Annotated in this window: 56 protein-coding genes and 4 tRNA genes (1 of these 60 running past the window's edge); 55 read left to right on the plus strand and 5 right to left on the minus strand. The window is 64.4% G+C overall.

Features of this window, described 5'->3' with window-relative positions; all coding sequences use genetic code 11:
- Positions 1-318: 318 nt before the first annotated feature.
- A complete protein-coding gene (locus G4G00_RS01990) occupies positions 319-3,057 on the minus strand; it encodes a TonB-dependent receptor (RefSeq protein ID WP_164270958.1) in 2,739 nt (912 codons plus the stop codon).
- A 230-nt stretch (positions 3,058-3,287) separates the two neighbouring features.
- On the opposite strand from G4G00_RS01990, the gene G4G00_RS01995 reads away from it, so the two are divergent.
- From G4G00_RS01995 to G4G00_RS02225, 47 genes are all read left to right on the plus strand, one after another.
- Positions 3,288-4,247: a cyanophycinase gene (locus G4G00_RS01995; RefSeq protein ID WP_240336066.1), complete on the plus strand. Its 960-nt coding sequence runs from the start codon at positions 3,288-3,290 to the stop codon at positions 4,245-4,247.
- A gap of 52 nt (positions 4,248-4,299) precedes the next feature.
- The gene (locus G4G00_RS02000) at positions 4,300-5,313 is read left to right on the plus strand and encodes an isoaspartyl peptidase/L-asparaginase (protein ID WP_164270962.1); all 1,014 of its coding nucleotides are present in this window, start codon (positions 4,300-4,302) and stop codon (positions 5,311-5,313) included.
- Positions 5,314-5,449: 136 nt separating this feature from the next.
- Positions 5,450-5,535, plus strand: a tRNA-Tyr gene (locus G4G00_RS02005).
- A gap of 24 nt (positions 5,536-5,559) precedes the next feature.
- A tRNA-Gly gene (locus G4G00_RS02010) sits at positions 5,560-5,633 on the plus strand.
- A gap of 49 nt (positions 5,634-5,682) precedes the next feature.
- Positions 5,683-5,758 (plus strand) — tRNA-Thr (locus G4G00_RS02015).
- A 41-nt stretch (positions 5,759-5,799) separates the two neighbouring features.
- Complete coding sequence (gene tuf / locus G4G00_RS02020; RefSeq protein ID WP_108752270.1) at positions 5,800-6,990, plus strand: elongation factor Tu; 1,191 nt, start codon at positions 5,800-5,802, stop codon at positions 6,988-6,990.
- Between the two features lie 103 nt (positions 6,991-7,093).
- Positions 7,094-7,169: transfer RNA gene (locus tag G4G00_RS02025), tRNA-Trp, on the plus strand.
- 50 nt (positions 7,170-7,219) lie between these two features.
- Positions 7,220-7,633 carry a preprotein translocase subunit SecE gene (gene secE / locus G4G00_RS02030; RefSeq protein WP_108748648.1) on the plus strand — a complete coding sequence of 138 codons (414 nt, stop codon included), beginning with the start codon at positions 7,220-7,222 and terminating at the stop codon, positions 7,631-7,633.
- A 10-nt stretch (positions 7,634-7,643) separates the two neighbouring features.
- Positions 7,644-8,204, plus strand: coding sequence for a transcription termination/antitermination protein NusG (gene nusG, locus G4G00_RS02035; RefSeq protein WP_108748649.1), 561 nt, complete (start codon positions 7,644-7,646; stop codon positions 8,202-8,204).
- A 295-nt stretch (positions 8,205-8,499) separates the two neighbouring features.
- Complete coding sequence (gene rplK, locus G4G00_RS02040) at positions 8,500-8,928, plus strand: 50S ribosomal protein L11 (protein WP_004145248.1); 429 nt, start codon at positions 8,500-8,502, stop codon at positions 8,926-8,928.
- Positions 8,929-8,932: 4 nt separating this feature from the next.
- Positions 8,933-9,631 carry a 50S ribosomal protein L1 gene (gene rplA, locus G4G00_RS02045; protein WP_108748650.1) on the plus strand — a complete coding sequence of 233 codons (699 nt, stop codon included), beginning with the start codon at positions 8,933-8,935 and terminating at the stop codon, positions 9,629-9,631.
- 386 nt (positions 9,632-10,017) lie between these two features.
- Positions 10,018-10,554: a 50S ribosomal protein L10 gene (gene rplJ / locus G4G00_RS02050; RefSeq protein WP_108748651.1), complete on the plus strand. Its 537-nt coding sequence runs from the start codon at positions 10,018-10,020 to the stop codon at positions 10,552-10,554.
- 63 nt (positions 10,555-10,617) lie between these two features.
- The gene (gene rplL / locus G4G00_RS02055; RefSeq protein ID WP_108752271.1) at positions 10,618-10,986 is read left to right on the plus strand and encodes a 50S ribosomal protein L7/L12; all 369 of its coding nucleotides are present in this window, start codon (positions 10,618-10,620) and stop codon (positions 10,984-10,986) included.
- Positions 10,987-11,360: 374 nt separating this feature from the next.
- Positions 11,361-15,515, plus strand: a complete 4,155-nt coding sequence (rpoB, locus tag G4G00_RS02060) for a DNA-directed RNA polymerase subunit beta (protein WP_108751480.1) — start codon at positions 11,361-11,363, stop codon at positions 15,513-15,515.
- Positions 15,516-15,604: 89 nt separating this feature from the next.
- On the plus strand, positions 15,605-19,825 hold the full coding sequence (rpoC, locus tag G4G00_RS02065) for a DNA-directed RNA polymerase subunit beta' (RefSeq protein ID WP_108748653.1): 4,221 nt from the start codon (positions 15,605-15,607) through the stop codon (positions 19,823-19,825).
- Positions 19,826-20,107: 282 nt separating this feature from the next.
- Complete coding sequence (gene rpsL, locus G4G00_RS02070; RefSeq protein ID WP_004145320.1) at positions 20,108-20,482, plus strand: 30S ribosomal protein S12; 375 nt, start codon at positions 20,108-20,110, stop codon at positions 20,480-20,482.
- A 12-nt stretch (positions 20,483-20,494) separates the two neighbouring features.
- Entirely contained in the window at positions 20,495-20,962 is a 468-nt protein-coding gene (rpsG, locus tag G4G00_RS02075; RefSeq protein WP_108748654.1) for a 30S ribosomal protein S7, read from the plus strand.
- Positions 20,963-21,100: 138 nt separating this feature from the next.
- A complete protein-coding gene (gene fusA, locus G4G00_RS02080; protein WP_108748655.1) occupies positions 21,101-23,242 on the plus strand; it encodes an elongation factor G in 2,142 nt (713 codons plus the stop codon).
- A 51-nt stretch (positions 23,243-23,293) separates the two neighbouring features.
- A complete protein-coding gene (tuf, locus tag G4G00_RS02085) occupies positions 23,294-24,484 on the plus strand; it encodes an elongation factor Tu (protein ID WP_108752270.1) in 1,191 nt (396 codons plus the stop codon).
- Between the two features lie 332 nt (positions 24,485-24,816).
- A complete protein-coding gene (gene rpsJ / locus G4G00_RS02090) occupies positions 24,817-25,128 on the plus strand; it encodes a 30S ribosomal protein S10 (RefSeq protein WP_005408208.1) in 312 nt (103 codons plus the stop codon).
- Positions 25,129-25,139: 11 nt separating this feature from the next.
- A complete protein-coding gene (gene rplC, locus G4G00_RS02095; RefSeq protein ID WP_004145336.1) occupies positions 25,140-25,790 on the plus strand; it encodes a 50S ribosomal protein L3 in 651 nt (216 codons plus the stop codon).
- Positions 25,791-25,802: 12 nt separating this feature from the next.
- Entirely contained in the window at positions 25,803-26,408 is a 606-nt protein-coding gene (gene rplD, locus G4G00_RS02100; protein WP_102944279.1) for a 50S ribosomal protein L4, read from the plus strand.
- Positions 26,405-26,704, plus strand: a complete 300-nt coding sequence (rplW, locus tag G4G00_RS02105; RefSeq protein WP_049470489.1) for a 50S ribosomal protein L23 — start codon at positions 26,405-26,407, stop codon at positions 26,702-26,704. Before rplD ends, rplW begins: the two co-directional genes overlap by 4 nt.
- A 10-nt stretch (positions 26,705-26,714) precedes the next feature.
- Positions 26,715-27,542 carry a 50S ribosomal protein L2 gene (gene rplB, locus G4G00_RS02110; protein WP_108748657.1) on the plus strand — a complete coding sequence of 276 codons (828 nt, stop codon included), beginning with the start codon at positions 26,715-26,717 and terminating at the stop codon, positions 27,540-27,542.
- A 6-nt stretch (positions 27,543-27,548) separates the two neighbouring features.
- On the plus strand, positions 27,549-27,818 hold the full coding sequence (gene rpsS, locus G4G00_RS02115; protein WP_005415413.1) for a 30S ribosomal protein S19: 270 nt from the start codon (positions 27,549-27,551) through the stop codon (positions 27,816-27,818).
- 12 nt (positions 27,819-27,830) lie between these two features.
- Positions 27,831-28,166: a 50S ribosomal protein L22 gene (rplV, locus tag G4G00_RS02120; protein WP_080375339.1), complete on the plus strand. Its 336-nt coding sequence runs from the start codon at positions 27,831-27,833 to the stop codon at positions 28,164-28,166.
- A gap of 18 nt (positions 28,167-28,184) precedes the next feature.
- Positions 28,185-28,919: a 30S ribosomal protein S3 gene (rpsC, locus tag G4G00_RS02125; RefSeq protein ID WP_005415414.1), complete on the plus strand. Its 735-nt coding sequence runs from the start codon at positions 28,185-28,187 to the stop codon at positions 28,917-28,919.
- Between the two features lie 5 nt (positions 28,920-28,924).
- Positions 28,925-29,338, plus strand: a complete 414-nt coding sequence (gene rplP / locus G4G00_RS02130; RefSeq protein ID WP_025879305.1) for a 50S ribosomal protein L16 — start codon at positions 28,925-28,927, stop codon at positions 29,336-29,338.
- Positions 29,338-29,523, plus strand: a complete 186-nt coding sequence (gene rpmC, locus G4G00_RS02135) for a 50S ribosomal protein L29 (RefSeq protein WP_004154487.1) — start codon at positions 29,338-29,340, stop codon at positions 29,521-29,523. The genes rplP and rpmC overlap by 1 nt, the downstream gene beginning before the upstream one ends.
- Positions 29,524-29,534: 11 nt before the next feature.
- Positions 29,535-29,804, plus strand: coding sequence for a 30S ribosomal protein S17 (gene rpsQ / locus G4G00_RS02140; RefSeq protein ID WP_004145355.1), 270 nt, complete (start codon positions 29,535-29,537; stop codon positions 29,802-29,804).
- A 12-nt stretch (positions 29,805-29,816) separates the two neighbouring features.
- Positions 29,817-30,185, plus strand: coding sequence for a 50S ribosomal protein L14 (gene rplN / locus G4G00_RS02145; protein WP_010483978.1), 369 nt, complete (start codon positions 29,817-29,819; stop codon positions 30,183-30,185).
- A gap of 16 nt (positions 30,186-30,201) precedes the next feature.
- Complete coding sequence (gene rplX / locus G4G00_RS02150; RefSeq protein WP_108748658.1) at positions 30,202-30,519, plus strand: 50S ribosomal protein L24; 318 nt, start codon at positions 30,202-30,204, stop codon at positions 30,517-30,519.
- An 11-nt stretch (positions 30,520-30,530) separates the two neighbouring features.
- On the plus strand, positions 30,531-31,073 hold the full coding sequence (rplE, locus tag G4G00_RS02155) for a 50S ribosomal protein L5 (RefSeq protein WP_004145361.1): 543 nt from the start codon (positions 30,531-30,533) through the stop codon (positions 31,071-31,073).
- 18 nt (positions 31,074-31,091) lie between these two features.
- Complete coding sequence (gene rpsN / locus G4G00_RS02160) at positions 31,092-31,397, plus strand: 30S ribosomal protein S14 (RefSeq protein WP_108748659.1); 306 nt, start codon at positions 31,092-31,094, stop codon at positions 31,395-31,397.
- A 259-nt stretch (positions 31,398-31,656) separates the two neighbouring features.
- On the plus strand, positions 31,657-32,055 hold the full coding sequence (rpsH, locus tag G4G00_RS02165) for a 30S ribosomal protein S8 (RefSeq protein ID WP_005408210.1): 399 nt from the start codon (positions 31,657-31,659) through the stop codon (positions 32,053-32,055).
- An 18-nt stretch (positions 32,056-32,073) separates the two neighbouring features.
- The gene (gene rplF / locus G4G00_RS02170) at positions 32,074-32,598 is read left to right on the plus strand and encodes a 50S ribosomal protein L6 (protein ID WP_108752275.1); all 525 of its coding nucleotides are present in this window, start codon (positions 32,074-32,076) and stop codon (positions 32,596-32,598) included.
- A 56-nt stretch (positions 32,599-32,654) separates the two neighbouring features.
- Positions 32,655-33,008 carry a 50S ribosomal protein L18 gene (gene rplR / locus G4G00_RS02175; protein WP_093817438.1) on the plus strand — a complete coding sequence of 118 codons (354 nt, stop codon included), beginning with the start codon at positions 32,655-32,657 and terminating at the stop codon, positions 33,006-33,008.
- Positions 33,009-33,168: 160 nt separating this feature from the next.
- Entirely contained in the window at positions 33,169-33,711 is a 543-nt protein-coding gene (gene rpsE / locus G4G00_RS02180; protein ID WP_053448882.1) for a 30S ribosomal protein S5, read from the plus strand.
- Positions 33,704-33,895, plus strand: a complete 192-nt coding sequence (gene rpmD / locus G4G00_RS02185) for a 50S ribosomal protein L30 (RefSeq protein WP_004145412.1) — start codon at positions 33,704-33,706, stop codon at positions 33,893-33,895. Before rpsE ends, rpmD begins: the two co-directional genes overlap by 8 nt.
- A 6-nt stretch (positions 33,896-33,901) precedes the next feature.
- Entirely contained in the window at positions 33,902-34,345 is a 444-nt protein-coding gene (rplO, locus tag G4G00_RS02190) for a 50S ribosomal protein L15 (protein ID WP_004154498.1), read from the plus strand.
- Between the two features lie 7 nt (positions 34,346-34,352).
- Positions 34,353-35,720, plus strand: a complete 1,368-nt coding sequence (gene secY / locus G4G00_RS02195) for a preprotein translocase subunit SecY (RefSeq protein WP_108752276.1) — start codon at positions 34,353-34,355, stop codon at positions 35,718-35,720.
- Positions 35,721-36,066: 346 nt separating this feature from the next.
- Positions 36,067-36,423 (plus strand): 30S ribosomal protein S13, encoded by a 357-nt coding sequence (gene rpsM / locus G4G00_RS02200; protein WP_004145437.1) that lies wholly within the window; start codon positions 36,067-36,069, stop codon positions 36,421-36,423.
- Between the two features lie 11 nt (positions 36,424-36,434).
- The gene (gene rpsK / locus G4G00_RS02205) at positions 36,435-36,824 is read left to right on the plus strand and encodes a 30S ribosomal protein S11 (protein WP_042614211.1); all 390 of its coding nucleotides are present in this window, start codon (positions 36,435-36,437) and stop codon (positions 36,822-36,824) included.
- Between the two features lie 15 nt (positions 36,825-36,839).
- Entirely contained in the window at positions 36,840-37,469 is a 630-nt protein-coding gene (rpsD, locus tag G4G00_RS02210) for a 30S ribosomal protein S4 (RefSeq protein ID WP_004145446.1), read from the plus strand.
- Positions 37,470-37,524: 55 nt separating this feature from the next.
- Positions 37,525-38,523, plus strand: a complete 999-nt coding sequence (gene rpoA, locus G4G00_RS02215) for a DNA-directed RNA polymerase subunit alpha (RefSeq protein WP_010483975.1) — start codon at positions 37,525-37,527, stop codon at positions 38,521-38,523.
- A gap of 199 nt (positions 38,524-38,722) precedes the next feature.
- Positions 38,723-39,106 (plus strand): 50S ribosomal protein L17, encoded by a 384-nt coding sequence (gene rplQ, locus G4G00_RS02220; RefSeq protein WP_108748664.1) that lies wholly within the window; start codon positions 38,723-38,725, stop codon positions 39,104-39,106.
- 239 nt (positions 39,107-39,345) lie between these two features.
- A complete protein-coding gene (locus tag G4G00_RS02225) occupies positions 39,346-39,852 on the plus strand; it encodes a disulfide bond formation protein B (RefSeq protein WP_108752277.1) in 507 nt (168 codons plus the stop codon).
- Between the two features lie 128 nt (positions 39,853-39,980).
- On the opposite strand, the gene G4G00_RS02230 is transcribed toward G4G00_RS02225, so the two are convergent.
- The gene (locus tag G4G00_RS02230) at positions 39,981-42,107 is read right to left on the minus strand and encodes a TonB-dependent receptor (protein WP_164270963.1); all 2,127 of its coding nucleotides are present in this window, start codon (positions 42,105-42,107) and stop codon (positions 39,981-39,983) included.
- A 231-nt stretch (positions 42,108-42,338) separates the two neighbouring features.
- Here G4G00_RS02230 and G4G00_RS02235 point away from each other — a divergent pair, with 231 nt between their 5' ends.
- Both G4G00_RS02235 and G4G00_RS02240 read left to right on the plus strand, forming a co-directional pair.
- Positions 42,339-43,730, plus strand: coding sequence for a 3-deoxy-7-phosphoheptulonate synthase class II (locus G4G00_RS02235; RefSeq protein WP_108748666.1), 1,392 nt, complete (start codon positions 42,339-42,341; stop codon positions 43,728-43,730).
- 572 nt (positions 43,731-44,302) lie between these two features.
- On the plus strand, positions 44,303-45,445 hold the full coding sequence (locus tag G4G00_RS02240) for a mechanosensitive ion channel family protein (protein WP_108752279.1): 1,143 nt from the start codon (positions 44,303-44,305) through the stop codon (positions 45,443-45,445).
- A gap of 39 nt (positions 45,446-45,484) precedes the next feature.
- On the opposite strand, the gene G4G00_RS02245 is transcribed toward G4G00_RS02240, so the two are convergent.
- From G4G00_RS02245 to typA, 3 genes are read right to left on the minus strand one after another with little or no spacing between them, the layout of a single operon-like run.
- A complete protein-coding gene (locus G4G00_RS02245; protein WP_108752280.1) occupies positions 45,485-47,107 on the minus strand; it encodes an amidase in 1,623 nt (540 codons plus the stop codon).
- Between the two features lie 41 nt (positions 47,108-47,148).
- A complete protein-coding gene (locus G4G00_RS02250) occupies positions 47,149-47,616 on the minus strand; it encodes a DUF2127 domain-containing protein (protein ID WP_108752281.1) in 468 nt (155 codons plus the stop codon).
- Positions 47,617-47,627: 11 nt separating this feature from the next.
- Positions 47,628-49,475, minus strand: a complete 1,848-nt coding sequence (gene typA / locus G4G00_RS02255; protein ID WP_108748670.1) for a translational GTPase TypA — start codon at positions 49,473-49,475, stop codon at positions 47,628-47,630.
- 221 nt (positions 49,476-49,696) lie between these two features.
- On the opposite strand from typA, the gene G4G00_RS02260 reads away from it, so the two are divergent.
- The 6 genes from G4G00_RS02260 to G4G00_RS02285 form a co-directional block, all read left to right on the plus strand.
- On the plus strand, positions 49,697-50,191 hold the full coding sequence (locus G4G00_RS02260; RefSeq protein ID WP_108748671.1) for a peptidylprolyl isomerase: 495 nt from the start codon (positions 49,697-49,699) through the stop codon (positions 50,189-50,191).
- A gap of 118 nt (positions 50,192-50,309) precedes the next feature.
- Positions 50,310-51,296, plus strand: a complete 987-nt coding sequence (locus tag G4G00_RS02265) for a malate dehydrogenase (protein ID WP_108748672.1) — start codon at positions 50,310-50,312, stop codon at positions 51,294-51,296.
- Between the two features lie 76 nt (positions 51,297-51,372).
- Positions 51,373-51,987 (plus strand): RluA family pseudouridine synthase, encoded by a 615-nt coding sequence (locus tag G4G00_RS02270; RefSeq protein ID WP_164270966.1) that lies wholly within the window; start codon positions 51,373-51,375, stop codon positions 51,985-51,987.
- A gap of 573 nt (positions 51,988-52,560) precedes the next feature.
- Positions 52,561-54,441 (plus strand): propionate--CoA ligase, encoded by a 1,881-nt coding sequence (gene prpE / locus G4G00_RS02275; protein WP_164270968.1) that lies wholly within the window; start codon positions 52,561-52,563, stop codon positions 54,439-54,441.
- A gap of 228 nt (positions 54,442-54,669) precedes the next feature.
- Positions 54,670-55,173: a hypothetical protein gene (locus tag G4G00_RS02280; protein WP_108752284.1), complete on the plus strand. Its 504-nt coding sequence runs from the start codon at positions 54,670-54,672 to the stop codon at positions 55,171-55,173.
- A gap of 43 nt (positions 55,174-55,216) precedes the next feature.
- A protein-coding gene (locus tag G4G00_RS02285) for a suppressor of fused domain protein (protein WP_164271145.1) crosses the window boundary here: on the plus strand, positions 55,217-56,210 show its 5' portion. It continues 62 nt past the right edge of the window; 994 of the gene's 1,056 nt are visible here — the first part of the coding sequence; the start codon lies at positions 55,217-55,219; its stop codon lies beyond the right edge, outside the window.

The raw sequence follows: 56,210 nt of genomic DNA on the forward strand, positions 1-56,210 counted from the left end.
GTAGTCGCCCACCTTGGTGGGCGCGCGGCAGGTCCATGCCCACCAAGGTGGGCATCTACCAAAGCCCGGTTTCCCTCGCATCCTGTGCTCTGGTAGTCGCCCACCTTGGTGGGCGCGCGGCAGGTCCATGCCCACCAAGGTGGGCATCTACCAAAGCCCGGTTACCCTCGCATCCTGTGCTCTGGTAGTCGCCCACCTTGGTGGGCGCGCGGCAGGCCCATGCCCACCAAGGTGGGCATCTACCAAAGCCCCGTGCCCAAACGAACAAGGCCCGCCAATGGCGGGCCCTGTTCTCCACAGCCTGCGCTGCAGTGCGCCTTACAGCGCGCTGCCACCAAACTTGTGGGTGTACTGCAGGTTGATCGTGCGCCCCACCGTGTCGAACCAGGAAACGTCGTAGTAGGGGTACGCCGTGTACGAGGCGTCCTTCGGCGGCATCTTGTTGAACACGTTCACCACCGACAGCGACAGCCGCGCGTGGTCGTCGAAGCGGTACTGCACCGACGCGTTGTAGCGGTAGGTCGCCTTGATGTACGGGCTGTCCCCGCTGTCCCAGTCGAACACCTGGTCGTAGCTGTCCGAGGTCGGCAGCTTGCCCAGGCGCGAACCGTACACCGTGGCCGACCACGCCGCCTTCTCCCAGGTCACGCTCAGGCTGGTCTTGGTGCGCGGAATGTCGAAGCCACTGTTCACCGCGAACTGGTCTTCCACCGGATCGCCCGGGAACTGCTGGAAGTCGTGCTTCTTCACCCAGGTGTGGTTGCCGTTGAAGGAGAACTCGCCGATGCCGGTCTGCACGCGCCAGCGCAGGCCCACGTCCACACCCTGGGTGCGCTCGCGGGCGATGTTCACCGGGTTCACGTGCACGCCGTACAGGCGGCCGTCGTCGGTGCGGGTCACCCGGGCCAGGGCATCCACGCAGGTGGCCGAGGTGGCGTCCACCTCGCCCAGGCGGCAGGCCGCCTCGTCGCGCAGGATCGCGTCCACGTTCATGTCCTGCACCTGGTTGCGCATGTCGATGTCGAACCAGTCCGCGCTGATGTCGAAGCCGCCGCCGGGCGACCAGACGAAACCGGCGCTCCACGAGGTGCTGGTTTCCGGATCGAGGCGACGGTTGCCTTCGCGGCTGCGGATCAGGTTCTCTTCGTAGTCGCTGCAGTCATCGGCGCCGTCGCTCAGGCAGCCGTAGTAGTCGTTGCCGGCGGTCTCGTCGTTGCCGGGGCCGGCGTACACGTAGTGCAGGTCCGGCGCACGGAACGCGGTGCCGTAGGAGCCGCGCACCAGCAGCGTGTCGATCGGTCGCCACTCCAGGCCGCCACTCCAGGTGGCCTTGCCGATCGTGTTGCCCGAATAGCGGTACTGGTCGTAACGGCCGGCCACGCTCAGGTTCACGCTGTCCAGCAGCGGCATGCGCAGCTCGGCGGCGGTGGCCCAGCGGTTGCGCGAGCCTTCGCCGTTGGAATCCTTCCAGCTGTAGTAGTAGTACTGCGTGGCCAGCGGATCGGGGTTCAGTGCGTAGGCCTGCTGACCCACTTCCATGGTGGCGGCAAAACCGGCATCGCCGCCGGGCAGACCGAACAGCGCGCCATTGGTCAGGGTAAAGGCGGCCGTTTCCGTGCGCGACTTCGGCGTATAGGTGGTGCGCGCGGCGATCGAATCGTATTCGGCGCGGGTCAGCGGACGGTACAGGCGGTCCGGATCGGCGTTGTAGATCGGGAAGCCATCATCATCCTCGCCCAGCTGCGGGCCCAGGAACAGATCGTTGGCCTTGGCCGCCACGATCTGCGGCCAGCTGATCCGCGACTGGTACTGCGAATGGCTCAGCGCGGCTTCGTAATCCCAGTTGCCGGCCAGGTTGCCCTTGAAGCCGGTGGTCACGCTGAAGGTCTTCTGCGTGCTGCGCACCATGGCGTTGCGCAGGCCGCCCATTTCCTCCGGCGAGAACTGGCGCTGCCAGAACTCGATTTCACCGGTGGCGGCATTGTTGAAGTAGCCCGACTCGTCACCATCGGCGGCCATGCGGCCCCACGAGGTGACATCGCGCATCAGCGCCAGGCTGTGGTAGCCCAGCTGCACATCGGCGAACCACTGCTGGCCGTTGTCGAAGTCGTAGCTGAGCGAGGCGTAGCCATTGGCGCCGCGGCGCTTGCTGAGGATGGTGCCGTAGCCGATCGACGCATCGCTGCCGCAGTAGTAACCGTAGCGCGGGCGGAAGGCATGGTAGGTGCTGCCGTTGTTCTGCACGGCCAGGGCATCGCAGGTGGCCGCACCCGGGTCCAGGTAGTCATCGTTGTAGTCGGTGCGCAGGTAAGCGCGGCGGGCGATGCGCGAGCCCTCGGTGGGGCCGTCCTGGGTCGAATCCTGCTGTTCGCGCTCGTACGCCCACAGCGGGGTCTGCGACTGCAGCTCCATGCTGTACACCGCGTTGAAGTTGCCGCGGCTGAAGCCACTGGCCAGGCTCATGTCGAACGAGTCGCCGCCGCCTTCGGTGGTGGTGCCCATGCGCACGTCCACCGTGGTGCCATCGGCCTGCTTCTTCAGGATGAAGTTGACCACGCCGGCAATCGCATCCGAGCCGTAGATGGCCGAGGCGCTGCCGGTCAGCACTTCAATGCGCTCGATCATGCCCAGCGGAATGTTGGACACGTCGGTGAAGTTGCTGCGGCCCTGGAACGGCATCGGGAAGTCGGCAATGCGGCGGCCGTTGACCAGCACCAGCGTGTGGTTCGGGCCCAGCCCGCGCAGATCGACCTGCTGTGCGCCGGGCGAGAAGTCGGCGCCGCTGGACGACTGCTGGCTCTGCGTCTCGCCGCCGTTCTGGGTCATCGCGCGCAGCACGTCCGGCACGCTGGTGAAGCCGGCCGACTGGATCTGCTCGGCGCTGATCACGGTGATCGGTGCCGGGCCTTCCACCTGCGCACGCGGAATGCGCGAGCCGGTGACCTGCACCGCGTCCAATTGTTGAACCGAAGCGGTCGCCGGATCCTGGGCCGCGGCCGAAGCAGCCACCCCCATCAACGCCAGCTGGATCGACCACGCCATCGCCTGTCTACGCATGAAGAATTCCCGGAAGTGATGCCGGCCCGCAGAGGAGGGGCCCTGTCCCCCATTCAGTTTTCCCGGATGGGCGCGCGCATTTAACGCCTTTTTTATGTCCTTGACTACTGTCTTTCTATCTGGCAAAGAGTGAAAACGGTTGCAAGTCGATTCTGTTCAGGGAGATCAGCATGCGACGGGCCTTTTCCGGTCTCTGGCTTCGCCTGGCCCTGTGCACGGGGATCGCGCTGGTGTGGGCGCTCCCGGCCGCTGCACAGACCCTGCAGGATCCCGGCTTTGCCTATTACGAGACCGGCGACCTCGACGCGCCCCGACCGGGCCCGCGCGCGCCGGCGATGATGCTGATGGGCGGCGGCGAGTGGGTGCCGGAGGCCTTCCAGTGGTGGTTGCGGCAGGCGGGCAACGGCCGTGTGCTGATCCTGCGCGCCTCCGGCGGCGACGACCTGCAGCAACGCCTGCACAACGACATTGGCGGCACCACCGCGGTCCAGACCCTGGTCTTCGACAGTCGCCGCGGTGCCGACGATCCGGCCGTGCTGCGGGTGGTTGCGGCGGCCGACGCGATCTTCATCGCCGGCGGCGACCAGGCCCGCTACATCCGCTTCTGGAAGGGCACGGCGCTCAACCGGGCCCTCAATGCCCACGTCCGCGCCGGCAAGCCGATCGCTGGAACCAGTGCCGGGCTGGCGATCCTGGGTGGCTATGCCTATGGCGCGCTGGATGGCGGCAGCATCGATTCGGCCAGTGCGTTGGCCGACCCGCGTGGCGCGGCCGTCACCCTCGACCATGGCTTCCTGCAGATGCCTTACCTGCAGCGCGTGGTCACCGACACCCACTTCGACAAGCGCGACCGCCTCGGCCGCCTGATCGTCTTCGTCGCCCGGGCCGCGCAGGACAGTGGCGATCCGGACATGGTCGGCATCGGCGTGGACGAAGATACCGCCCTGTGCGTGGAGCCCGATGGCCAGGCCCGTGTCTACAGCGCGGACGGGCAGGGCAAGGTCTGGGTGGTGCGCCCCGGGCGTGGCGCCGACCACCTGGTCGACGGCGAGCCGCTGCGCTTCCATGCCGTGCCGGTCACGGTGGTCGCCTCGGGTGGCCGCCTGCGGCTTGATGATTTCCAGGCCGACGTGGACGATCAGATGCTGGCTGACATCGATGACGGCCTGATCGAGCTCACCCGCCGCTAGCGTCGGGCGTGGCCCGGCGCTATCGAACCTCATTCCCCTGGAGACGTACCCGATGAAACTGCGCCTGGCGCTGTCTGCCCTGTTGTCCCTGCCCCTGCTCGCGCAGGCGGCTGCACCCTCACCGCTGCTGGTCATCCATGGCGGCGCAGGCGTGGAGCGCAAGGACCTGTCGCCTGCCGAGGAAAAGGCGGCGCGCGACGCCTTGAAGGCGGCGTTGCTGAAGGGCCACGCCGAGCTGGCCGCGGGCCGCCCGGCGCTGGCCGCAGTGACGGCCGCGATCACCGTGCTGGAGGACGATCCGACCTTCAACGCAGGCAAGGGCGCGGTGTTCACCCATGACGGGCGCAACGAGCTGGATGCGGCGGTGATGGACGGCGCCAGCCAGGCCGCCGGTGCGGTGGCGGGCGTGCAGCGGGTGCGCAATCCGATCCTGCTGGCGCAGACGGTCATGCAGAAATCCCGCCACGTGATGATGGTGGGGCAGGGTGCCGAGGCGTTTGCCGCCGAGCAGGGCATCACCCTGGTCGATCCCTCCTACTTCCGTACCGAAAAGCGCTGGCAGCAGCTGCAGCGGGCACTGAAGGAAGAGGCCAGTGGCCAGGCCCATGCCGATCTGGAAACGGCCAGGCACTTCGGCACGGTCGGTGCGGTGGCGCTGGACGCGCAGGGCCATCTGGCGGCAGGCACCTCCACCGGCGGCATGACCAACAAGCGCTACGGTCGGGTCGGCGATTCGCCGATCATCGGCGCCGGCACCTGGGCCGACGCGCAGTGCGCCGTGTCCGGTACCGGCTGGGGTGAGTACTACATCCGTACCGCGGCGGCGCACGAGATCTGCGCGCGCATCCGCTACCAGGCGCAGTCGCCGGAACAGGCGGGCAGGGCGGTGATCAACGAGATGATTCCGAAGATGGGCGGCGACGGTGGCGCGATCGTGCTCGCCGCAGACGGAAAAATGGCCACGCCGTTCAACACCCAGGGCATGTATCGGGGCTGGATTGGCGCCAACGGTGTGCCACATGTCGCTATTTTCGCCAGCGATCCCCTGCCGCTTCCCGGGCAATAACCTTGTGCATCAAGGGGTTTGCAACAACGTGTGAAAAAAGTGGAAAAAAGCGTTGACAGCCCCCCGCCTCATCAGCAGAATAAGCGGCTCACCACCACACACCGCACCGCTTCGGCGGCACGGGATGGGGCGGTAAGGAGGGATACCCAAGCGGCCAACGGGGGCAGACTGTAAATCTGCTGGCTTACGCCTTCGGTGGTTCGAATCCACCTCCCTCCACCAGTTTCACGTTGTGACATTCCCGGCGCGGGAGTAGTTCAATGGTAGAACCTCAGCCTTCCAAGCTGATGGTGCGGGTTCGATTCCCGTCTCCCGCTCCATTGAATGAACTTTGAATATTATCGAGTTCGTGTCATAATGCAAAACTCGGCTCACGTAGCTCAGTCGGTAGAGCACTTCCTTGGTAAGGAAGAGGTCGAAGGTTCGATTCCTTTCGTGAGCACCATCTTAAGCATCACCTCTCAGACGAATTCGAGATAAGCAGCCATGGCCAAGGGTAAGTTCGAGCGCACCAAGCCGCACGTCAATGTCGGCACCATCGGTCACGTCGACCACGGCAAGACCACGCTGACCGCCGCACTGACCAAGATCGGTGCCGAGCGCTTCGGTGGTGAATTCAAGGACTACTCGGCGATCGACGCCGCGCCGGAAGAAAAGGCGCGTGGCATCACGATCTCGACCGCGCACGTCGAATACGAATCCACCACCCGTCACTACGCCCACGTCGATTGCCCGGGCCACGCTGACTACGTCAAGAACATGATCACCGGTGCCGCCCAGATGGACGGCGCGATCCTGGTGTGCTCGGCCGCTGACGGCCCGATGCCGCAGACCCGCGAGCACATCCTGCTGTCGCGTCAGGTCGGCGTGCCGTACATCGTCGTGTTCCTGAACAAGGCCGACATGGTTGACGATGCTGAGCTGCTGGAACTGGTCGAAATGGAAGTCCGCGAACTGCTGAGCAAGTACGAGTTCCCGGGCGACGACACCCCGATCATCTCGGGTTCGGCTCGTCTGGCGCTGGAGGGCGACCAGAGCGACATCGGCGTGCCGGCGATCATCAAGCTGGTCGACGCGCTGGACACCTGGATTCCGGAGCCGGAGCGTGCCGTCGACAAGCCGTTCCTGATGCCGGTGGAAGACGTGTTCTCGATCTCGGGCCGCGGCACCGTGGTGACCGGTCGTATCGAGCGCGGCGTGATCAAGGTCGGCGAAGAAATCGAAATCGTCGGCATCCGTCCGGTGCAGAAGACCACCGTGACCGGCGTCGAAATGTTCCGCAAGCTGCTGGACCAGGGCCAGGCAGGCGACAACGCCGGTCTGCTGCTGCGCGGCACCAAGCGTGACGACGTCGAGCGCGGCCAGGTTCTGGCCAAGCCGGGCACCATCAAGCCGCACACCACCTTCGAAGGCGAAGTGTACGTGCTGTCGAAGGACGAAGGCGGCCGTCACACCCCGTTCTTCAACGGCTACCGCCCGCAGTTCTACTTCCGTACCACCGACATCACCGGTAAGGCCAACCTGCCGGAAGGCGTCGAGATGGTGATGCCGGGCGACAACGTGAAGATGGTTGTCGAGCTGATCAACCCGGTGGCAATGGACGAAGGCCTGCGCTTCGCCATCCGCGAAGGCGGCCGTACCGTCGGCGCCGGCGTGGTCTCCAAGATCATCGCGTAAGCCTGCAGTGCCGGCGGTTGCATAGCGCCGCCGGTTACGCGAATGGCGGGCCGGGAACCTCGGTCCGCCTTCGCCGTCTAAGGGAAGGCAAGTTTCAATCTGTACGCCAGTAGCTCAATTGGCAGAGCAGCGGTCTCCAAAACCGCAGGTTGGGGGTTCGAGTCCCTCCTGGCGTGCCATCTGCCACCCTATCCAGCGGCCCAGCCGTCGCTAAAGCAGATATAGCCCGATGAATAGCAAGATCGAACACTCCAAGGATACTTCCGCCACCGGTGGGGATATCGTCAAGTACGCCCTGGCCTCGCTGCTGGTGCTGGCTGGTCTGTTCGTCTGGTTCTGGTTCTCCGCTGATTCCGGTCGTGCCACCCAGTTGGGGGCGTGGACGGGTCAGCTGCGTGCGTTGGCGGTGGTGGTCGGTCTGGTTGGCGGTGTCGGCGTGTTCATGCTGACCGGCAAGGGGCGCGACACCCGCGAATTCCTCTCCGAGTCGCGCTTCGAACTGCGCAAGGTGGTCTGGCCGACGCGCCAGGAAGCCGTTCGCATGACCTGGGTCGTGATTGTCGTGGTGGTCATCCTCAGTCTGCTGCTGGGTGGCTTCGACTTCCTGATCCAGAAACTGACTCAGTGGTTCCTGAGCCGCTAAGGAGAAATGCATGAAGCGTTGGTACGTCGTTCACGCCTATTCGGGCTTCGAGAAGTCGGTTGCGCAGGCCCTGCGTGATCGCATCGCCCGTGATGGCATGGAAGAGCGCTTCGGCGACGTCCTGGTCCCGACCGAAGAAGTGGTCGAGATGCGTGCCGGTCAGAAGCGTCGTTCCGAGCGCAAGTTCTTCCCGGGTTACGTGCTGGTCCAGATCGAGACCCACGAAGAAGCCGGCATTCCGCGCATCGACAACGAAAGCTGGCACCTGGTGAAGGAAACCCCGCGCGTGATGGGCTTCATCGGCGGCACCGCCGATCGTCCGCTGCCGATCGCCGATTCCGAAGCCGAGGCCATCCTGAACCGCGTTCAGGAAGGCGTGGAAAAGCCGCGCCCGAAGGTGCTGTTCGAGCCGGGCCAGATGGTCCGCGTCACCGACGGCCCGTTCAACGATTTCAATGGCGTCGTCGAAGAAGTCAACTACGAGAAGAGCCGTCTGCGCGTCTCGGTGCTGATCTTCGGTCGTGCCACCCCGGTCGAGCTCGAGTTCGGCCAGGTCGAAAAGGCCGTCTGACCGCCTGTAGAGTCGAGCCATGCTCGACTCTCGGCCTCGGAGGGTGGTTCAGTCGAGCATGGCTCGACTCTACAAGAGGAACCGGGCATTGCCCGGTTTCCTTCGTTTACGTGCTGCTTCAGGCACGTGAAGAAAAAACCTGCTATAGTGCGCGGCTCCCGCTGGGATGCCAGCGGAGCCAGGCCGCCGCAAGGTGGCCTTCGGCATGATTTCAAAACGCGATGCCGGGACGCGTGATTCCCGGTCCGATGGGGAGCCTGTTGTCGAAAGGCGCTAGCACCCGGAGAGCACTCAAATGGCAAAGAAAGTTGTCGGTTACATCAAGCTGCAGGTGAAGGCCGGTCAGGCCAACCCCTCGCCGCCGGTCGGTCCTGCGCTGGGTCAGCGCGGCCTGAACATCATGGAATTCTGCAAGGCGTTCAACGCTGCCACGCAGAAGCTCGAGCCGGGTCTGCCGGTTCCGGTGATCATCACGGCCTACTCGGACCGTACGTTCACCTTCATCACCAAGAGCACCCCGGCCACCACCCTGCTGAAGAAGGCCGCTGGCATCTCGTCGGGCTCCAAGCGCCCGAACACCGAGAAGGTCGGCAAGGTCACCCGTAAGCAGCTGGAAGAGATCGCCAAGGCGAAGGAACCGGATCTGACTGCCGCCGACCTGGACGCCGCCGTGCGTACCATCGCTGGCTCTGCCCGTTCCATGGGCCTCGTGGTGGAGGGTTAATAAGATGGCACAGACCAAGCGTGAGAAGGCCATCAAGGCCGCCGTTGTCCCGGGCAAGTCGTACGCCTTCGAGGACGCGATCAACATCCTGAAGAGCGCCACCAAGGCCAAGTTCGTCGAGTCGATCGACGTTGCCGTGCGCCTGGGCGTCGATGCGAAGAAGTCCGACCAGCAGGTCCGTGGCTCCACCGTGCTGCCGGCTGGTACCGGCAAGTCGGTCCGCGTTGCCGTGTTCGCTCCGGCCGGTGCCAAGGCTGACGAAGCCCTGGCCGCTGGCGCCGAAGCCGTCGGTATGGACGACCTGGCCGAGAAGATGCAGGCCGGCGATCTGAACTACGACGTCGTCATCGCGACCCCGGATGCCATGCGCGTCGTTGGTAAGCTGGGCACCGTGCTGGGCCCGCGCGGCCTGATGCCGAACCCGAAGGTCGGCACCGTTTCCCCGAACCCGGGTGAAGCCGTGAAGAACGCCAAGTCGGGCCAGGTCCGTTACCGCACCGACAAGGCCGGTATCATCCACTGCACCATCGGCAAGGCCGACTTCGCCGAAGACGCGCTGAAGTCGAACCTGACCGCGCTGCTGCTGGACCTGATCAAGGCCAAGCCGGCTACCTCGAAGGGCACCTACCTGCAGAAGGTTTCGGTCAGCTCGACGATGGGCCCGGGCGTCACCGTCGACCAGTCGTCGCTGACCCTGAAGTAATTGTTTCAAGCGGTCACGGTACCTTCGGGCACCGTGACCGTGACATTTGAAGGCATCGCCGGCCGTACACCGCCGGCGGTAGCCGTCAAAGACCGCAGGCGCGGTCGTGGCAATACCGGCGACGGGCACGGAAGCTCGATATGGCAGGGAGTCGCCGCCGGCGCAGCAATGACCGCTTAATCGATTCCCCGGAATCAACCTGCGTAGATGGTGCCCTTCTGGAGTTTTTCTGGTTCACGCACGTCTGGGATCTTCCCCGATTGCACTCCAGGTCTGGAACGGCCCACCCCCGGAACATCATTCCGATGTTCCCGGCGTCCAGGACGGATGCCGCACAGGACCGCACACGGCAGGAGCCGTAAGCGGAGTTCAATTGGAGGAGTGCAATGGCTCTCAATCTGTCCCAGAAGCAAGAAGTAGTCGCCGAGCTGGCAGACGTCGCCGCCAAGGCCCACTCCTTGATCGCAGCTGAATACGCTGGCACCACGGTCGCTCAGATGACCGCGATGCGTAAGCAGGCTCGTGAAACCGGTGTTTTCTTGAAGGTTGTCAAGAACACCCTGGCGTCGCGCGCTGTTGAAGGCACCGAGTTCGCAGTCGCACAGGACCAGATGGTTGGTCCGCTGCTGTACGCGTTCTCGCTCGAGGAGCCCGGCGCAGCCGGTCGCCTGATCAAGGAAGCCGCCAAGGGCAACGACAAGCTGAAGGCTAAGGTCGTCGCCATCGGTGGTGAAGTGTTCCCGGCAAGCCACGTCGACGTGCTGGCATCGCTGCCGACCCGCGACCAGGCCCTGGCCATGCTGGCCCGCGTCCTGACCGAGCCGGTCACGATGTTTGCCCGCGCCATCAAGGCAATCGGCGACAAGCAGGGTGGTGGCGACGTCGCCGCCGACGCTGCTGAACCGGCCGCCGAGACCGCCTGAGTTTCGACTAATCGTGGTTCCTGACGGAACCTCAATCCAGAAAAACATCCAAAGGTAATTATCATGTCCCTTACCAACGAACAGATCGTCGACGCCATCGCCGAGAAGTCCCTGATGGAAGTGATGGAGCTGGTCAAGGCCATCGAAGAAAAGTTCGGCGTCTCCGCCGCTGCTCCGGTTGCCGTGGCTGCTGCCGCTGGCCCGGCTGCCGCTGTTGAAGAGCAGACCGAATTCACCGTCACCCTGAAGACTGCCGGCGACAAGAAGGTCGAAGTCATCAAGGCCGTCCGCGCCATCACCGGCCTGGGCCTGAAGGAAGCGAAGGACCTGGCCGAAGCCGGTGGCGTCCTGAAGGAAGGCGCTTCGAAGGACGAAGCCGAGAAGATGAAGAAGGACCTGGAAGCTGCTGGCGCGACTGTCGAAGTCAAGTAAGCACTTCCCTTGCATCGTCATCGATTCACGGCGATGCAGCCAAGGCTGGGGGCGTAAGCCCCCGGCCTTTGGTCGTTCCTGCGGTGCTGTGGATCCGAACCCATCGGTAGATCCACGCCCTGCGTGGAACACGTCGGTAGATCCACGCCATGCGTGGATGCAACAAGCGGCAAAAAGCCCAACACGGGCTGCAGTCAAACCCCGGCCGGCCAGCGCAGCGCGCGGCAGCAGGGGCGCGGTAGCAGACGAGTTGGCAGTTGGAAGTAGCGGGAGAAGGCGTGCTGGTGCCGGCAATACCAGCGACTTCCAACTGACAATTTCAAGTTCCCTTCGGGTTGTGGACGCACGACCCGCACAACAAGGTGGAAGACCTCATGACGTCCTATTCGTTCACCGAAAAAAAGCGCATCCGCAAGGATTTCGGCAAGCAGCGCTCGATCCTGGAAGTTCCCTTCCTGCTCGCCATCCAGGTGGATTCCTACCGTGATTTCCTCCAGGAAAACGTCGATCCGGCCAAGCGCGCCGATTACGGCCTGCACGCTGCGCTGAAGTCGGTCTTCCCGATCGCCAGCTACAGCGGCAATGCCGCCCTGGAATACGTCGGCTACAAGCTGGGCGACCCGGTCTTCGACGAGCGTGAGTGCCGCCAGCGTGGCATGAGCTACGGCGCGCCGCTGCGCGTCACCGTGCGCCTGGTCATCTACGACCGTGAGTCGTCGACCAAGGCCATCAAGTACGTGAAGGAGCAGGAGGTCTATCTGGGCGAAATCCCGCTGATGACCGAAAACGGCACCTTCATCGTCAACGGCACCGAGCGCGTCATCGTCTCGCAGCTGCACCGCTCGCCGGGTGTGTTCTTCGACCACGACCGTGGCAAGACCCACAGCTCGGGCAAGCTGCTGTACAGCGCCCGCATCATTCCTTACCGCGGCTCCTGGCTGGACTTCGAGTTCGACCCGAAGGACGCGCTGTTCACCCGTATCGACCGCCGCCGCAAGCTGCCGGTGTCGATCCTGCTGCGCGCGCTTGGCTACAGCAACGAAGAGATGCTGGCCGAGTTCTTCGAGATCAACACCTTCCACATCAACCCGGATGAAGGCGTCCAGCTGGAGCTGGTGCCCGAGCGCCTGCGTGGCGAAACCCTGGGCTTCGACCTCGCCGACGGCGACAAGGTCATCGTGGAAGCCGGCAAGCGCATCACCGCGCGCCACATCAAGCAGCTGGAAGCCTCGGGCATTGCCGCCCTGGCCGTGCCGGACGACTACATCGTCGGCCGCATCCTGTCGCACGACGTGGTTGATGCGTCGACCGGTGAACTGCTGGCCCAGGCCAACGACGAAATCAGCGACGAACAGCTGCAGAACTTCCGCAAGGCCGGCGTCGATGCGGTGGGCACCCTGTGGGTGAACGACCTGGATCGTGGCCCGTACCTGTCCAACACCCTGCGCATCGATCCGACCAAGACCCAGCTGGAAGCCCTGGTCGAAATCTACCGCATGATGCGTCCGGGCGAGCCGCCGACCAAGGATGCCGCGCAGAACCTGTTCCACAACCTGTTCTTCACCTTCGAGCGCTACGACCTGTCCGCGGTCGGCCGCATGAAGTTCAACCGTCGCGTGGGCCGCAAGGAAACCACCGGCGAAGCCGTGCTGTACGACCGCAAGTACTACGGCGAGCGTAACGACGAAGAATCCAAGCGCCTGGTTGCCGCCCACGGCGACAGCTCCGACATCCTGGACGTGATCAAGGTCCTGACCGAGATCCGCAACGGTCGCGGCGTGGTCGATGACATCGATCACCTGGGCAACCGTCGCGTGCGTTCGGTCGGTGAAATGGCCGAAAACGTGTTCCGCGTGGGCCTGGTCCGCGTCGAGCGCGCGGTCAAGGAACGCCTGTCGATGGCCGAGTCCGAAGGCCTGACCCCGCAGGAGCTGATCAACGCCAAGCCGGTCGCCGCAGCCATCAAGGAGTTCTTCGGCTCCTCGCAGCTGTCGCAGTTCATGGACCAGAACAACCCGCTGTCGGAAGTGACCCACAAGCGTCGCGTCTCGGCCCTGGGCCCGGGCGGTCTGACCCGTGAGCGCGCCGGCTTCGAAGTGCGCGACGTGCACCCGACCCATTACGGCCGCGTCTGCACCATCGAAACCCCGGAAGGCCCGAACATCGGCCTGATCAACTCGCTGGCCGTGTACGCCCGCACCAACCAGTACGGTTTCCTCGAGACCCCGTACCGCAAGGTCGTGGACGGCAAGGTGTACGACGAAGTCGAATTCCTGTCGGCCATCGAAGAAAACGAGTACGTCATTGCGCAGGCCAACGCGCTGACCGACGCCAACAGCGTGCTGACCGAGCAGTTCGTTCCCTGCCGCTTCCAGGGCGAATCGCTGCTGAAGCCGCCGGCAGAAGTCCACTTCATGGACGTCTCGCCGATGCAGACCGTGTCGATCGCAGCCGCGCTGGTTCCGTTCCTGGAGCACGATGACGCCAACCGTGCACTGATGGGCGCCAACATGCAGCGCCAGGCCGTGCCGACCCTGCGTGCGCAGAAGCCGCTGGTGGGTACCGGCATCGAACGCGCCGTGGCCCGTGACTCGGGTGTGACCGTGAACGCCCGTCGTGGTGGCGAGATCGTGCAGATCGACGCCGCGCGCATCGTGGTGAAGGTGGTTGAAGAAGAAATCGTCGGCGCAACCGATGCCGGCGTGGACATCTACAACCTGGTCAAGTACACCCGTTCGAACCAGAACACCTGCATCAACCAGCGTCCGCTGGTCCAGGTGGGCGACATCATCGCCCGCGGCGACGTGCTGGCCGACGGTCCGTCCACCGACATCGGCGAACTGGCCCTGGGCCAGAACATGCTGATCGCGTTCATGCCGTGGAACGGCTACAACTTCGAAGACTCCATCCTGCTCTCCGAGCGCGTGGTGGAAGAGGATCGTTACACCACGATCCACATCGAAGAGCTGACCTGCGTTGCGCGTGACACCAAGCTGGGGCCGGAGGAAATCTCCGCCGACATCCCGAACGTTTCCGAGCAGGCGCTGAACCGCCTGGACGAAAGCGGCGTGGTGTACATCGGTGCCGAAGTCCGCGCCGGCGACATCATGGTCGGCAAGGTCACCCCGAAGGGCGAAAGCCAGCTGACCCCGGAAGAGAAGCTGCTGCGCGCGATCTTCGGCGAGAAGGCTTCGGACGTGAAGGACAGCTCGCTGCGCGTTCCGCCGGGCATGGACGGCACCGTCATCGACGTGCAGGTCTTCACCCGCGATGGCATCGAGAAGGACAAGCGCGCCCGTCAGATCGAAGAGTCTGAAATCAAGCGCGTCAAGAAGGACTTCGACGACCAGTTCCGCATCCTGGAAGCGGCCATCTACATGCGTCTGCGTTCGCAGATCGTGGGCAAGGTGGTCAACGGTGGCGCCGGCCTGAAGAAGGGCGACGTGATCTCCGACGCCTTCCTGGACGGTCTGAAGAAGGCCGACTGGTTCGCCCTGCGCATGAAGGACGAGGACGCTTCGGAAGCCATCGAGCGCGCACAGAAGCAGATCCAGGCGCACGAGAAGGAATTCGAGCGTCGCTTCGCCGACAAGCGCGGCAAGATCACCGCCGGCGACGACCTCGCCCCGGGCGTGCTGAAGATGGTCAAGGTGTTCCTGGCCGTGAAGCGCCGCATCCAGCCGGGCGACAAGATGGCAGGCCGCCACGGCAACAAGGGTGTGGTGTCCAACGTGGTGCCGGTCGAGGACATGCCGTACATGGCCTCGGGCGAAACCGTGGACATCGTGCTGAACCCGCTGGGCGTGCCGTCGCGTATGAACATCGGGCAGATCCTGGAAGTGCACCTGGGCTGGGCCGCCAAGGGTCTGGGTCGCAAGATCCAGGCGATGATGGAAGCCCAGGCGGCCGTGGCCGACCTGCGCAAGTTCCTGGACGACATCTACAACCACGATGACACCAACGTGGCCAACCGTGTCGACCTGTCGCAGTTCAGCGACGAGGAACTGCTGCGCCTGGCCCGCAACCTGACCGACGGCGTGCCGATGGCCACCCCGGTGTTCGACGGTGCCACCGAAGCGGAAATCAAGCGCATGCTGGAACTGGCCGACCTGCCGAGCAGTGGCCAGACCCAGCTGTACGACGGCCGCACCGGTGAAGCCTTCGATCGCCACACCACCGTTGGCTACATGCACTACCTGAAGCTGAACCACCTGGTCGACGACAAGATGCACGCCCGTTCGACCGGTCCGTACTCGCTCGTCACCCAGCAGCCGCTGGGCGGCAAGGCGCAGTTCGGCGGCCAGCGCTTCGGTGAAATGGAAGTCTGGGCGCTGGAAGCCTACGGCGCGGCCTACACCCTGCAGGAAATGCTGACGGTGAAGTCCGATGACGTGCAGGGCCGCAACCAGATGTACAAGAACATCGTCGACGGTGAGCACGAGATGGTCGCGGGCATGCCGGAATCCTTCAACGTGCTCGTGAAGGAAATCCGCTCGCTGGCCATCAACATGGAACTGGAAGACAACTGATCCATGCCGGCGCGGCGGTTACCGCCGCCGCGCCGCTGGCAGTGAACTGAAAGCCCATCGACACAGCATTCCTCCTTTCGGAGAACACCATGAAAGACCTGCTCAACCTCTTCAACCAGCAGCGCCAGACGCTGGACTTCGACGCGATCAAGATCGCGCTGGCCTCGCCGGACCTGATCCGCTCGTGGTCCTTCGGCGAAGTGAAGAAGCCGGAAACCATCAACTACCGTACCTTCAAGCCGGAACGTGACGGCCTGTTCTGCGCCGCCATCTTCGGCCCGGTGAAGGACTACGAGTGCCTGTGCGGCAAGTACAAGCGCATGAAGCACCGCGGCGTGGTCTGCGAAAAGTGCGGCACCGAAGTGACCCTGGCCAAGGTGCGCCGCGAGCGCATGGGCCACATCGACCTGGCATCGCCGGTCGCGCACATCTGGTTCCTGAAGTCGCTGCCGTCGCGCATCGGCCTGATGCTGGACATGACCCTGCGCGACATCGAGCGCGTGCTGTACTTCGAAGCCTACGTGGTGACCGAGCCGGGCCTGACCGCCCTGGAGCGCCGCCAGCTGCTGACCGAAGAACAGTACCTGCAGGCCCGCCAGGAGCACGGTGACGACTTCGACGCCGCCATGGGCGCCGAGGCCGTGTACGAACTGCTGCGCACCATCGACCTGCAGTCGGAAATGACCCGCCTGCGCGAAGAAATCGCCAGCACCGGTTCGGAAACCAAGCTGAAGCGACTGACCAAGCGCATCAAGCTGATCGAAGCCTTCCTGGAATCGGGCAACCGTCCGGAATGGATGGTCATGACCGTGCTGCCGGTGCTGCCGCCGGACCTGCGTCCGCTGGTCCCGCTGGACGGCGGCCGCTTCGCGACCTCCGACCTGAACGACCTGTACCGCCGCGTCATCAACCGTAACAACCGCCTGCGCCGCCTGCTCGAACTGAGCGCGCCGGACATCATCGTGCGCAATGAAAAGCGCATGCTGCAGGAATCGGTCGATGCGCTGCTGGACAACGGCCGTCGCGGCCGTGCCATCACCGGCACCAACAAGCGCCCGCTGAAGTCGCTGGCCGACATGATCAAGGGCAAGCAGGGTCGCTTCCGCCAGAACCTGCTGGGCAAGCGCGTGGACTACTCGGGCCGTTCGGTCATCGTGGTCGGTCCGTACCTGCGCCTGCACCAGTGCGGCCTGCCGAAGAAGATGGCGCTGGAACTGTTCAAGCCGTTCGTCTTCGCCAAGCTGCAGCGTCGTGGCCTGGCCACCACCATCAAGGCCGCCAAGAAGCTGGTCGAGCGCGAAGAAGCCGAAGTCTGGGACATCCTGGAAGAGGTCATCCGCGAACACCCGGTGATGCTGAACCGTGCGCCGACCCTGCACCGTCTGGGCATCCAGGCGTTCGAGCCGGTGCTGATCGAAGGCAAGGCCATCCAGCTGCACCCGCTGGTCTGCACCGCGTTCAACGCCGACTTCGACGGTGACCAGATGGCCGTCCACGTGCCGCTCTCGCTGGAAGCCCAGCTGGAAGCGCGTGCGCTGATGATGTCCACCAACAACATCCTGTCGCCGGCCAACGGCGAGCCGATCATCGTGCCGTCGCAGGACGTCGTGCTGGGTCTGTACTACATGACCCGCTCGCTGGAAAACAAGAAGGGCGAGGGCATGGCCTTCGCCAACATCGCCGAAGTCAAGCGCGCCTACGACAACCGCGTGGTGGAACTGCACGCGCGCGTCAAGGTCCGCATCACCGAAGTGGTGACCGACGAGGAAGGCAACAAGCAGAACAAGACCTCGATCGTGGACACCACGATCGGTCGCGCCCTGCTGGCTGAAATCCTGCCGGAAGGCCTGCCGTTCGCGCTGGCCAACACCGAGCTGACCAAGAAGAACATCAGCCGCCTGATCAACTCCAGCTACCGCCAGCTGGGTCTGAAGGACACGGTCGTGTTCGCCGACAAGCTGATGTACACCGGCTTCGCCTACGCGACCCGCGCCGGCGTCTCCATCGGCATCGACGACATGCTGATCCCCGACGAGAAGAAGGGCATCCTCACCGAGGCCGAAGCCGAAGTGCTGGAAATCCAGGAGCAGTACCAGTCGGGCCTGGTCACCGCCGGCGAGCGCTACAACAAGGTGGTCGACATCTGGTCGCGTACCAATGAACGCATCGCCAAGGCGATGATGGACACCATTGGTACCGAGAAGGTGGTCAACGCCAAGGGCGAAACCATCGACCAGAAGTCGATGAACTCGCTGTACATCATGGCCGACTCCGGTGCGCGAGGCAGCCAGGCGCAGATCCGTCAGCTGGCCGGCATGCGCGGCCTGATGGCCCGTCCCGATGGCTCGATCATCGAGACGCCCATCAAGGCGAACTTCCGCGAAGGCCTGAACGTGCAGGAGTACTTCAACTCCACCCACGGTGCCCGTAAGGGTCTGGCCGATACCGCGCTGAAGACCGCGAACTCGGGTTACCTGACCCGTCGTCTGGTCGACGTGGCGCAGGACGTGGTGATCACCGAGGTGGATTGCGGTACCACCGAAGGCCTGATCATGACCCCGATCGTGGAAGGCGGCGACGTGGTCGAGCCGTTGAAGGACCGCGTGCTGGGTCGCGTGGTTGCCGAGGACGTGTTCCTGCCGGGCAACGACGAAGATCCGATCGTGACCCGCAACACCCTGCTCGACGAAGCCTGGGTGGCCAAGCTGGAAGATGCCGGCGTGCAGACCATCAAGGTCCGCTCGACCATCTCCTGCGAATCGGCCTTCGGCGTCTGCGCTCGCTGCTACGGCCGCGATCTGGCCCGTGGCCACCTGGTCAACATCGGTGAAGCGGTCGGCGTCATCGCCGCCCAGTCCATCGGTGAGCCGGGTACCCAGCTGACCATGCGTACGTTCCACATCGGTGGTGCGGCGTCGCGAGCTGCTGCGGTCGACAACATCACCGTCAAGACCACCGGTTCGGTCAAGTTCAGCAACCTCAAGTCGGTCGAGCACGCCAACGGCTCGCTGGTGGCAGTGTCGCGCTCGGGCGAAATCTCGGTGCTCGATGCCCACGGCCGTGAGCGTGAGCGTTACAAGCTGCCGTACGGTGCCACCATCACGTCCAAGGACGGTGATGCGATCAAGGCTGGCCAGACCGTGGCCAACTGGGATCCGCATAACCACCCGATCGTGTCGGAAGTGGCCGGTTTCATCCGCTTCATCGACTTCGTCGACGGCATCACCGTCATCGAAAAGACCGATGAACTGACCGGTCTGGCTTCGCGCGAAATCACCGATCCGAAGCGTCGTGGTGCACAGGCCAAGGACCTGCGCCCGATCGTGCGCATCGTCGACGCCAAGGGCAACGACCTGTCCATCCCGGGCACCGATCTGCCGGCGCAGTACCTGCTGCCGCCGCGTTCGATCGTCAACCTGCAGGACGGCGCGCCGGTGGGCGTGGGCGACGTGGTCGCCAAGATCCCGCAGGAAGCGTCCAAGACCCGCGACATCACCGGTGGTCTGCCGCGCGTGGCCGATCTGTTCGAAGCGCGCAAGCCGAAGGATCCGGCGGTGCTGGCCGAGCGTTCGGGCATCATCAGCTTCGGTAAGGACACCAAGGGCAAGCAGCGCCTGATCATCAAGGACACCGATGGTTCGGAACACGAAGAGCTGATTCCGAAGTACCGCCAGGTGATCGTGTTCGAAGGTGAGCACGTGACCAAGGGCGAAACCATCGTGGACGGCGAACCGAGCCCGCAGGACATCCTGCGTCTGCTGGGTGTCGAACCGCTGGCCGCCTATCTGGTGAAGGAAATCCAGGACGTGTACCGCCTGCAGGGCGTGAAGATCAACGACAAGCACATCGAAGTCATCACCCGCCAGATGCTGCGCAAGGTCGAGATCACCGACCAGGGCAGCAGCAAGTTCCTGAACGGTGAACAGGTGGAGCGTCAGCGCGTGATCGAGGAGAATGCGCGCCTGGCCACCCGCAGCGAACTGCCGGCTCACTTCGATCCGGTGCTGCTGGGTATCACCAAGGCATCGCTGGCCACCGAATCGTTCATCTCGGCGGCGTCGTTCCAGGAAACCACCCGCGTGCTGACCGAAGCTGCCGTCCGCGGCACCAAGGACAACCTGCGCGGCCTGAAGGAAAACGTCATCGTCGGCCGTCTGATTCCGGCCGGTACCGGCCTGTCCTACCACAGCAGCCGCCGTCGTGGCGCTTCGGGTCTCACCGACTCGGAGATGCAGGCCCTGACCGGTACCCCGGCCGCGGCTGAAGCACCGGCCGCCGAAGTGGAAGCTGAACAGGCTTCGGAAGACTGAAATACCGGTCCGGCCGCAACGCCGGACCACCCCGTCGGTGCAACGACGGGATTGGGACAGGGCAGGGTGGACCGCTCGCGGTTCACCCGGCCAACCTGAACGGGGTACATGGAGGCCCCCCAGTAACGTTCCAGGATCAGGAACGGGCTTGACAGAACGCGTTTGACTGCGTTCCTGACAGGTTGCTACAATCGTCTGTCTCAGCAGGCCAGAAATTTGGCCTGCTTTAACATTTCCGCATCTCTGGCCGGATTTCCGGCCACCAATCAGAAGAACCTACTGATGGCGACGATCAACCAGCTGGTCCGCAAGCCGCGGCAAGCTACTACGTACAAGAGTGCCTCGCCGGCGCTCGATAAGTGCCCGCAGCGCCGTGGCGTCTGCACGCGCGTCTACACCACCACCCCGAAGAAGCCGAACTCGGCTCTGCGCAAGGTTGCCAAGGTCCGCCTGACCAACCAGGAAGAAGTCATTTCCTACATCGGCGGTGAAGGCCACAACCTGCAGGAGCACTCCGTGGTCCTGATCCGTGGCGGTCGCGTCAAGGATCTGCCGGGTGTGCGTTACCACACCGTTCGTGGCTCGCTCGACGCCGCCGGCGTTGCCAAGCGTCGCCAGGCCCGTTCCAAGTACGGCGCCAAGCGTCCGAAGGCATAAGGAGAGACCACTATGTCGCGTAAGGGTAATACTCCGCAGCGTTCCGTCCTGCCGGATCCGAAGCACGGAAGCGAAACCATCGCCCGTTTCATCAACATGGTCATGCAGAGCGGCAAGAAGTCCGTCGCTGAAAAGATCGTGTACGGTGCCATGGACGTCATCTCCGAGAAGAACGCCAACTCGATCGAGCTGGTGCAGAAGGCTCTGGACAACGTCGCACCGGCGGTCGAAGTGAAGTCGCGTCGCGTCGGCGGCGCCACCTACCAGGTGCCGGTCGAAGTGCGCGCCTCGCGCAAGATGGCCCTGGCCATGCGTTGGCTGATCGACTCCGCGCGCAAGCGTGGTGAGAACACCATGCCGAAGAAGCTGGCTGCTGAACTGATCGACGCCGCGGAAAACCGTGGTGGCGCCATCAAGAAGCGCGAAGAAACCCACCGCATGGCCGAAGCCAACAAGGCATTCGCCCACTACCGCTGGTGAGTTTGACGGCCTTGTAAAACAGGCAGGGCAGCACCATCACGGTGCTGCCTCGCGGCCCCAGAAGGGCTGCGCCAATCCGAAGGCCGCCGCAAGGCGGCGTTCGGCCATCCGAAATCCAAGAAATCTGAGAGGCTCCCCGTGGCCCGTTCCACTCCCATCGAGCGTTACCGTAACTTCGGCATCATGGCCCACATCGATGCCGGCAAGACCACCACGTCCGAGCGCATCCTGTTCTACACCGGCAAGAGCCACAAGATCGGTGAAGTGCACGACGGCGCCGCCACCATGGACTGGATGGAGCAGGAACAGGAACGTGGCATCACGATCCAGTCCGCTGCCACCACCGCGTTCTGGAAGGGCATGGACAAGTCCCTGCCGGAGCACCGCTTCAACATCATCGACACCCCCGGGCACGTCGACTTCACCATCGAAGTGGAGCGCTCGCTGCGCGTGCTCGACGGTGCGGTGTTCGTGCTGTGTGCCGTCGGTGGCGTGCAGCCGCAGTCGGAAACCGTGTGGCGCCAGGCCAACCGCTACAAGGTGCCGCGCATTGCGTTCGTCAACAAGATGGACCGCACCGGCGCCAACTTCTACAAGGTCCGTGACCAGCTGAAGGCCAAGCTCGGCGCCGTCGCCGTGCCGATGCAGCTGCCGATCGGCGCTGAAGAAGGCTTCAAGGGCGTTGTCGACCTGCTGAAGATGAAGGCCATCCACTGGGATGAAGCTTCGCAGGGCATGAAGTTCGAGTACGGCGAAATCCCGGCCGAGCTGCAGGAAAAGGCTGAAGAAGCCCGTACCTTCATGATCGAGACCGCGGCTGAAGCCAGCGAAGAGCTGATGGAAAAGTACCTGGGCGGCGAAGAGCTGGCCGAGTCGGAAATCATCAACGCGCTGCGTACCCGTACCCTGGCCACCGAAATCGTCCCGATGTACTGCGGTTCGGCGTTCAAGAACAAGGGCGTGCAGGCCATGCTGGACGGCGTGATCCAGCTGCTGCCGTCGCCGGTTGACGTGCCGGACGTGACCGGTACCGACGTGGACGACGAAAACGTCGCCATGACCCGCAAGTCCGACGACAAGGCTCCGTTCTCGTCGCTGGCCTTCAAGATCATCACCGACCCGTTCGTCGGCGCGCTGACCTTCTTCCGTGTCTACTCGGGCACCCTGAATGGCGGCGACACCGTGCTGAACTCGGTGAAGGGCAAGAAGGAGCGCATCGGCCGCATCCTGCAGATGCACTCGAACAACCGCGAAGAAATCAAGGAAGTTCTGGCCGGTGACATCGCCGCTGCCGTGGGCCTGAAGGACACCACCACCGGTGACACCCTGTGCTCGATCGACCAGCCGATCATCCTGGAGCGCATGACGTTCCCGGAGCCGGTGATCTCGATGGCCGTCGAACCGAAGACCAAGTCGGACCAGGAAAAGATGGGTCTGGCCCTGGGCCGTCTGGCGCAGGAAGATCCGTCGTTCCGCGTCAAGACCGACGAAGAATCCGGCCAGACCATCATCTCGGGCATGGGCGAGCTGCACCTGGACATCATCGTCGACCGCCTGAAGCGCGAGTTCAACGTTGAAGCCAACGTCGGCGCGCCGCAGGTGGCCTACCGCGAAACCATCACCCTGGCTGACGTGAAGTCGGACTACAAGCACGCCAAGCAGTCCGGTGGTAAGGGTCAGTACGGTCACGTCGTGATCGAACTGTCGCCGATCACCGCTGAAGACCGTGCCGATGCCAAGATCGCTCCGCTGATCAAGGACGACTTCCTGTTCATCAACGACATCACCGGTGGTGTGATTCCGAAGGAATTCATCCCGTCGATCGAAAAGGGCCTGCGCGAAACCATCACCAGCGGTCCGCTGGCTGGCTTCCCGGTCGTGGACGTCAAGGTGAAGCTGGTGTTCGGCTCGTACCACGACGTCGACTCGTCGGAAATGGCGTTCAAGCTGGCCTCGTCGATGGCCTTCAAGCAGGGCTTCTCCAAGGCCAAGCCGGTCCTGCTGGAGCCGATCATGAAGGTCGAGATCGTGACCCCGGAAGACTACCAGGGTGACGTGATGGGCGACGTCAGCCGTCGTCGCGGCGTGCTGCAGGGTTCCGACACCACCGGTGACGGCTCCGCTTCGATCATCAACGCGATGATCCCGCTGGGTGAAATGTTCGGCTACGCCACTGCGCTGCGTTCGCAGACCCAGGGCCGCGCCACCTTCACCATGGAATTCGACCATTACGAGCCGGCGCCGAACAACATCGCCGAAGCCGTCATGAAGAAGGGCTGAGCCTCGCTCAGCCTCTCCTGAAAACCACTTTCAAAATCAAGGTAAACAACAATGGCAAAGGGTAAGTTCGAGCGCACCAAGCCGCACGTCAACGTCGGCACCATCGGTCACGTCGACCATGGCAAGACCACGCTGACCGCCGCACTGACCAAGATCGGTGCCGAGCGCTTCGGTGGCGAATTCAAGGATTACTCGGCAATCGACGCCGCTCCGGAAGAGAAGGCTCGTGGTATCACGATCTCGACCGCGCACGTCGAATACGAATCCACCACCCGTCACTACGCTCACGTCGATTGCCCGGGCCACGCTGACTACGTCAAGAACATGATCACCGGTGCCGCCCAGATGGACGGCGCGATCCTGGTGTGCTCGGCCGCTGACGGCCCGATGCCGCAGACCCGCGAGCACATCCTGCTGTCGCGTCAGGTCGGCGTGCCGTACATCGTCGTGTTCCTGAACAAGGCCGACATGGTTGACGATGCTGAGCTGCTGGAACTGGTCGAAATGGAAGTCCGCGAACTGCTGAGCAAGTACGAGTTCCCGGGCGACGACACCCCGATCATCTCGGGTTCGGCTCGTCTGGCGCTGGAGGGCGACCAGAGCGACATCGGCGTGCCGGCGATCATCAAGCTGGTCGACGCGCTGGACACCTGGATTCCGGAGCCGGAGCGTGCCGTCGACAAGCCGTTCCTGATGCCGGTGGAAGACGTGTTCTCGATCTCGGGCCGCGGCACCGTGGTGACCGGTCGTATCGAGCGCGGCGTGATCAAGGTCGGCGAAGAAATCGAAATCGTCGGCATCCGTCCGGTGCAGAAGACCACCGTGACCGGCGTCGAAATGTTCCGCAAGCTGCTGGACCAGGGCCAGGCAGGCGACAACGCCGGTCTGCTGCTGCGCGGCACCAAGCGTGACGACGTCGAGCGCGGCCAGGTTCTGGCCAAGCCGGGCACCATCAAGCCGCACACCACCTTCGAAGGCGAAGTGTACGTGCTGTCGAAGGACGAAGGCGGCCGTCACACCCCGTTCTTCAACGGCTACCGCCCGCAGTTCTACTTCCGTACCACCGACATCACCGGTAAGGCCAACCTGCCGGAAGGCGTCGAGATGGTGATGCCGGGCGACAACGTGAAGATGGTTGTCGAGCTGATCAACCCGGTGGCAATGGACGAAGGCCTGCGCTTCGCCATCCGCGAAGGCGGCCGTACCGTCGGCGCCGGCGTGGTCTCGAAGATCATCGCGTAATCTGGTAGTATCTGCGCCCCGATGTTGCCTGGGTAGGGCATCGGGGCGTATCAAATGGGAAAGCAGGCACAGGATGTGCCTTGTGTTCCCCGGACCAGGAACGGTCAATGCCATTCAGGCGGCGTCAACAGGCAACTGTTGACAGCTGCCTTGCGTGCCATTATGCTTCCACGTCTGGGCAGACCGGGAAACTGGCCTGCCTACGTTTTTGGGGTCTATGGATTGACCTTGTCGGCCTGCAGGAGTGCGGGCCGTCTGTATTCAGGGATTTCACGGGACAAAGCAACCCAGAGGCTTTGTCTGTCGCTCTTTTAACGAAGGAACCTACCGCCATGGCGGACCAAAAGATCCGGATCCGGCTGAAAGCGTTCGATCATCGTCTGATCGACCGTTCGGCCAGCGAGATCGTTGAAACGGCCAAGCGGACCGGCGCGCAAGTGCGTGGCCCGATCCCGCTGCCGACCAAGATCGAGCGTTACACCGTCCTCGTTTCCCCGCACGTCGACAAGGACGCGCGTGACCAGTACGAGACCCGCACGCACAAGCGCGTGCTCGATATCGTTGACCCGAATGACAAGACCGTGGACGCGCTGATGAAGCTCGAACTGGCTGCCGGCGTCGACGTTCAGATCAAGCTGACCTGAGGACTACGACCATGACGAAGAAGTATTCGTTGGGCTTCGTGGGCCGCAAGGCTGGCATGAGCCGCGTGTTCACTGAAGATGGCCGCTCCATCCCGGTGACCCTGATCGAAGCAACCCCCAACCGCATCGCGCAGATCAAGACCGTCGAAACCGACGGCTACAGCGCCGTGCAGGTGACCGTCGGCGCGCGTCGCGCTGCCCTGGTCAACAAGCCGGAAGCCGGCCACTTCGCCAAGGCGAAGGTGGAAGCGGGTCGTGGCCTGTGGGAATTCCGCGTTGAAGACGCGCAGCTCGGCGATTTCGCCGTTGGCGGCGAAGTCAAGGCGGACATCTTCGAAGTCGGCCAGATCGTCGACGTCCAGGGTGTCACCAAGGGTAAGGGTTTCCAGGGCACCATCAAGCGCCACAACTTCCGTATGGGCGATGCAACCCACGGTAACTCGCTGTCGCATCGCGCGCCGGGTTCGCTGGGTCAGCGCCAGACCCCGGGTCGCGTTTTCCCGGGCAAGAAGATGTCGGGCCACATGGGCGCGGTGCAGCAGAGCACCCAGAACCTGGAAGTGGTCAAGGTCGACGTCGAGCGCGGTCTGATCGCAGTTCGCGGCGCCGTTCCGGGCGCGGCGGGTGGCGACGTGATCGTCCGTCCGGCGAGCAAGGCATAAGGAGAGATGACGATGGAACTCGTTATCACGGGTAGCAACAACAAGGTCTCGGTCTCCGACGCCGTGTTCGGTCGCGATTTCAGCGAAGATCTGGTCCACCAGGTCGTCGTTGCTTACCGCAACGCCGGTCGCGCCGGCACCAAGGCACAGAAGACTCGCTCCGAAGTGGCTGGTACCACCAAGAAGTCGAAGAAGCAGAAGGGCGGCGGCGCGCGTCATGGCGCACTGACGGCTCCGATCTTCGTCGGCGGCGGTGTCACCTTCGCGGCCAAGCCGCGCAGCTTCGAGCAGAAGGTCAATCGTAAGCAGTACCGTGCCGCCATGTGCGCGATCCTGTCCGAGCTGAACCGTCAGGGCCGTCTGACCATCGTGGAGTCCTTCGACGTCGAAGCGACCAGCACGAAGGGTCTGATCGCCAAGCTGGCCGGCCTGGAAGTGGGCAAGCGCCCGCTGATCGTCACCGAGGAAGCCTCCGAGCACCTGTACCTGTCGGCCCGCAACGTTCCCTACGTGGAAGTGCGTGACGTGCAGGGTCTGGACCCGGTGTCCCTGGTTGGTGCCGACACGGTCGTCATCACCGCTGACGCGGTCAAGAAGGTCGAGGAGTGGCTGGCATGAACAGCAACGAAAAAATCTTCAGCGTGCTGCGTGCCCCGCGTGTCTCCGAAAAGACCGCGCGCCTGCAGGAACTCTCCAACCAGTATGTCTTCGAAATTTCGAACGAAGCCACCAAGGCCGATGTAAAGGCCGCGGTTGAGCAGCTGTTCGACGTCAAGGTCGAAGCCGTCAACGTGGTCAACGTCAAGGGCAAGAACAAGTCCTTCCGTAACCGTGCTGGCCGCCGCGGCGATTGGCGCAAGGCGTACGTTCGCCTGGCCGACGGCCAGTCGATCGATGTAACGGCCAAGGCCTGAGGTACATCCCATGCCATTGATGAAATTCAAGCCCACTTCTCCCGGCCGCCGTTCGGCCGTGCGCGTGGTTACTCCCGACCTGCACAAGGGTGCTCCGCACGCCGCACTGGTCGAGTCGCAGAGCCGCTCGGGTGGTCGTAACCACCACGGCCGCATCACCGTGCGTCACGTCGGTGGTGGCCACAAGCAGCACTACCGCATCATCGACTTCAAGCGCAACAAGCTGGGCATCCCGGCGCGCGTGGAACGCATCGAATACGATCCGAACCGCACCGCCCACATCGCCCTGCTGTGCTACGTCGACGGTGAGCGCCGCTACATCATCGCCCCGAAGGGCCTGAAGGCTGGTGATCAGGTGATCGCTGGTTCGGACGCCCCGATCAAGGCTGGCAACACCCTGCCGCTGCGCAACATCCCGGTCGGTACCACCATCCACTGCATCGAACTGAAGCCCGGCAAGGGCGCTCAGATCGCCCGCGCCGCTGGTGCGGCCGTGCAGCTGGTTGCCCGCGAAGGCATCTACGCCACCCTGCGCCTGCGCTCGGGTGAAATGCGTAAGGTTCCGGTCGAGTGCTGCGCCACCATCGGTGAAGTCGGCAACGACGAGCACAGCCTGGAAAAGCTGGGCAAGGCCGGTGCCAAGCGTTGGCGCGGCGTCCGCCCGACCGTTCGTGGTGCTGCCATGAACCCGGTTGACCACCCGCACGGTGGTGGTGAGGCGAAGGCCGGCCAGGGTAACCCGCACCCGGTCACCCCGTGGGGTGTTCCGACCAAGGGTTACAAGACGCGCCATAACAAGCGCACTCAGCAGTTCATCGTCCGCGATCGTAGGGGCTAATCGACCATGGCACGTTCACTCAAGAAGGGCCCGTTCGTCGATCACCACCTCGTCAAGAAGGTGGAGGCCGCTGCGGGCAGCAAGAAGCCGATCAAGACCTGGTCGCGCCGTTCGATGATCCTGCCTGACATGGTAGGCATCACCATTGCCGTGCATAACGGCAAGAACCACATCCCGGTTCTCGTCAACGAGAACATGGTCGGCCACAAGCTCGGCGAATTTGCCATCACCCGGACCTTCAAGGGTCACGGTGGTGACAAGAAGTCGGGCAAGTAAGGAGAGATGACAATGGAAGCGAAAGCCATCCTGCGCACTGCGCGCATCTCCCCGCAGAAGGCTCGTCTGGTCGCTGACCAGGTGCGCGGTCTGCCGGCCGAGCGTGCGGTCAACCTGCTGAAGTTCTCGGACAAGAAGGCTGCCCACCTGATCAAGAAGGTGGTGGAGTCGGCTATTGCAAACGCCGAGAACAACCAGGGCGCCGACGTCGACGAGCTGAAGGTTCAGACCATCATGGTTGATGAAGGTCCGACCCTGAAGCGTTTCATGGCGCGGGCGAAAGGCCGCGGTACCCGCATCCTCAAGCGCACCAGCCACATCACTGTGGTTGTGGGCGCCGGCAAGTAAGCGGATAAGGAAAAGACCATGGGTCATAAAGTTCATCCGATTGGTATCCGCCTGGGTATTTCCAAGGACTGGAACTCCAAGTGGTACGCCAACAAGGCCGAGTTCGCTGGTTACCTGGCAGCCGACCTGAAAGTGCGCGACATGCTGCGCAAGAAGCTGGCTCAGGCCGGCATCAGCAAGATCCTGATCGAGCGTCCGGCCAAGACCGCTCGCGTGACGATCCACACCGCCCGTCCGGGCGTGGTGATCGGCAAGCGCGGTGAGGACATCGAGAAGCTGCGCAAGGAAGTGAGCGAGATGATGGGCGTCCCGGCGCACATCAACGTCACCGAAGTGCGCAAGCCGGAACTGGACGCGCAGCTCGTTGCCGAGTCGATCGCCCAGCAGCTGGAGCGTCGCATCATGTTCCGCCGCGCAATGAAGCGCTCGGTCGGCAACGCGATGCGCCTGGGTGCCCTGGGCATCAAGGTCAACGTCGGTGGCCGCCTCAACGGTGCAGAAATCGCCCGTTCGGAGTGGTACCGCGAAGGCCGCGTGCCGCTGCACACCCTGCGTGCCGACATCGACTATGGCTTCGCTGAAGCCAAGACGACCTACGGCATCATCGGCATCAAGGTCTGGATCTACAAGGGCGAAGTCTTCGATTTCTCCCAGGTTGGCCAGGAAAAGCAGGACGACACCCCGTCGCGCAACGATCGTCACGATCGCGGCGACCGCGGTGACCGTCAGCGCCCGGCTCGTGAAGCGAGGTAACGACAATGTTGCAACCCAAGCGAACCAAGTACCGCAAGGTACACAAGGGCCGTAACGAAGGCCTGAGCTGGAGCGCCAACGCTGTCAGCTTCGGCGAGTACGGTCTGAAAGCAACCGCCCACGGTCAGCTGACCGCGCGCCAGATCGAAGCGGCCCGCCGCTCGATCAGCCGCTACGTCAAGCGCGGCGGCAAGATGTGGATCCGTGTGTTCCCCGACAAGCCCATCACCAAGAAGCCCATCGAAGTTCGAATGGGTTCGGGTAAGGGTAACGTGGAATACTGGGTGGCCCAGATCCAGCCCGGCCGCATGATCTATGAAATCGAGGGTGTTACCGAAGAAGTGGCACGCGAGGCATTCCGCCTGGCCGCCGCCAAGCTCTCGGTCACCACCACTTTCGTGACCCGGACGGTGCGCTGATGGATATCAAAACTCTCCGTGAAAAGTCGGCTGACGAACTCAAGGCCCACCTGATCGACCTGCGTAAGGAACAGTTCTCTGTCCGTATGCAGCAGGTCACCGGCCAGCTGCCGAAGACCCACGACATCCGCCGGGTCCGTCGCGAGATTGCTCGCGTCAAGACCCTGCTCGGCAGCACGAAGTAAGGATGGCCGCTATGAGCGACAATACTGAAAACAAGGCGCTGCGCACGGTCGAAGGCCGTGTCGTCAGCAACAAGATGGACAAGACGGTTACCGTCCTGGTTGAGCGTCAGGTCAAGCACGCGCTGTACGGCAAGTACATCAAGCGCTCGACGAAGCTGCACGCCCACGATGCCGACAACGCCTGCAAGGAAGGCGATGTCGTCCGCGTGACCGAGATTGCTCCGATGTCCAAGACCAAGAACTGGCGCGTGGTGGAAGTCATCACGCGTGCGGCTGAATAAGGAGTCTGAATCATGATCCAGATGCAGAGCTACCTTGACGTCGCGGACAATTCGGGTGCCAAGCAGGTGATGTGCTTCAAGGTGCTGGGTGGTTCCAAGCGCCGTTACGCCGGTATCGGCGACATCATCAAGGTCACCGTGAAGGATGCGATTCCGCGCGGCAAGGTCAAGAAGGGTGAAGTGTATGACGCCGTCGTGGTGCGTACCCGCAAGGGTGTGCGTCGCGCCGACGGCTCGCTGATCCGCTTCGACGGCAACGCTGCCGTTCTGCTGAACAACAAGCAGGAGCCGATCGGTACCCGTATCTTCGGGCCGGTGACCCGTGAACTTCGTTCGGAGAAGTTCATGAAGATCGTCTCGCTCGCTCCCGAAGTGCTGTGAGCGACAGGAGATAATCATGGCTAACCGTATCAAGAAGGGCGACCAGGTTGTCGTCAATGCCGGCAAGGACAAGGGCGAGCGTGGCGAAGTGCTTCGCGTCGACGGCGACCGCGTGGTCGTTGCCAACGTGAACATCGTCAAGCGCCACACCAAGCCGAATCCGCAGGCAGGCGTTGCCGGCGGCGTGGTCGAGCGTGAAGCGTCGATCCATATCTCCAACGTGAATGTGCTGAACCCGGCTTCGGGCAAGGGCGAACGCGTTGGCTTCAAGGTGCTGGAGGATGGACGCAAACTGCGTGTGTTCCGCTCCAGCGGTGAGGCGCTCGACGCCTGAGGAATGTGAAGATGACTTCCCGTCTCGAAAAGTTTTACAAGGAAGAAGTGGTGCCGGCGCTGATGAAGCAGTTCGGCTACACCAATCCGATGGAAGTGCCGAAGCTGGTCAAGGTCACCCTGAACATGGGTGTCGGCGAAGCGGCCACCAACAAGAAGATCCTGGAAAACGCCGTCGGCGACATGACCAAGATTTCCGGCCAGAAGCCGGTTGTCACCAAGTCGCGTATCTCGGTTGCGTCGTTCAAGATCCGTGATGGTTGGCCGATTGGCTGCAAGACCACGCTGCGTCGCCACAAGATGTACGAGTTCCTGGACCGCCTGATCAACATCTCGCTGCCGCGCGTGCGCGACTTCCGTGGTGTTTCCGGTCGTTCCTTCGACGGTCGCGGCAACTTCAACATGGGTGTGAAGGAACAGATCATCTTCCCGGAAATCGACTTCGACGCTGTCGACGCGATCCGCGGCATGGATATCGCCATCACCACCACTGCGAAGACCGACGCGGAAGCGAAGGCGCTGCTGGCAGCGTTCAAGTTCCCGTTCCGTAACTGATTCGTCGAGGATACCGAAATGGCAAAGACCTCCATGGTCAACCGCGACATCAAGCGGGAAAAGCTGGCCAAGAAGTACGCCGACAAGCGTGCCGCTCTGAAGAAGATCGTCTCCTCGCTGGAGTCGAGCTACGAAGAGAAGATCGAAGCCGCAACCAAGCTGGCCAAGCTGCCGCGCGATTCGTCGCCGAGCCGCCAGCGCAACCGTTGCGAGCTGTCGGGCCGTCCGCGTGGCGTCTACAGCAAGTTCGGCCTGGGCCGCAACAAGCTGCGTGAAGCCACCATGCGCGGCGACGTGCCGGGCCTGCGCAAGGCCAGCTGGTAATCCCAGCCGGTCCTGCGATCAGGAACCCCTCCGGGGGTTCCTGAACAGGTCAGGGCAGGCATTCAGGCTTGCCCAAGCAAAAAAACCCGAAGAGCCCGGCGCAAGTCGGGCTCTTTTGGCGTATACTCCCGCGTCTTGCCCTGCGCGAGCGGGGTTGTAGGGGTAGGCCATTGGCCTGCCGCAAGAAGGGACCTGGCCCGTTTCCAGGAGACAACAGATTTTCGCGAAAGCGGATATCGGTGCACTCAAAGGTACTCATATGAGCATGACTGATCCCATCGCCGACCTGCTGGTCCGCATCAAGAATGCGGCCGCGGTTGGCAAGCAGACGGTGAAAGCCCCGTCGTCCAAGATCAAGGTTGCGATCGCCCAGGTCCTGAAGGACGAGGGTTACATCACCGACCTGCGCGTGACCCAGCTGGAAAACAACAAGTCCGAGCTGGAAATCGTGCTGAAGTATTTCGAAGGCAAGCCGGTCATTGCGACCCTGAAGCGCTTCTCGCGTTCGGGCCTGCGCCAGTACCGTGGCAAGAGCGAACTGCCGAAGGTCATGAACGGCCTGGGTATCTCCATCATTTCCACCTCCAAGGGCATCATGACTGATGCGCAGGCGCGCCAGCTGGGCGTCGGCGGCGAAGTCCTGTGCTTCGTGGCCTAAGGCGAGAGGAGTAAGAATATGTCCCGCGTAGCCAAGAAGCCCGTCGACCTGGGTAAGGTTGAACTGAACGTCCAGTCCGAATCCGTCACCGTCAAGGGCCCGAAGGGCACCCTGTCGCTGCCGAAGCCGGCCGGCATTGCCATCAACGTCGAGAACGGCGTTGCCACCCTGAGCACCGAGAATGCGGATCTGATCCCGCTGACCGGTACCGTCCGCGCCATCCTGTCCAACATGGTCAAGGGTGTTTCCGAAGGCTTCGAGCGCAAGCTGGAGCTGGTCGGCGTGGGTTACCGTGCTGCCATGCAGGGCAAGGACCTGAGCCTGTCGCTCGGTTTCTCGCACCCGGTGGTGTTCGTTGCTCCGGAAGGCATCACCATCTCCACCCCGACCCAGACCGAGATCCTGGTCCAGGGTGCCGACAAGCAGGTCGTTGGTGAAGTTGCCGCCAAGATCCGTGCGTTCCGCAAGCCGGAACCGTACAAGGGCAAGGGCGTGAAGTACTCCGACGAAGTCATCATCCGTAAGGAAGCCAAGAAGGCCTAAGCGCGAGTCCCTCACCAGGGAAAAGCCTGACCTTCAGCTTTCAAGGAAAACACATCATGAACAAGAACATCGCCCGCCTGCGTCGCGCCAAGTCGACCCGTGCTCACATCCGCGAGCTGGGTGTGGCCCGTCTGTCGGTGCTGCGCACCGGCCAGCACCTGTACGCACAGGTCTTCACCGCCGACGGCTCCAAGGTGCTGGCTGCTGCCAACACCACCCAGGCCGACGTCAAGGACGGCCTGAAGAACGGCAAGAACGCCGACGCCGCTGCCAAGGTTGGCCGCATCGTTGCCGAGCGCGCCAAGGCCGCTGGCATCGAGAAGGTTGCCTTCGATCGTTCGGGTTACCGTTACCACGGCCGCATCAAGGCCCTGGCTGACGCCGCCCGCGAAGCCGGCCTGCAGTTCTAAGAGGTCAGGGCAGGGGACGTTCGTCTCCTGCCCGCCTGCTCGCCAGCCTGAGCGAGGCTGGACGGCGCCGTTCTTCTGCAGCGGCCCACCGGAACAACGCGGTACTCCACAACCATAAGCGGCCCCGAGCCGTACATACCCAAACAACCAAGGAATCAAGATGGCAGAAGAACGTCAGCAGCGGGGTCGCGATCGCGACCGCAACCGCGAAGAGAAAGTCGACGACGGCATGATTGAAAAGCTGGTCGCGGTCAACCGCGTCAGCAAGACCGTCAAGGGCGGTCGCCAGTTCACCTTCACCGCCCTGACCGTGGTCGGCGACGGCGAAGGCAAGGTCGGTTTCGGCTATGGCAAGGCGCGCGAAGTGCCGGTCGCCATCCAGAAGTCGATGGAACAGGCTCGCAAGAACCTGGTCAGCGTTGACCTGAACAACGGCACCCTGTGGCACACCATCAAGGATGGCCACGGCGCTGCACGCGTGTTCATGCAGCCGGCTTCGGAAGGTACGGGCGTCATCGCCGGCGGTGCCATGCGCGCCGTGCTGGAAGCGGTGGGCGTGAAGAACGTGCTGGCCAAGGCCACCGGTTCGCGCAACCCGATCAACCTGGTGCGTGCCACCGTGAAGGGCCTGACTGCAGCGCAGTCGCCGGCTCGCATCGCGGCCAAGCGCGGCAAGAAGGTGGAGGAACTCAACCATGGCTAATGAGTCCAACAAGACTGTGAAGGTGCGCCTGGTGCGCGGCCTGCGTGGTGCTCAGTCGCGTCACCGTCTGTCGGTGCGTGCTCTGGGTCTGAACAAGCTCAACGATGTGCGTGAACTGAAGGACAGCCCGCAGGTTCGCGGTCTGATCAACACCGTTCACTACCTCGTCAAGGTTGAGGAGTAATCGATCATGACTCTGCGTCTCAATGAACTGAGCCCGGCACCGGGCGCCCGCACCGAGCGCACCCGCGTCGGTCGCGGTATCGGCTCGGGCCTGGGCAAGACTGCCGGCCGCGGCCACAAGGGTTCGTTCGCCCGTAAGGGTGGCGGCAAGATCAAGGCTGGCTTCGAAGGCGGCCAGACCCCCATGCAGCGTCGTCTGCCGAAGATCGGCTTCCGTTCGCCGATCGCCAAGGACACCGCTGAAGTGCTGCTGTACGCGCTGGACAAGCTGCCGGCCGGCGAGATCGACTTCGCCGCCCTGCGTGCTGCCAAGCTGGTCCCGAGCACTGCCAAGAAGGCCAAGGTCGTCGTCAAGGGCGAAGTGACCAAGGCGTTCACCCTGAAGGGTATTGCTGCCACGGCTGGTGCCAAGGCCGCGATCGAAGCTGCCGGCGGCAGCGTAACGGAGTAAGAAAATCATGGCGCAAGCTGGCATCGGTAACCTCGCGGGCGGAATGGGCAAGTTCACTGAACTTCGCCAACGTTTGCTGTTCGTCGTCGGGGCTTTGATCGTCTATCGCATTGGCTGCTACGTGCCGGTGCCGGGCGTCAATCCCGATGCCATGCTTGCCATGATGCAACAGCAGGGCGGCGGCATCGTGGACATGTTCAACATGTTCTCGGGCGGCGCCCTGCACCGTTTCAGCATCTTCGCGCTGAACGTGATGCCGTACATTTCGGCATCGATCGTGATGCAGCTGGCCGTCCACATCTTCCCCGCGCTGAAGGCGATGCAGAAGGAAGGTGAGTCCGGCCGCCGCAAGATCACCCAGTATTCGCGCATCGGCGCCGTGCTGCTGGCAGTGGTGCAGGGCGGTTCGATCGCCCTGGCCCTGCAGGGCCAGGTCTCGCCGTCGGGCGCTCCGGTCGTCTACGCACCGGGCATGGGCTTCGTGCTCACCGCCGTGATCGCGCTGACCGCCGGCACCATGTTCCTGATGTGGGTCGGTGAGCAGGTGACCGAGCGCGGCATCGGCAACGGTGTGTCGCTGATCATCTTCGCCGGCATCGTCGCCGGCCTGCCGACCGCGGTCATCCATACCTTCGATGCCTATCGCGACGGCAACATCCAGTTCATCCAGCTGCTGCTGATCGCCATCGTGGTGCTGGCCTTCACCTTCTTCGTGGTGTTCGTCGAACGCGGCCAGCGCCGTATCACGGTGAACTACGCACGTCGCCAGGGCGGCCGCAACGCGTACATGAACCAGACCTCGTTCCTGCCGCTGAAGCTGAACATGGCGGGCGTGATCCCGGCCATCTTCGCCTCCAGCCTGCTGGCCTTCCCGGCCACGCTGACCATGTGGGCCGGCCAGGCTGCCAACCAGAGCACCTTTGGCCAGATCCTGCAGAAGGTCGCCAATGCCCTGGGCCCGGGCGAGCCGCTGCACATGATCGTGTTCGCTGCGCTGATCACCGGTTTCGCGTTCTTCTATACCGCGCTGGTGTTCAACTCGCAGGAAACCGCCGACAACCTGAAGAAGTCGGGCGCGCTGATTCCGGGCATCCGTCCGGGCAAGGCCACCGCCGACTATATCGACGGCGTGCTGACCCGCCTGACCGCAGCCGGTTCGGCTTACCTGGTGATCGTCTGCCTGCTGCCGGAACTGATGCGCACGCAGCTGAACGCCTCGTTCTACTTCGGTGGTACTTCGCTGCTGATCGTGGTGGTGGTGGTGATGGACTTCATCGCCCAGGTGCAGGCGCATCTGATGTCGCACCAGTACGAGAGCCTGCTGAAGAAGGCCAACCTGAAGGGCGGCAACCGCGGCGGCTTTGCTCGCGGCTGATCAGCCTGTTATACTTTCGTCTTCCTGACGTGATGGTCCCTCCGCTTCGCGGACTCCGGCCACACAAACGAAGGGCGGCCCCCGCAGCGGTTCCGGGTGGGGGTGTGATGAGGTGGTCCCGCGCAGGAGTAGCGCGGGCGGCCCCGGAGGAAACTCCAGGTCCAACCCCATCCGGCGCCGGAGCCTGGGCACACTCCCCAGGCCGGGTTCATGAAACCAATGGTTTCACGGGCTTCCATGTAAACCGGAACCTTGTTAGTATCGCTAGTTCACTTTTTGATCCATCCTGCCGGATTGGCGCGCCTACGGTGCGCTGTCGGCCATCACTCAGCTGGAGAACCGCGTCATGGCGCGTATTGCAGGCGTCAACCTGCCAGCCCAGAAGCACGTCTGGGTCGGGTTGCAAAGCATTTACGGCATCGGCCGTACCCGTTCGAAGAAGGTCTGCGAAGTCGCAGGCGTTGCTTCGACCACCAAGATCCGCGATCTGTCGGAGCCGGAAATCGAGCGCCTGCGCGCCGAAGTCGGCAAGTACATCGTGGAAGGCGATCTGCGCCGTGAGATCGGTATCGCGATCAAGCGCCTGATGGACCTGGGCTGCTACCGCGGCCTGCGTCACCGTCGTGGCCTCCCGCTGCGTGGCCAGCGCACCCGTACCAACGCCCGCACCCGCAAGGGTCCGCGCAAGGCGATCAGGAAGTAAGGGACTGACAAATGGCTAAGCCCGCTGCTAAGACCAAGAAGAAGATCAAGCGCGTCATCACTGATGGCGTTGCCCACGTCCACGCTTCGTTCAACAACACCATCGTGACCATCACCGACCGCCAGGGCAACGCTCTGTCGTGGGCGACCTCCGGTGGCGCTGGCTTCCGCGGTTCGCGCAAGTCGACCCCGTTCGCAGCCCAGGTGGCTGCCGAAAAGGCCGGTCGTGCTGCGCTGGACTACGGCGTGAAGTCGCTGGAAGTCCGCATCAAGGGCCCGGGTCCGGGCCGTGAGTCGGCCGTGCGTTCGTTGAACAACGTCGGCTACAAGATCACCAACATCATCGACGTGACGCCTATCCCGCACAACGGGTGCCGTCCGCCGAAGAAGCGTCGCGTCTAAAGGGAGCGATAAGAAATGGCTCGTTATATCGGTCCTACCTGTAAGCTCGCCCGTCGCGAAGGCGCCGACCTGTCCCTGAAGAGCCCGGCGCGTGCGCTGGACTCCAAGTGCAAGCTGGAGCAGAAGCCCGGCCAGCACGGCGCCACTGCCCGTAAGGGCAAGCTGTCCGACTACGCCACCCAGCTGCGTGAAAAGCAGAAGGTCAAGCGTATCTACGGCCTGCTGGAGCGTCAGTTCCGCAACTACTACAAGAAGGCCTCGACCAAGAAGGGCAACACCGGCGAGAACCTGCTGCAGCTGCTGGAAACCCGCCTGGACAACGTCGTCTACCGCATGGGCTTCGCCGTGACCCGTCCGGCTGCCCGTCAGCTGGTGTCGCACCGCGGCGTCACCGTGAACGGCAAGTCGGTCAACCTGGCTTCGTACCAGGTCAAGGCTGGCGACGCCATCGCTCTGTCGGAAAAGGCTGCCAAGCAGCTGCGCGTCCAGGAAGCCCTGACCGTCGCCGCCCAGCATGACCTGAGCCCGTCGTGGGTCGAAGTGGATTCCGGTAAGTTCACCGGCATCTTCAAGGCTGTTCCGGATCGTTCGGACCTGCCTGCGGACATCAACGAAGCGCTGATCGTCGAGCTGTATTCGAAGTAATTCACATTGGAGAGCCCCCGGCGACGGCCGGGGGTTCACTAGGAGAACCCGCAACATGACGGTTACCGCCAACCAGGTTCTGCGTCCTCGCGGTCCGCAGATCGAACGCCTTACCGACACCCGTGCAAAGGTCGTTATCGAACCTTTGGAGCGGGGTTACGGGCATACGCTGGGCAACGCCCTGCGTCGCGTGCTGCTGTCGTCCATCCCGGGCTTCGCCATCACGGAAGTCGAAATCGACGGCGTGTTGCATGAGTACACCACGGTCGAAGGTCTGCAGGAGGACGTGCTCGAAGTCCTGCTGAACCTGAAGGACGTGGCCATCCGTATGCACTCCGGCGACAGCGCCACCCTGTCCCTGTCCAAGCAGGGCCCGGGCGTTGTCACCGCTGCCGATATCAAGGTCGACCACAATGTGGAGATCCTGAACGGCGAACATGTGATCTGCCACCTGACCAAGGATACGGCGATCAACATGCGTCTGAAGATCGAACGTGGTTTCGGCTACCAGCCGGCTGCCGCGCGTCGTCGTCCGGACGAAGAAACCCGTGCCATCGGCCGCCTGGTCCTGGATGCCTCGTTCTCGCCGGTCCGCCGTGTCGCCTACGCCGTGGAAGCGGCGCGTGTCGAACAGCGTACCGACCTGGACAAGCTGGTCATCGATATCGAGACCAACGGCACCATCGACGCCGAGGAAGCCGTGCGCACCGCCGCCGACATCCTCAGCGACCAGCTGTCGGTGTTCGGTGACTTCACCCACCGCGACCGCGGTGCGGCCAAGCCGGCCAACAACGGCGTGGATCCGGTGCTGCTGCGCCCGATCGACGACCTGGAACTGACCGTGCGTTCGGCCAACTGCCTGAAGGCGGAAAGCATCTACTACATCGGCGATCTGATCCAGAAGACCGAAGTGGAGCTGCTGAAGACCCCGAACCTGGGCAAGAAGTCGCTCACCGAAATCAAGGAAGTGCTGGCCCAGCGTGGCCTGTCGCTTGGCATGAAGCTGGAAAACTGGCCGCCGGCCGGTGTCGCCAGCCACGGCATGCTGGGCTGATACAGCCCCCTGCTGTACCTGAAGGCTCCACCGTTCGCGGTGGAGCCTTCAACCGGTTTACGAAACACGCCACGACGAACCGAAGGTTCGCGGGCAGGTCGTCCAGGACGGATGACCAGGACCATCCGCAGTCCGTGCAGCAACGCCAGGAAGGCGACATCGATCCACAACGCCTCATCATTAATCAAGGAATTCCACCATGCGTCACCAGAAGTCTGGCCGTAAGTTCAGCCGCACCAGCGCCCACCGCGAAGCAATGTTCAAGAACATGGCTGCCTCGCTGTTCAAGCACGAGCTGATCAAGACCACCCTGCCGAAGGCCAAGGAACTGCGCCGCGTTGCCGAGCCGCTGATCACCCTGGCCAAGGTCGACTCCGTCGCCAACCGCCGTCTGGCCTTCGCCCGTCTGCGCGACAACGAAGCCGTGGGCAACCTGTTCACCATCCTGGGCCCGCGCTACGCGAACCGTCCGGGCGGCTACCTGCGTCTGCTGAAGTGCGGCTTCCGCGCTGGCGACAACGCACCGATGGCCTACGTCGAGCTGGTTGACCGTCCGGCCGTGGCCGAGGCAGTGGCCGAGTAATCGGACCGCTCCAACGCGACACAGCGAAAGCCCGGCGACTGCCGGGCTTTTGCGTTTCCGGGGTCGGATCCCGTGCCGCAGGCACGGGCTCTGACCCCATGATCGCCGCGCAACGGGTGAGAGCCCTTTGCCTGCGCAAAGGGATCTGACCCACACCGTTCCGACAAGCGTGGCCTGCAGCGGTTCGAACGGCGCGCGCTCTCGGTTACGCTTGGCGCCTGATCACTTGAGCGTTGACGATGAATCCACTGCGCTGGCCCTTCCGCGCCCAGTTTTTCCTGGGCTTCCTGATCTGCGCAGGCCTGCTGGGCTTTGCCATCTTCCTGCAGCTGAAGATGGGGCTGGAGCCCTGTCCGCTGTGCATCTTCCAGCGCCTGGCCTTCGCCGCCCTGGGGCTGCTGTTCCTGATTGGCGCCCTGCATGGGCCGTCGAACCGCCCGGGCCGGGCGACCTACGGGATTCTCGCCTTCATCGCCGCCGCTGTCGGGTTCGGCATTGCCGCGCGCCATGTGTACGTGCAGCTGCTGCCGCCGGAAATGGGCGCAACCTGCGGCCCGCCGCTGAGCTTCCTGAGCGAGACCATGGGGCCGCTGGAAGTGTTCCGCACGGTGCTGACCGGCACCGGCAACTGCGGCAACATCGACTGGAGCTTCCTGGGCCTGACCATGCCGATGTGGTCGGGCGTGTGGTTCGCGCTGCTGGCGGTGTGGGCGCTGGTGGTGTCGCTGCGCAAGGTAGTGCGTTGAGAGACAAGCGGGGTCAGATCCCTTTGCGCAGCAAAGGGATCTGACCCCGCACCGTGAATGGGGTCGGGAATGGGGTCAGAGCCCTTTGCTGCGCAAAGGGATCCGACCCCTGTCCGGCTCCTGTCTGCTCAGAAGTCCTGCTGCAGGCTGAGGTAGGCGCCGCGGCGCGGGCCCCACTGTGGGGCAAACACGCCCACGCCATCGCCGTCACGCAGCTGGTAGCTGCGATCCAGCGCATTGATCACCGCCAGCTGCACGTGCAGCGGGTGGCCGCTGTCGGCGTTGAAATCGTGCCCGGCGCTCAGGTTCACCTGCAGGTACGACGGCAGTTCGCCGCCATTGGGCACGGTGTCGGTGTCAGAGCGCAGGCCACTGCCGAATACGTAGTTCGCACCCACCCGGTTGTGCCCGGCAAAGGCGTAGCTCAAGCCGCCGGACGAGGTCAGCCGCTGGTCGTGGTCCAGGTGGATCCAGTGCTGGGCCGCATAGGCCAGCGCGTCTGGATCCAGGTTGTACTGGCCGGTGATGACGTCGGTGCCGAGCGCCTTGCTCAGTGCCGCATTGAAGTAGGCGCTGAACGGCCCGTTGCTGTAGTCGGCGCTGAATTCCAGTCCGCGGATATGGCCACGGCGGTAGTTGAAGGTGGAATAGATGTAGGCCGCGCCGAACTGGCCTTCGTCCTGCAGACGGTCCACCCGGCGGTCGTACGCATCCAGGCCCAGGGTGAGGTGATCGCCGACCTGCTGCGAAACGCCGATGTCGTAGTAATCGCTGCGCTCGGCCAGCGGCGTGGTAGTACCGCCGGCAGGCTGTGCGTTGGTGGTGCCGTCGTACAGGGCGATGTCGGTGCTGCCGATCAGTTCGCTGGCCGGTGGCGTGAAGTAGCGCGAGTAGCCGGCGTGGACGGTGGTGCTGTCGCTGGCGTTCCAGACCACGCCCAGGCGCGGGCTCAACTGGCCTTCGGTATGGCCGAAGGCGGTGTAGCGGTCGCCGCGCAGGCCGTAGTTCACGGTCCAGTCGTCACCGATGCGCCATTCGTCCTGCACGTACAGGGCGGCGGTGCGTGCGGTGAATGCGTTGGCATCGGCAATCTGCAGCGGCGTGGTGCTGGCCTGCTGGCCTTGCGCATCGACCGGGAACACCCAGCTGGCGTTGCTGGCGCGCGCATCTTCGTGGTTGCCGTACAGGCCATAGCGCAGGGTGTGGTTCATCCCCAGCGGGGTGGAGAAATCGGCCTGCACGGTGCTGGCGCGGTTGCTGCGCTGTACCTGCGAGGCGACGCCGCTGAATACCAGGTCGCCGGCGACGTCGGGATTGAAGCCCACATCGCTGTAACGCTGGCCAGCCGAGAGCTGGTAGGCGGTGTCGCCCAGGTTGCCCTGCAGCACCAGCATGCCGAAGCGGGTGGTCTCGCGCTGGGTTTCGTCCAGCTGGCTGGAGTCGAAGGTGGTGGTGTCCAGATAGCCGAACTGCGGTTCCTGGCCGGGGTTGACCGGAATCTGGAAGCGGTTGTTGGCGAAGCCGGCGAACAGGCTCAGGCGCGTGTTGTCGTTGACCAGGTAGGTCAGGTCGGCGAAGGCCTTGCCCTGGTGGGTGTCGTCATGCTGCGGCCGGCGGGCGTTGGTCGGGCTTTCCAGGCCGACCTCGTTCTGGTCGTAGTTGCCGGTCAGGAACCAGCTCCAGCGCCCCTGGCTGCCCCACCACGAGGCGTTGGGGTTCACCTTGCCGTACGAGCCAGTGGTGATGCCGGCGCTGCCGCCATTGCCCAACTCGGCGCCGCTGCGGGTGGTGATGTCGACCACCGCGGCGGTGCGCTCGCCGAACTGGGCCGGCAAGGCGCCGTCCATCAGGCGGATGCTCTTGATCGTGCGCGCATCCAGGGTCTGGCCGAAGCCGGAGATGGATTCGGGCAGCAGTACTCCGTTGATCCGGTACTGCAGGTTGGCGTGGTCGCCGCGCACGTGCACGCCACCGTAGGAGTCCTGGACCACGCCCGGGGCCTGCAGCAGCACCTGGCTGAGCGGCGCTGCGGCGCCCAGCGGCTGTTTCTGGATGTCCTCGGCGGTGATCTGGTACTGGCTGCTGCCGATATCCGGGGAGAGCGCGTTGCGCGCCTGGTCGAGCTGGGCGCTGACGGTGACCACGTCGAGGTCTTTCACGGCCCGGGACGCGCTGTCGGCGGCCAGGGCGACGGTGGGCAGGCTGGCCAGGGCCAGGACGAGGGTGACAGCCGTTGCGAGCGGGGAGGGCTTCATGGTCGGGATGGGGTCGAAGGGAGGGGAGGCCGGTCCATGACGGGAAGTGTTACTTCCTAACAACTGAGTGCGGATCATGCGCCTGCCCGGGGCGCTGTGGGCATGCCGGTTGTGGCGGATCGGCATGCGCTTTCTGCGCCGTTCAGCTGGCCGGCCCGGGCCTGGTGCTTTGCGTCAGCCGCGCCCTCTGCGACCATGAACGTCCCCCTCCTGTTCCTCCGGATGTCCGCAATGAGCCTGTCCGCCGTTCCGCCTGCCGCTGACCCTGCCACCGCCGCCGTGGGCGCTGCCTGGTCGCCGGAAAGCTGGCGCGGCAAGACCGCGCTGCAGATGCCGACCTACCCGGACCCGGTGGCGCTGGATGCCGCCCTGCACGAACTCAAGCGCCTGCCGCCGCTGGTGACGTCCTGGGAGATCCTGGCGTTGAAGCAGCAGCTGGCCGACGCGCAGGAAGGCAAGCGCTTCCTGCTGCAGGGTGGCGATTGCGCCGAGAACTTCAGCGACTGCGAATCAGGCACGATTTCCAACCGGCTGAAGGTGCTGCTGCAGATGAGCCTGGTGCTGGTGCACGGCCTGCGCCAGCCGGTGATCCGCGTGGGGCGCTTTGCCGGCCAGTACGCCAAGCCGCGCTCGGCCGACACCGAGACCCGTGACGGCGTGACCCTGCCCAGCTACCGCGGCGATGTGATCAACGCGCCGGCCTTCACCGAAGCGGCGCGGCTGCCGGACCCGAAGCGGATGCTGCAGGCCCACGCGCATTCGGCGATGACGATGAACTTCGTGCGTGCGCTGATCGATGGTGGCTTCGCCGATCTGCACCACCCCGAGTACTGGAACCTGGACTGGGTGCGGCATTCGCCGTTGGCTGCCGAGTACCAGAAGATGGTGGCCTCGATCGGCGACGCCGTGCACTTCATGGAAACCCTGGCCGGGGCCCGCGTGCACAACCTCAACCGCATTGATTTCTACACCTCGCACGAAGCGCTGCTGCTGCCCTACGAGCAGGCGCTGACCCGGCAGGTGCCGCGCCAGCAGGGCTGGTTGAACCTGAGCACGCACTACCCGTGGATCGGCATGCGCACGGCGGCGCTGGACGGCGCGCACGTGGAATACCTGCGCGGGGTGCGCAATCCGATCGCGATCAAGGTGGGCCCGTCGGTGCAGCCGGACCAGTTGCTGCGCCTGATCGATGTGCTGAACCCCGAGGACGAACCGGGCCGCCTGAGCTTCATCCACCGCATGGGCGCGGCGCAGATTGCGGAGAAGCTGCCGCCGCTGCTGGATGCGGTGAAGCGCGATGGCCGTCGCGTGCTGTGGGTGTGCGATGCCATGCACGGCAATACCGAAAGCACGGCCAATGGCTTCAAGACGCGCCGCTTCGACAATGTGCGCAGCGAAGTGGAACTGTCCTTCGATCTGCATGCGGCGGCGGGCACGCGGCTGGGCGGTGTGCACCTGGAGCTGACCGGTGAGGATGTGACCGAATGCACCGGCGGTGCGCGTGAACTGACCGAGCGCGATCTGGAGCGCGCCTACCGCTCGACGGTGGACCCGCGCCTGAACTACGAACAATCGCTGGAAATTGCGATGGCGATCGTGCGCAAGCAGGAACAGGCACGGTAAGGGTTTTTTCGGCAGGGCTTGCAGCCCTGCACCTGCCGAATCAACGTCAACGGCAAAAGCGGGTTTTCCGCGAGTGGGCGGAGCGGTGTCGCAGTGCGGGGACGCCGCAAGTACGTCCGTGTAGGCTTGGCCGCCGCATCCATGCGGCGGACACCCCGCACTGCGACACCGCCCCGCCTCTGACAGGTTCACTCGGCTGTTGGCGCGGGGGGCTGTTGGTAGGTGTCGACCTTGGTCGACACGGTTTTTCTGTCAGATCTCGAATGAGTCATCCACGCATGGCGTGGATCTACCAGACCGCGGAAATCTGTCGAAGGCGGGGTGGGTCCGGTTGCGGGGGTATCCGCGCCATGGATGGCGCGGCTAAGCCCCCATGGACGGGTTTACGGCGTCCCCCGCAACCGGACCCACCCCGCCATCCCGCGGAATGCACGCTTTTGACGTTGCTGTTGACGTTGACGTTGATTCAGCAGGTGCAGGGCCGCAGGCCCTGCATCAAACCCCACCCGCTAACGTGATGCTCATGCCGCCTGCGCGACCCTGTGGGTTCATGCAATGCGCGAGGGGCTGCGGTGGGCTGGCAACATGTGCAGGACTATCTGTGGCCGATCGGTGCGGCACTGCTGCTCGGCGGCCTGGCCGCGTGGGGCGTGCTGGCCCTGTATCGCCGCCTGCGCGGGCGCGACCGGCGGCGCGCGCGCATCGGTCGGGTGATCGGGCCGCCGCTGGCGATGGCGTTGCCGCTGTTGCTGCTGGTGCCCGCGCTGCAGGCCACGCCATTGCCCGAGCGCATGCTGGACCAGGTCCTGCGTGGCGTGCATATCGGCCTGACGGCCTGCTTCATCTGGCTGCTGGTACGCGGCGTGGCGGCCGGCGAGCGCGCGATCCTGCGCAGCCATCCCATCGATGTGTCCGACAATCTGGAAGCGCGCCGCATCCAGACCCAGACGCGCGTACTCAGTCGCGTGTTGATGGGCGGCATCATCGTGCTCGGCGCGTCGCTGGTGCTGCTCACTTTCCCGATGGTGCAGAAGATCGGCACCGCGCTGCTGGCGTCGGCGGGCTTGATCGGTCTGGTTGCGGGCATCGCGGCCAAGCCGGTGTTCGGCAACCTGATTGCCGGCCTGCAGATTGCCCTCACCCAGCCGATCCGGCTGGATGACGTGGTGATCGTGGAAGGTGAGTGGGGCCGCATCGAAGAGATCGGCAGCAGCTACGTGGTGGTGCGCATCTGGGACGAGCGGCGCATGGTGGTGCCGTTGACCTGGTTCATCGAGCACCCGTTCCAGAACTGGACGCGACGCAGCGCCGATCTGCTCGGCACGGCCTTCCTGTGGCTGGACTATCGCGCGCCGATCGCGGCGATCCGTACCGAGCTGGAGCGCATCTGTCGCGGCGAGGCGCTGTGGGATGGCCGTGTCTGCGTGACCCAGGTGACCGAGACCAGCGAACGGGCGATCCAGGTGCGTCTGCTGGTCAGTGCGCGCAATTCCGGCGACGCGTTCGATCTGCGCTGCCTGGTGCGCGAGCGCATGCTGGATTTCCTGGCCCGTGAACACCCGCAGGCGCTGCCGCAGGTGCGCGCACGGCTGCACCAGGATGATGAGATGGACATGCCGCGTGGGCCACGCGCGCGTACCGCCGATGTGCGTTCGCCCGGTGCCGAGGATGGCGAGGCCGCCATCGTGCCGGTGGAATCGCTGCCGGACCGGTAGCGCCGGGCCATGCCCAACGCGCGCAGCGGCATGGCGCGATCAGGGATCGCCGGTGTCGATCAGGGCATCGGTATCGAAGTGCGGCGGCCTGCGCGCGCGGGTGCGCTGTTCGTAGGCATAGCCCATTTCGATCAGTTTGGGTTCGCTCCACGCGGTGCCCATGAACAGCAGGCCCGCCGGCAGGCCATCGATCTGCCCCATCGGCACGGTCAGGCTGGGGTAGCCGGCCACGGCGGCCACGCTGTAGCTCTCGCCAGGGAAATCGTCGCCGCGGCTGCGCAGCGGCCAGGCGGTGCCGGTGGTGGGCGCGACCAGCGCGTCCAACTGTTGTGCCGCCAATGCCGCATCGATGCCTTCCGGGCCCGCCAGGCGCCGGGCATCGCTGCGCGCGCGGATGTAGGCGGGGTCGGACAGGCCCGGGGTCGCGTTGGCTTCCTCCAGCAGCGATTGGCCGAAGCGGCCCAGTTCCTGCCCGCGGTTGGCCTGGTTGAAGGCGATCAGTTCGGACAGGCTGCGCAGCGGGGCGTGGTAGGTGGCGAAGTAGCGCTCCAGCCCGGCCTTGAACTCGTACAGCAGCACCAGGCGCTCGGCGTCGGCCCAGGCGCCGGCGTTGGGCAGTTGCACCGGCACCACCACGGCGCCGGCGCGGCGCAGTTCGGCCGCCGCGTGCTGCATCAGCGGGGCCATGCCGGGGTACTGCGACAGCGGTGTCTGCAGCAGCCCGATGCGCTTGCCGCGCAGGCCGTCCGGGTCCAGCCGGGCGGTGTAGTCGTAGACCGCCCGGCCGGGCATGGTGGCGGTGGCCGGATCGGCCGCATCGCGACCGGCAATGGCGGTCAGCACGGCGGCCGCATCGGCCACGCTGCGGGTCATCGGTCCGGCCGTGTCCTGGCTGAAGCTGATCGGGATGATGCCCTCGCGGCTGACCAGGCCGACGGTGGGCTTCAGCCCGACCACGCCATTGATCGCGGCCGGGCAGACGATGCTGCCGTCGGTTTCGGTGCCGATGGCAACGCTGCCCAGGTTGGCGGCCACGGCCACCGCACTGCCGCTGCTGGAACCGCAGGGGGAATGGCTGAGCCGGTAGGGGTTGCGGGTCTGGCCGCCGCGTGCGCTCCAGCCGGACACCGAGTTGGCATCGCGGAAGTTCGCCCATTCGCTCAGGTTGGTCTTGCCCAGCACCACGGCGCCGGCTTCGCGCAGGCGCCGCACCAAATAGGCATCGCCCGGGCGGAAGCCCTGCAGGGCCAGTGAGCCGGCGCTGGTGGCCATGGGCGCGGCGTTGATGTTGTCCTTCAGCAGCACCGGGATGCCGTGCAGGGGGCCGCGCAGGCGCCCGCTGCGGCGTTCGCGGTCACGCTCGCCGGCTTCCTTCAAGGCATCGGGATTGAGCTCGATGACCGCACGCAGGCGCGGCCCGGCGCGGTCCAGCGCGGCGATGCGCTGCAGGTAGGCACCGGTAAGGGTGACGCTGTCCAGTTCGCCCGACACCATGCGCGCCTGCAGGTCGGCCACATCGGTTTCGGCGTAGGGGAAGGGGGCGCTGCTGGCCGCAGGTTCGGCGGCATGGGCGCTGGGCGCGGGCGCGCTGCAGCCTGCACTGGACAGGGCCGCCAGGACGAGGATCAGACAGCTGGGCAGGGTCGGCAGGGACAGGCGCATGGCTGGGCGTGCGAGGCTCCGGCGGCCAGTCTAGCCGCTGCTCAGCGCTTGCGCTTGCGCAAGTCGCGCGCCAGCACGTAGACGACCACCAGGTTGATGGCCAGTACGCTGCCCGAGGCCCAGCCCGGGTGGCGGATGATCGCGTAGATATCGAAGGGCAGGTAGATGGAGGCGGTCAGGCAGCCCAGCCACGAGGCCCAGGCCTTGGCCTTCCACAGGCCCCAGGCTTCGACCAGGTGCAGCAGGCCGTAGCCGATCATCGCCGCCGCGGCCAGATGCACCGCGTCGGGACTGATCATGTTCAACAGCGAGGGCAGGGTGCCGTGATCCGGGTCCAGACTGAAACGCCGGATCAGGGCATTGACCCCGTCGCGAAGCGGCTGCGGACCGAGCATTTCCAGCCCGGTCGCGGCCAACAACGCCAGCATCGCCTTGCTCGCTTCGAGCAGGGCGATGACATGGAGACCCGGATGCCGATGCGGATCCGGGTTGTAGCCGTTCTGGCTCACGGTCTGCTGGCTCAGCCGCCGCGCGAAGCCTTCTTGCGGTCGCTTTCGGTCAGGAACTTCTTGCGCAGACGGATCTCCTTCGGGGTGATCTCGACCAGCTCGTCGTCTTCGATGAAGTCCAGGGCCTGTTCCAGCGAGTACTTGATCGCCGGGGTCAGCTGGATCGCATCGTCCTTGCCCGAAGCGCGCATGTTGGTCAGCGGCTTGGTCTTGATGGCGTTGACGGTCAGGTCGTTGTCCTTGGAGTGGATACCGACCAGCTGACCTTCATACACGTTGTCGCCTTCAGCAGCGAAGAGCTTGCCGCGTTCCTGCAGCGGGCCCAGCGAGTAGGCGGGGGTGACGCCCGGCGCATTGGCGATCATCACGCCGTTGATGCGCTTGGCGATGGCGCCCTGTTCCTTCGGACCGTAGTGGTCGAACACGTGGAACAGCAGGCCCGAACCCTGGGTGAGGGTCTTGAATTCGTTCTGGAAGCCGATCAGGCCACGGGCCGGGATCGAGTATTCCAGGCGCACGCGGCCCTTGCCGTCCGGCTCCATGTTCTTCAGCTGGCCCTTGCGGGTGCCCAGCTTTTCCATCACGCCGCCCTGGTGCACTTCTTCGATGTCCACCACCAGCTGCTCGATCGGCTCCATCATCTGGCCGTCGATTTCCTTGATGATCACTTCCGGGCGCGACACGGCCAGCTCGTAGCCTTCGCGACGCATGTTCTCGATCAGCACCGACAGGTGCAGTTCGCCACGGCCGGAGACCAGGAACTTGTCGGCGTCTTCCAGCTGTTCGACCTTCAGGGCCACGTTGTGGACCTTTTCACGGTCCAGGCGGTCCTTGATCTGGCGGCTGGTCAGGAACTTGCCACCGGACAGATCCTTGTTGCCGGCGAACGGCGAGTTGTTCACCTGGAAGGTCATCGAGATGGTCGGCTCGTCGACGGTCAGGGCCGGCAGCGCTTCCGGGGTGTCCGGGTGGCACAGGGTGTCGGAGATGGTCAGCTCCGGAATACCGGAGATGGCGACGATGTCACCGGCTTCGGCAGTGTCCTGCTCGATGCGCTCCAGGCCCAGGAAGCCCAGCACCTGCGCGACCTTGCCGTTGCGCTTCTTGCCCTCACGGTCGATGACCGCGACCTGCATGTTCTTCTTCAGGGTGCCGCGCTGGATGCGGCCGATGCCGATGACGCCCACGAAGTTGTTGTAGTCCAGCTGGCTGATGCGCATCTGGAAGGCGCCTTCCGGATCGACTTCCGGCTTCGGCGCGTGCTGCATGATCGCTTCGTACAGCGGGGTCATGTCGCCGTCGCGCACGGTGTCTTCCAGGCCGGCATAGCCGTTCAGGGCCGAGGCGTAGACGATCGGGAAGTCCAGCTGCTCGTTGGTGGCACCCAGCTTGTCGAACAGGTCGAAGACCTGGTCGATCACCCACTCCGGACGCGAGCCCGGGCGGTCAACCTTGTTGACCACCACGATCGGCTTGAAGCCCATCGCGAAGGCCTTCTGGGTAACGAAGCGGGTCTGCGGCATCGGGCCGTCCATCGCGTCGACCAGGATCAGCACGGTGTCGACCATCGACAGCACGCGCTCGACCTCGCCGCCGAAGTCGGCGTGCCCCGGGGTGTCGACGATGTTGATCCGGTTCTTGATACCGGTCTTCTTGTCTTCCCAGGTGATGGCCGTGTTCTTGGCCAGGATGGTGATGCCGCGTTCCTTTTCCTGGTCGTTGCTGTCCATCACGCGCTCGGCGAGGACGGTGCGCTCGGACAGGGTGCCGGACTGCTTCAGCAGCTGGTCGACCAGGGTGGTCTTGCCATGGTCGACGTGGGCGACGATGGCGATGTTGCGAAGATTTTCGATGGACATGCGAAAGGGGGCCAGTCGGCGCCGGATTTGGAAAAAGAAGTCCAACATTATACGTCTAACTTGACGCTTGGCGAAAACCCATGTTGCAGGACCGCCCCAGCCCCATTCAGCTGGGGCCTGAACGGGGGGCCGCGGCTGCGCCGATGGTCGAAGCCGCCAGCGCCACGGGGCGGGTGTAAACTAGGTGGCTAGACGCGTTCCCCTTTGCATCAAGGATCTTCATGTCCCTCATCGCCACTTTCGACACCACCCAGGGCCCGATCAAGGTCGAGCTGTTCGCCGACAAGGCGCCGCTGACCGTGGCCAACTTCGTGAACCTGGTCAAGCAGGGCTTCTATGACGGCCTGATCTTCCACCGCGTGATCGCCGACTTCATGATCCAGGGCGGCTGCCCGCAGGGTCGTGGCACCGGCGGCCCGGGCTACAAGTTCGAAGACGAAACCAACAACGGCGTGAAGCACGAGGTCGGCTCGCTGTCGATGGCCAATGCCGGCCCGAACACCAACGGCAGCCAGTTCTTCATCACCCACATCAAGACCGATTGGCTGGACGGCCGCCACACCGTGTTCGGCAAGGTGCTGGAAGGCCAGGCCATCGTGGATTCGGTCAAGCAGGGCGACGTGATCCATTCGATCACCCTGGAAGGCGATGTCGACGCCGCGCTGGCCGCCAAGGCTGATCGCGTGGCCGAGTGGAACAAGATCCTCGCCGCCTGATTCCCCTTTGAAACGGCCACCTACGGGTGGCCGTTTCCACGTTCCCCGCCGCCCGCCAGGCCTGCGTGGCCACGCCCGCGGCGTCCTATCCAACGCTTGCAAGCAAGAGGAAACCCCCATGAAAGCACCCGTTCGTGTTGCCGTGACCGGCGCTGCCGGCCAGATCGGCTACGCCCTGCTGTTCCGCATCGCCTCCGGCGAAATGCTGGGCAAGGACCAGCCGGTCATCCTGCAGCTGCTGGAACTGCCGGTGGACAAGGCCCAGGCCGCCCTGAAGGGCGTGATGATGGAACTGGAAGACTGCGCCTTCCCGCTGCTGGCCGGCATGGTTGGCACTGACGACGCCGAAGTGGCGTTCAAGGACGCGGACATCGCCCTGCTGGTCGGCGCGCGTCCGCGCGGCCCGGGCATGGAGCGCAAGGACCTGCTGCTGGAAAACGCCAAGATCTTCACCGCCCAGGGCGCGGCGCTGAACAAGGTCGCCAGCCGTGACGTGAAGGTGCTGGTGGTCGGCAACCCGGCCAACACCAACGCCTACATCGCCATGAAGTCGGCCCCGGACCTGAAGCCGGAAAACTTCACCGCCATGCTGCGCCTGGACCACAACCGCGCGCTGAGCCAGCTGTCGAACAAGCTGGGCAAGCCGGTTGGCGGCATGGAAAAGCTGGTGGTGTGGGGCAACCACAGCCCGACCATGTACCCGGACTACCGTTTCGCCACCGCCGATGGCGCGTCCATCGCCGATGCGATCAACGACCAGGAATGGAACGCCAACACCTTCATCCCGACCGTGGGCAAGCGCGGCGCGGCCATCATCGAAGCCCGTGGTTCGTCCTCGGCCGCTTCGGCTGCCAACGCCGCCATCGACCACGTGCGTGACTGGGTGCTGGGCAGCAACGGCAAGTGGGTGACCATGGGCGTGCCGTCCGACGGTTCCTATGGCATTCCGGAAGGCGTGATCTTCGGCTTCGCCGTGACCACCGAAAACGGCAAGTACACCCTGGTGAAGGATCTGCCGATCGACGACTTCAGCCAGAAGTACATCGACAAGACCCTGGCCGAGCTGGAAGAAGAGCGCTCCGGCGTGGCCCACCTGCTGGGCTGATACGGGCCTAGCCCGGTACGCAGAAAACGGGGAAGCTTCGGCTTCCCCGTTTTCGTTTGAATGACTACGGACACCGATGATCCACCTGCATTACATCGATGACGCGATGCTGCTGGCCGAGAAGCCGGCCGGCCTGCTGTCCGTGCCGGGCCGCAGCGAGGAAAACCAGGACTGCGTGGTTACACGCCTGCAGACGGTATGCCCGGATGCACTGACCGTGCACCGGCTGGACCAGGTGACGTCGGGCCTGCTGCTGCATGCGCGCGGCAAGGCGATGCAGGCGGCGTTGTCGATGCAGTTCGAGCAACGGCAGGTGGGCAAGCGTTACGAGGCCGTGCTGCAGGGCCTGCTGGCCGACGATGCCGGTGACGTGGACCTGCCGCTGATCGTCGATTGGCCGAACCGGCCGAAGCAGATGGTCGACCACGCGCGCGGCAAGCCGGCGCTGACGCGCTGGCAGGTGTTGGCGCGCGATGTGGAGGCGGGCACTACGCGCGTGGCGTTGGAGCCGGTGACCGGCCGCAGCCATCAGTTGCGCCTGCACATGGCCAGTCTTGGCCATCCCATCGTCGGTGACGTGCTGTATGGCGCCGCGCCGGCGCAGCGGGTGCATCTGCACGCGTGCGCGTTGGCGTTCACGCACCCGGTAACGGGTGCTGCACTGGCATTCGAGTCCGCGGCGCCGTTCTAGGGGCTTCGGCAGGGCTTGCAGCCCTGCACCTGCTGTAGAGTCGAGCCATGCTCGACTGAAGCAACAGCAAAAGCGGGCATTCGGTGGGATGGCGGGGCGGTGTGGGCTTGCAGGACACGCCGTAAACCCGTCCATGGCGCCTGCGGTCCTGCCCACCGACACCGCCCCGCCTCTGACAGATTCCTGTGGCTGTTGGTAGGTGTCGACCTTGGTCGACACATCGGTCAGATATCGAATGAATTCATTCGTGTCGACCAAGGTCGACACCTACCAGAGCAGAACGCGGTACCGACAGATCGCAGGAAACCGTCGAAGGCGGGGTGGGTCCGGTTGCGGAGGTGTCCGCGGCATGGATGCCGCGGCCAAGCCCCCATGGACGGGTTTACGGCGTCCCCCGCAACCGGACCCACCCCGCCATCCCCAGGAAGCCAGCTTTTGACGTTGACGTTGACGTCAGCAGGTGCAGGGCTGCAAGCCCTGCAGACCACACCCACCCCCTACCAAGGTAGGGCGGCCCGGCCGCCAGCCCGGCACTATGCTCGAAGCCATGACTTTGTCTGGGAGGGCTGCGTCATGAACTACGAAGAAACCTACCGCCGCTCGATCGACGAGCCGGAGGCATTCTGGGGCGAGGAAGCCAGGCGCATCCATTGGCATACGCCGCCAAAGCAGGTGCTCGATTACACCAACCCGCCGTTCCGCCGCTGGTTCGTCGGCGGTGAAACCAATCTCTGCTACAACGCCGTCGATCGCCACCTGGCTGATCGCCCCGACCAGCTGGCGCTGGTGGCGGTGTCCACCGAAACCAATGTCACCCGCGAGATCACTTACCGCCAGCTCCATCGCGAAGTGAATGACTTCGCTGCGGTGCTGCAGCACCTGGGCGTGGGCAAGGGCGACCGGGTGGTGATCTACATGCCCAACATGGCCGAAGCCGTGTTCGCCATGCTGGCCTGCGCGCGCATCGGCGCGGTGCATTCGGTGGTGTTCGGTGGCTTTGCCGCGCACAACCTGGCACTGCGCATCGACGATGCCAAGCCCAGACTGCTGATCGCCGCCGACGCCGGCATGCGCGGTGGCAAGGTCATTCCGTACAAGGGCATGGTCGATGCCGCCTGTGCCGAGGCGGCCAATCCGCCGCCGCATGTGCTGATCGTCTCGCGCGGGCTGGATGCTGCCGAACCGCGCGTGCCGGGGCGCGATGTGGACTACGCCGAACTGCGCGCGCAGGTGGGTGAAGTGGATGTGCCGGTCACCTGGCTTGAATCGAGCGAGCCCAGCTATCTGCTCTACACCTCCGGCACCACCGGCAAGCCCAAGGGCGTGCAGCGCGATGTGGGCGGCTATGCGGTGGCCATGGCGCAGTCGATGGAAACGGTGTTCGACTGCCGTCCGGGCCAGGTGATGTTCTCCACCTCGGACGTGGGCTGGGCCGTCGGCCATTCCTACAACGTGTATGGCCCGCTGATTGGCGGTTGCACGTCACTGCTGTACGAAGGGCTTCCGACCAACCCGGACCCGGGCATCTGGTGGGCGCTGTGCGAGCAGTACGGCGTGCGCACGATGTTTTCCTCGCCTACGGCGATCCGCGTATTGAAGAAGCACGATGCCGACTTCATCCACCGCCATGACCTGGATGCACTGAAGTATCTGTTCCTGGCCGGCGAGCCGTTGGATGAGCCTACCGCGCACTGGATCAACGATGCGCTGGGCAAGCCGATCATCGACAACTACTGGCAGACCGAAACCGGTTGGCCGGCGCTGACCCTGCTGCCTGGGCTGGACATGAAGCCGGTGCGCTTCGGCTCGCCGGGCTTCCCCAACCTCGGTTACCGCATGAAGGTGATCGATGAGAACACGGGTGAAGAAGTCGCCGCTGGGCAGAAGGGCGTGCTGGTGGTCACCCCGCCGTTGCCGCCGGGCTGCATGAGCACGGTGTGGAACGACGATGCGCGTTTCATGCAGAGCTACTTCAGCCACTTCAAGGAACTGCTGTACAGCTCGCTGGACTGGGCGATCCGCGATGACGATGGCTACACCTTCATCCTCGGCCGCACTGACGATGTGATCAACGTGGCCGGCCACCGGCTGGGCACGCGTGAGATCGAGGAAGCCATTTCCGGCCACCCGCGCGTGGCCGAGGCGGCGGTGATCGGGGTGAAGGACGAGCTGAAGGGGCAGGTGCCGCTGGTGTTCGTCACCCTGAAGCAGGGCTTGCAGGGCGATGATCCGGCGCCGGTGGTGGCCGAGATGATGGCCGCCGTTACCGCTTCACTGGGTGCGGTGGCGCGGCCGGCGCACATCCATGTGGTCAACGCGCTGCCCAAGACCCGCTCGGGCAAGCTGCTGCGGCGCTCGCTGCAGGCGCTGGCCGAACAGCGCGATCCGGGCGATCTGTCCACCCTGGACGATCCGGGCGCGTTGGAAGAGATCCGCCGCGCGCTGGGGCGCTGACCGCTGCCCCGGTAGCGTCGAGCTTGCTCGACTGCTTCTGACAGGCCGGTAGCGTCGAGCTTGCCCGACTGCCCAGCCAAGAGCAGTCGAGCGAGCTCGACTCTACCGGGCGATCAGGGGCAGTCGAGCGAGCTCGACTCTACCTCCCCCGGAACATGCGCTAAGCTCGGCCTTGGGGAGCGCGCCCCGCAGGGCGCGCAGATACGGCGCACCAGGCAAGGGGGATGCATGGCATTGCTGCATGGCAAGACGGCCGCTGGCCGCCAGGAAATCGAAGACCGCGGCCGGCGCTTGCCGGCGGCGCTGCGTTCGCTGCTGCTGATGGTCGACGGGCAACGCAACGACACTGAACTGCAGGCGCTGTTCGAAGGCCTGCGTGCGCCACCGGATGCGCTGCAGCAGCTCAGCGCGATGGGCCTGATCGAGGTGGTCGGCGGCGCCGCCGACGTGGTGCCCACGCGCGGCATCAGCAGTGGGCGCGAACAGGATCCGGCGCTCTACCAGCAGCTGTATGACGCAATGAGCGAGGCGGTGCGCCGCCATCTGGGCCTGAAGGGCTACTTCCTGCAACTGAAGATCGAGCGCTGCAAGGATGCGCTGGCACTGGAGCGGCTGTGCCCAGAACTGCTTGCGGCCGTGGGCAGTGCGCGCAGCCCGGCACTGGCCCAGCGCTGGTGGCAGGAAACCCAGGCGCGCCTGGCCACCACCGTCGCCGGGGTCGTGCCCGGCTGATGCAGGGCGTACAGTGGCCTGCTCTTTCCACTGGAAGCGCCACGTGCAGGACGACATCGACGACACCGATACCCCCGGCTGGGATGCGATCAATGCGGCCCTGGCGCCGCTGTATGCCGGGCAGACGCCGCAGCATTTCGGCACGGCACTGCCCTATACGCTGGGCGGCCAGGATCCGCTGGATGGCATCAGCGTGTACTGGGCCGATGCGCCGCAACCGCATTGGCACTACGTGACCTACGGCTTTTCCGAGCTGTATGCGAAGGAAAGCAGCGATGCGCAGGTCAGTGGCTATGGGTTCGAGCTGACCTTCCGCCTGGCCGCCAGTGCCGGTGAAAGCGCCGGCAGCACCCCGCCGGTGTGGCCGATGAACCTGCTGCAGAACCTGGCCCGCTATGTGTTCGGCAGCGGCAACGTGTTCGAGGATGGCCACCATCTGAATGCCAACGGCCCGATCGCGCTGGAGACCGACACCCGCCTGTGCCACCTGGCCTTCGTGGCCGACCCGCAGCTGCCGCCGCGCGACACCACCAACGGTCACCTGCAGTTCCTGCAGCTGGTTGGCTTGACCGACGAGGAAATGGAAGCGATCAAGCGCTGGTCGACCCGCGGCGTGCTGCAGGTGCTGCAGCCGGCGATGCCGCTGTGGATCAGCGATCTGCACCGCGGCAACCTGCTGGATGATCCGGTGCTGGCCGCGCAGGTGCAGGAAGGCAGCCAGCGCGAAGGGTCGACTACCGGCATGCTGTTCGTCGAGACGCTGCACTGGCGCCAGCAGGACGGCGTGACCACGCTGGTGCTCGGCGCGGGCCAGGTGCACAGCGTTGCCGAACTGCTGGGCCTTCGCCTGCGCCACGGCAAGCCGCTGGAACTGGTCAGTGGTGAACGGCAGTGGACGTTCGCCCCGGGCGGGGCAGAGGCTGCCAGCGGGATCGACGATGACAGCGCGTACTGGGTGCTGGACGAGGCCGGCCTGCAGGCGGCTGCGGCGCTTCCGGCGCAGCGCGGGGTGTACCCGCTGGATGCGGCGCTGCAGA

The organism is Stenotrophomonas sp. B1-1 (genome assembly GCF_010894375.1).
Lineage (GTDB): Bacteria > Pseudomonadota > Gammaproteobacteria > Xanthomonadales > Xanthomonadaceae > Stenotrophomonas.

Excerpts from the sequence above, each read along its gene's own strand:
- G4G00_RS01990 (WP_164270958.1), bottom strand. The coding sequence starts at position 3,057 with ATGCGTAGACAGGCGATGGCGTGGTCGATCCAGCTGGCGTTGATGGGG.
- G4G00_RS02000 (WP_164270962.1), top strand. The coding sequence starts at position 4,300 with ATGAAACTGCGCCTGGCGCTGTCTGCCCTGTTGTCCCTGCCCCTGCTC.
- tuf (WP_108752270.1), top strand. The coding sequence starts at position 5,800 with ATGGCCAAGGGTAAGTTCGAGCGCACCAAGCCGCACGTCAATGTCGGC.
- secE (WP_108748648.1), top strand. The coding sequence starts at position 7,220 with ATGAATAGCAAGATCGAACACTCCAAGGATACTTCCGCCACCGGTGGG.
- nusG (WP_108748649.1), top strand. The coding sequence starts at position 7,644 with ATGAAGCGTTGGTACGTCGTTCACGCCTATTCGGGCTTCGAGAAGTCG.
- rplK (WP_004145248.1), top strand. The coding sequence starts at position 8,500 with ATGGCAAAGAAAGTTGTCGGTTACATCAAGCTGCAGGTGAAGGCCGGT.
- rplA (WP_108748650.1), top strand. The coding sequence starts at position 8,933 with ATGGCACAGACCAAGCGTGAGAAGGCCATCAAGGCCGCCGTTGTCCCG.
- rplJ (WP_108748651.1), top strand. The coding sequence starts at position 10,018 with ATGGCTCTCAATCTGTCCCAGAAGCAAGAAGTAGTCGCCGAGCTGGCA.
- rplL (WP_108752271.1), top strand. The coding sequence starts at position 10,618 with ATGTCCCTTACCAACGAACAGATCGTCGACGCCATCGCCGAGAAGTCC.
- rpoB (WP_108751480.1), top strand. The coding sequence starts at position 11,361 with ATGACGTCCTATTCGTTCACCGAAAAAAAGCGCATCCGCAAGGATTTC.
- rpoC (WP_108748653.1), top strand. The coding sequence starts at position 15,605 with ATGAAAGACCTGCTCAACCTCTTCAACCAGCAGCGCCAGACGCTGGAC.
- rpsL (WP_004145320.1), top strand. The coding sequence starts at position 20,108 with ATGGCGACGATCAACCAGCTGGTCCGCAAGCCGCGGCAAGCTACTACG.
- rpsG (WP_108748654.1), top strand. The coding sequence starts at position 20,495 with ATGTCGCGTAAGGGTAATACTCCGCAGCGTTCCGTCCTGCCGGATCCG.
- tuf (WP_108752270.1), top strand. The coding sequence starts at position 23,294 with ATGGCAAAGGGTAAGTTCGAGCGCACCAAGCCGCACGTCAACGTCGGC.
- rpsJ (WP_005408208.1), top strand. The coding sequence starts at position 24,817 with ATGGCGGACCAAAAGATCCGGATCCGGCTGAAAGCGTTCGATCATCGT.
- rplC (WP_004145336.1), top strand. The coding sequence starts at position 25,140 with ATGACGAAGAAGTATTCGTTGGGCTTCGTGGGCCGCAAGGCTGGCATG.
- rplD (WP_102944279.1), top strand. The coding sequence starts at position 25,803 with ATGGAACTCGTTATCACGGGTAGCAACAACAAGGTCTCGGTCTCCGAC.
- rplW (WP_049470489.1), top strand. The coding sequence starts at position 26,405 with ATGAACAGCAACGAAAAAATCTTCAGCGTGCTGCGTGCCCCGCGTGTC.
- rplB (WP_108748657.1), top strand. The coding sequence starts at position 26,715 with ATGCCATTGATGAAATTCAAGCCCACTTCTCCCGGCCGCCGTTCGGCC.
- rpsS (WP_005415413.1), top strand. The coding sequence starts at position 27,549 with ATGGCACGTTCACTCAAGAAGGGCCCGTTCGTCGATCACCACCTCGTC.
- rplV (WP_080375339.1), top strand. The coding sequence starts at position 27,831 with ATGGAAGCGAAAGCCATCCTGCGCACTGCGCGCATCTCCCCGCAGAAG.
- rpsC (WP_005415414.1), top strand. The coding sequence starts at position 28,185 with ATGGGTCATAAAGTTCATCCGATTGGTATCCGCCTGGGTATTTCCAAG.
- rplP (WP_025879305.1), top strand. The coding sequence starts at position 28,925 with ATGTTGCAACCCAAGCGAACCAAGTACCGCAAGGTACACAAGGGCCGT.
- rpmC (WP_004154487.1), top strand. The coding sequence starts at position 29,338 with ATGGATATCAAAACTCTCCGTGAAAAGTCGGCTGACGAACTCAAGGCC.
- rpsQ (WP_004145355.1), top strand. The coding sequence starts at position 29,535 with ATGAGCGACAATACTGAAAACAAGGCGCTGCGCACGGTCGAAGGCCGT.
- rplN (WP_010483978.1), top strand. The coding sequence starts at position 29,817 with ATGATCCAGATGCAGAGCTACCTTGACGTCGCGGACAATTCGGGTGCC.
- rplX (WP_108748658.1), top strand. The coding sequence starts at position 30,202 with ATGGCTAACCGTATCAAGAAGGGCGACCAGGTTGTCGTCAATGCCGGC.
- rplE (WP_004145361.1), top strand. The coding sequence starts at position 30,531 with ATGACTTCCCGTCTCGAAAAGTTTTACAAGGAAGAAGTGGTGCCGGCG.
- rpsN (WP_108748659.1), top strand. The coding sequence starts at position 31,092 with ATGGCAAAGACCTCCATGGTCAACCGCGACATCAAGCGGGAAAAGCTG.
- rpsH (WP_005408210.1), top strand. The coding sequence starts at position 31,657 with ATGAGCATGACTGATCCCATCGCCGACCTGCTGGTCCGCATCAAGAAT.
- rplF (WP_108752275.1), top strand. The coding sequence starts at position 32,074 with ATGTCCCGCGTAGCCAAGAAGCCCGTCGACCTGGGTAAGGTTGAACTG.
- rplR (WP_093817438.1), top strand. The coding sequence starts at position 32,655 with ATGAACAAGAACATCGCCCGCCTGCGTCGCGCCAAGTCGACCCGTGCT.
- rpsE (WP_053448882.1), top strand. The coding sequence starts at position 33,169 with ATGGCAGAAGAACGTCAGCAGCGGGGTCGCGATCGCGACCGCAACCGC.
- rpmD (WP_004145412.1), top strand. The coding sequence starts at position 33,704 with ATGGCTAATGAGTCCAACAAGACTGTGAAGGTGCGCCTGGTGCGCGGC.
- rplO (WP_004154498.1), top strand. The coding sequence starts at position 33,902 with ATGACTCTGCGTCTCAATGAACTGAGCCCGGCACCGGGCGCCCGCACC.
- secY (WP_108752276.1), top strand. The coding sequence starts at position 34,353 with ATGGCGCAAGCTGGCATCGGTAACCTCGCGGGCGGAATGGGCAAGTTC.
- rpsM (WP_004145437.1), top strand. The coding sequence starts at position 36,067 with ATGGCGCGTATTGCAGGCGTCAACCTGCCAGCCCAGAAGCACGTCTGG.
- rpsK (WP_042614211.1), top strand. The coding sequence starts at position 36,435 with ATGGCTAAGCCCGCTGCTAAGACCAAGAAGAAGATCAAGCGCGTCATC.
- rpsD (WP_004145446.1), top strand. The coding sequence starts at position 36,840 with ATGGCTCGTTATATCGGTCCTACCTGTAAGCTCGCCCGTCGCGAAGGC.
- rpoA (WP_010483975.1), top strand. The coding sequence starts at position 37,525 with ATGACGGTTACCGCCAACCAGGTTCTGCGTCCTCGCGGTCCGCAGATC.
- rplQ (WP_108748664.1), top strand. The coding sequence starts at position 38,723 with ATGCGTCACCAGAAGTCTGGCCGTAAGTTCAGCCGCACCAGCGCCCAC.
- G4G00_RS02225 (WP_108752277.1), top strand. The coding sequence starts at position 39,346 with ATGAATCCACTGCGCTGGCCCTTCCGCGCCCAGTTTTTCCTGGGCTTC.
- G4G00_RS02230 (WP_164270963.1), bottom strand. The coding sequence starts at position 42,107 with ATGAAGCCCTCCCCGCTCGCAACGGCTGTCACCCTCGTCCTGGCCCTG.
- G4G00_RS02235 (WP_108748666.1), top strand. The coding sequence starts at position 42,339 with ATGAGCCTGTCCGCCGTTCCGCCTGCCGCTGACCCTGCCACCGCCGCC.
- G4G00_RS02245 (WP_108752280.1), bottom strand. The coding sequence starts at position 47,107 with ATGCGCCTGTCCCTGCCGACCCTGCCCAGCTGTCTGATCCTCGTCCTG.
- typA (WP_108748670.1), bottom strand. The coding sequence starts at position 49,475 with ATGTCCATCGAAAATCTTCGCAACATCGCCATCGTCGCCCACGTCGAC.
- G4G00_RS02260 (WP_108748671.1), top strand. The coding sequence starts at position 49,697 with ATGTCCCTCATCGCCACTTTCGACACCACCCAGGGCCCGATCAAGGTC.
- G4G00_RS02265 (WP_108748672.1), top strand. The coding sequence starts at position 50,310 with ATGAAAGCACCCGTTCGTGTTGCCGTGACCGGCGCTGCCGGCCAGATC.
- G4G00_RS02270 (WP_164270966.1), top strand. The coding sequence starts at position 51,373 with ATGATCCACCTGCATTACATCGATGACGCGATGCTGCTGGCCGAGAAG.
- prpE (WP_164270968.1), top strand. The coding sequence starts at position 52,561 with ATGAACTACGAAGAAACCTACCGCCGCTCGATCGACGAGCCGGAGGCA.
- G4G00_RS02280 (WP_108752284.1), top strand. The coding sequence starts at position 54,670 with ATGGCATTGCTGCATGGCAAGACGGCCGCTGGCCGCCAGGAAATCGAA.